The following is a 56,085-nucleotide window of genomic DNA, read 5'->3' as shown; positions in this document are numbered from 1 at the left end:
GGCGAGTGCTACGACGACCTGCGTGAACGCTGGACCGACCTGCCCGAGGGGGCGGAGGGCTGGATCCTCCTCGGCATGGTCCCCTACGACGACATCGCCCTGGACGGGGTCACCGGTACCGTCCACTGCCTGCCGGGCGACGAGTCCGAGACCTATCCGCTGAACAAGGACGTGAATTCTTTCGCCTACTTTCTCTATCTGCTGGAGAAAGAGCGTCCGAATTACGATTTCGAGTCGGAGCTGGAATCGATCGACCCGGAGGGTGCGGCGGAGCGTCTGACCGAGCAGATGAGGGAAATCGATTCGGCCGCTCTGGAGGTGGGCCAGTCACGCTGGCACGACATTCTGGAGTATGTCGCCGATCCCGATGCGAGGTAGTCGCGATGAACAGCAGTGATGTTCGGAATTTCGGGAGGATCACCGTCCCGCTGACGGTCGGCCCGTACTTCGCGACCGCCGAGTCCGACCCCGTACCCCTGGAGGAGTTCGCGCGCTCCGTCGGCCGTACGGTCGTACGGGACGAGTGCCGGCGGTGGAGCCGGTTCGGCTCGGACCGCGGCTTCGAGCTCTGCGCCGACGGCGAGAGTGTCGTACGGGCCGTACTCCTCGACTGGAACGAGGAGGTGCGTTTCGTGAACGCGACCGAGGAGGCGTTCGCCCAGTCGCTCACCGCGCTGGACGAGGCCCTCGCGGTGATCCTCGGCACCGATCAGCCGCGGGAGGCCGCCGCCACGTTCGCGGAGCTGGAGCAGCGGTTGCGGGCGCTCGACCCTCGGGCCTTCGAGGGGCGCGAGAACTGGTGGCCCCTCGTTCTCGACGACATCAGGGACACCGCGAGCGCGGAGTGGTTCACCGCCTTCGAGATCGTCGACGACCGGGGCGAGAAGCAGATCGTCACGCAGGCCGGCGACATCGGCGTCCACCCGGAGGAGCGGCTGTGGGCCCGGTTGCGGGCCGCGGGTGTCGCGCCGGAGCAAGTGCTGCGGATCCACACCGAGTTGGAGGCCTGCTTCATGCCCGGGCACTACTGCTCGCTGTGGCTCGGGCAGGTCTTCCCCGAGGCGCAGCTGACGCACAACTTCCCCTACGGGGAGACGGCCGAGTCCCGTACCGAGGGCATCCGGCAACTGCGCGAGGCGGCGGACCAGCCGCCGTCGTAGGACGCCGGAGAACAACAAGAGGGGAATCAGCACATCATGACCGTCGGTGCCGTCACACCGGACATCGCCTCCTGGCCGCCGCTCGACGACGACAAGCGGGCCGCCGGGCAGCAGTTGCTCGACTGGGCGGCCGACGGAAACGGGCCCCGGCTGTGTCGGGTGCGGGGAGCCGACGGCAGCGGCAAGAGCGCTCTGCTCGCCTGGCTCCTGGCCGGGACGATCGACCGGCCGGGCATCACCGTGCATGCCACCGTGCCGTCCGAGGGACTGACCACCGAGACCTTCGCCTGGGAGTTGGGGCGCCAGCTCGGCTACGGCCCCTTGTCCCCGGCACGCCTGCTGGACCGGATAGCCCAGGACGAGCGGCCGTTGCTGCTCCTCGTACCCGATCTGCACCGGGCCGGGGCGGGCCCCGGGGATCTGCCCGCGGCGGCACCGCGGACCCTGGTCGCCGAGCTGCTGGAGCCGCTGCTGGCGATTCCCCATCTCCGCGCGGCCGTTGAGGTCGGCGCGTCGGAGCTACTGTCCGCGGACGGCATCGAGGTCGTCGACCTGGGCGACCGCACCGGGGTACCCGCTGCCCACCAGGCGTCGTACACGGACCTCGTCGCGGCGGTCCCGCACACCTCCGACGGTCGGCCGGACTGGGCCGCGGCACCCGCCACGGTCCTCCGGCACATCCTCGACGCCGCCCTGAGCGCCGACGACGAAAGAGCTACCGTATCCGGCCTGTTGAGCGACCCCGGGTTCCTGGTGCACGGCTCGGCGACGGCGCTCACCGCCGTCCTCGCCGACGAGCGCATCCCCGTACCGGGGCAACTGCGCCGGGTGTGGCGACGTGCCGCGCCCGAGCTGACGGCACATCACACCGACAGCGCCGAGCGGGCCGCCCTGCTGCACACCGCGGCCGTGGGCACGGACGAGGTCCTGGCCGAGTTCCTCCACCCCCTGGCCCGACACCACTGGTGGACCGCGGAGTGGAACCGGCAGGATCTCGCGGTGACCGCGCTCGCGCAGATGCCGGGGGAGGAGCGACGGCTGCTGACGGCCGACGCCACGGGGCGGCTGCGGACCTACGACGTGGACAGCGGCGCGTCCGTCGGGGCGATCGGTGCCGCGCCGGCCGTGGGACCCGGCGATGCCGCGTCCGTGGAGCCCGGCTCCTCGCCGCCCCGCGTCCGCCCGGCCGCCGTACGACCGCGGTCCGTCGCCGCGCGTGACGCCCGCTCGGCACTGCTGCTCGACCGCTCCGACGCGCTGCTCCCTCTGGTGTCCGAGGACGACCCGACCGCCGCGATCGTGCTCGGGCACATCGCCGAGCACCACGGCTCGGCCGCGCTCGCCGGGGAGGAGTCCCTGGTCACGGCGCTTGGCAGTGGTGGCACGCGGAGTCCGTACGCCGTCGTCGGCGACCGGAGCGGCATGGTCCATGTGTGGTCCCTGGGCGAGTACCAGGACACCCCGCGCTCCTGCCGTGTGCACGAGCGGCCGGTGACGGCCGTCACCGGCGTCGACACCGCCGACGGGCTGACCCTCACCTTCAGCGCCGCGTCGGACGGTTCGGTACGGCTGTGGGAGACGGGCTCGGACGAGCCGATGCCCGTGCCGGTACAGCAGCGCCGGTATCTGGCAACGGCCCTCGCCGCGGCCGACACTCCCGTCGGTCCGGTGCTCGCCGTGGCCTGGAGCGACGGCGAGCTGCACCTGTGGCACGTGTTCTCGGGCGAGGTGCGCGTCCTGCCGCTGCCGCACCCCTGCGACACCCTCGCACTCACCCCCGAGGGACTGCTCCTCGTCGGGGGCCCCGAGGGGCTGTGTGCGATACGGCCGCGGCTGGACGCGCTCAGGGAGCGGTGAGGCGCCTCAGCCGAAGGGGCTGCTCTCAGGGCCGGTCGGGTCTCCCGTCTCCGTACAGCCAGTCCTCCCAGATGCCGGTGAAGTCCTCCCCCGGCGCCTGCTCCTCCACATACGCCGTGAAGTCGGCGCTGTCCGCGTTGCCGTGGCGGTGCTCCGCCGCCCAGCCCCGGACGATGGAGTGGAAGGTGTCGTCGCCGACGGTCTGACGGATCTTGTGCAGGACCATCGCGCCACGGTGGTAGACGGGGCCGGCGGAGATCTGCGCGGCGCTCGTGGGCTTCGCCGGCGGGAAGGACCACAGGTCCTTGAGCTTGTCCTCGCCGTGGTCGTACAGGGCGTCGAAGGTCTCCTGGGCGCTGTCGCCGCCGTGGTCCTCCCGCCACAGCCACTCCGCGTACGTCGCGAAGCCCTCGTTCAGCCACATGTCCCGCCAGCTCTTCGGCGTCACGGAGTTGCCGAACCACTGGTGCGCGAGTTCGTGGACGAACAGCTCGGTGCCGGGGGCACCGGGGAAGACGGGCCGGTTCTGGGTCTCCAGGGCGTAACCGGCGGCGTTCCGGCGGGCGACGATCGCGCCGGTGGAGGAGAAGGGGTAGGGGCCGAAGTTGTCCTCGGCCCACTCCATGAACTCGGGGATCCGGGCGAGGACCTCTCGGGCGGGGCCGTCCTCGGAAGGCGCCACGGCGGTGTGGACGGGCAGCTCGCCGCCCGCCGTACCGCTGACCGTGGAGCGGCGGATGTCGTAGTCCCCGATGGCGACGGTGGCGACGTAACTGGCCATGGGTTCGGCGGCGTGCCAACGGAAGGTCGTACGGCGGCCGCTGGTCGTCCGGTTGGTCAACTCTCCGTTGGAGACGGCCTGGAGCCCCTCCGGCACGGTGACCGCGATGTCGTACGACGCCTTGTCGGACGGGTGGTGGTTGCCGGGGAACCACGCCATGGACCCCGTCGGCTCGCCGAGCGCGAGGGCGCCGTCGTCGGTGGGGAGCCAGCCCTCCTCGGAGCCGTCGGGGTCGGTGATGGTCTGCGGAGTGCCGGAGTAGCGGACGGTGAGCCGGAAGGTCTCGCCCCGGTCGAGCTCGTCGTGCGGGCGGACGACCAGTTCCTGGCCGTTGCGGCTCCAGCGGGCAGGCTCGCCCTCCACCGTGACCCGCTCGACGTCCATGCCCTCCAGGTCGAGGTCGAAGGCGGAGAGATCCTGGACGGCCCGTGCGGTGATCTCCGCCGTGCCGGTGAGGTGGCGGTCGTCGGGTTCGTAGGCCAGGTCGAGGGCGTAGTGAGTGACGTCGTAGCCGCCGTTGCCTGCCTTGGGGAAGTACGGGTCGCGCACGCCGGAGCCGCCGGGCGTGCCCTGAACGCCGCTGCCGCACGCCGCCAGGGCAAGGGCGACGAGCAGGGCGCAGCCGACGGCCCGGGACGTACGGGTGGCCGGGAACATCCGGACCGTCGGGACAAGGGACGCAGAACGGGACACGCCAGTGATCCTATGAGCGTGGGCCGTGACACCATCACCTCCGTGCTCGACATCGGCTATGCCCTCTCCAACCGCTTCCCGGACCCCCCGCAGACGGACTACCGCCGCGCGGACGTCCGCGCCCTGCGCCACGACCTGTTCTGCGGCGACGTCTACCTCGCCGACACCAAGGCGGACCGGGAGTTGTCCACAGCCTGGGGATGGGTGCCGGTGCTCGACTTCGCCTGGGCCCTGTGCGACATCGCCGAGCGGCTGGACCGGGACCCCGCCGGCTCCCGCGCCTCACGCCCCCAGCACGCGGAACTGGACTTCACCGAGTCCACGGACCGCATGCTCTTCGAGCGCCGCTTCGGCTGGGTGGACATCGAGGCGGACTGGATGCCCGCGGAGGAGCCCCCGCTGACCTTCTCGCACACCGAACTGCGCCGCGAGGCCCGCGACTTCCTGCACGACCTGCTCGCCGATCTGATCGACCTGCACGACGACCTCGGCGAGAACCCGGCAATCTGGACCCTGCAGGCGCGCTTTCCGCGGGTGACGTAGCGCCTGCGCGAGCCTTGCCGGCACAACGAAGGAGCCCCTCCCGTGTGAACGGAAGGGGCTTCTTGTTCAGAGCGCCGGGCAGGCCTTGCACCTGCATTTCCCCGCAGGAAGCGGGGCGTCTTTCCTTGGACCACCAACGCATCACCGACCGCCAGGAGTTCTGGCGAGCAGCTCTGCGTCAATCATACCGGACCCGTCCGGGTGCCGATCACGGACCGGCCTCCACCCGCACCCCCAGCTCCGCCGCCAGCACCGGCGCCAGATCCAGCAGCTGCGCAGGACTGATCACCGCCCCCGCCAGCCGCTCCACCCCTCGCGCGATCTCCAGCTCGGCCGCCCCCCGCAGGTCCACGTCCGTCAGCGTCACCCCGCTGAGGTCCGCCCCCTTCAGCACGCTGTCCACGAACTCCACCCGTTCGAGCCGGGCGCCCCCGAAGTCCGCCTCGACCAGGACGCAGCCCTCGAAGACGACGTCTCTCAGCTTGGCCTTGCGCAGGTTCAGGTAGTCGATCTTGCCGCCCCGGATCAGGACCCGCTCCAGGACGGCGCCGTGCAACTGCGCCCCGCCCAGCCGGGCGTCCACCAGCTCCACATCGCGCAGGGTCGCCTCGGCGAGGTCGGTGCCGACGCCCCGGGGGGCCGTCAGGACGGAGTCGAGGAGCCGGGCGTGCCGGAGTCTGGTCTCGTCCAGGACGCAGCCCCGCAGCGCGCAGTCCATGAAGCGGGCCCCGCCGCCGTCCTGCCCGGTGAGGTCCTCCTCCCGGAACTCCAGGCTGTCGTAGTCGCCGTCCGGCTCCAACGGCCCCTCCCGGTACGGCTCCAGCGCCGGCAGCCGCACCTCGGGCCGCCGCGCGCCCTTCACTCCGCTCTCACCCATCGCTTTCCTCGCCATGCCCCCATGCTGCACCCCACCACTGACAATCCCCCTGACCTGGGAGGAGACCGCCGATGTCACATTCCGGGGTGCCGGAACCGTCGTACTCACCGGAAGGCAAGAAAGGCGACCCCGGGCAAGAGCGACCCGAGCCGGCGCGGCCCCGAGCAAGAGGGAGACCCCAGCCATGCACCGCATCACCGTCGTAGGCGGCGGCTTCGCCGGACTCACCGCGGCCATCACCGCCGCCGAGGCGGGCGCCAAGGTCACCGTGTACGAAGCCCATCACACCCTCGGCGGGCGGGCGCGAACCGCCGAGGGGCCGTACAGGACCAATGAGGGACCGCACGCCCTGTACAGCGGCGGCCCGCACTGGGCCTGGCTCAAGCAGCGCGACCTGATCGGGCCGCTCGCGCCGATCCCGCCCCTGGAGGCGGCCCGGCTGCGGCTGCGGCACCGGGGTGTGCTGCGCCGCACCCCGCCCTTCGCCATGCTCAAGCTGCTGCGGCGCGGTCTGCCGCAGGCGCCCGTCGACGTCGACTTCCTGACCTGGGCCACCGGTATCGCCGGCGAGGAGGGCGCGCGAGCCGCCGCGCACTACTCCGCGGTCGCCCTGTTCCACCACGACCCCGGCGCCCTGTCCGCCGCGTTCGTGCGGGAGCGGCTGCGGCGGGCCACCAAGCTGCCGCCGGAGGCGCACTATCCGCGGGGCGGCTGGGCGACCCTGATCGACCGGATGGCGGCCCGGGCGTGGAATCTCGGGGTGCGGATGGAGACGCTGTCCCGCGTCGACGAACTCCCCACCGACACACCCGTCGTCGTCGCCACCTCCCTCGACGCGGCCCGCCGTCTCCTCAGGGACGACTCCCTGACGTGGACGAGCGGCCGTACGGCACTCGTCGACCTGGCGGTGCGCACCCGGCGCGGGGACGCCTTCGTCGTGTCCGATCTCGACGCGACCGGGTGGCTGGAGCGGTTCACCGCGCAGGACCGCTCCCTGGCGCCGGCCGGTGAGCAGCTGATCCAGGGACAGATCCCCCTCGCCCCGCACGAGTCCAAGGCCGACGGCGTGGCCCGCGCCGAGCAGCTCCTCGACCTCGGCTTCCCCGGCTGGCGCGAGCGCGTCACCTGGCGGCGGGCGTCCGTCGCGAGCGGCCGTACCGGAGCCGTCGACCTGCCCGGCACGAGCTGGCGGGACCGTCCGGCCGTCGACCGCGGTGACGGCGTCTACCTCGCGGGGGACCAGGTCGCCGCCCCCGGCGTCCTGTCCGAGGTGTCCTTCAACAGCGCGCTCACGGCGGTGTCCCTGGCCCTCGGCCGGCACGCCCTTGACCTCAAGCAAGCTTGAGGTCGAAGAGTGGGTGTCTGACGGACCCGAGTTCACAACGATGGGGGACCCCGATGCACGCCATCCGCCTGCACACCTTCGGCCCGGCCGAGAACCTCACCTACGAGCAGGTCGACGACCCCTCCCCCGGCCCCGGCCAGGTCCGCATCGCCGTGGCCGCGGCCGGCGTCCACCTCCTCGACACCGCCCTGCGCGAGGGCGTCCAGGGCCCGGCACCGAGCCCGACCACACTGCCCACCATCCCCGGCCGCGAGGTCGCGGGCGTCGTCGAGTCCCTCGGCGAGGGCGTGGCCGCGCTCTGGCTCGGCAAGCGCGTCGTCGCCCACCTCGGCTTCGCGCCGGGCGGCTACGCCGAGCTGGCCGTCGCCGACGTCGACCGTGTCCATGAGATCCCGGCGAACCTCGACTTCGCCGAGGCCGTCGCCATGATCGGCACGGGCCGTACGACGATGGGGATCCTCCAGTTCGCCGAGCTCGGCCCGGACGCGGTCGCCGTGATCCCGGCGGCGGCCGGCGGCATCGGCAGCCTGCTCGTGCAGTACGCCCGCAACGCCGGCGCCGTCGTCATCGGCCTCGCCGGCGGCCCCGAGAAGGTGGCCCGGGTGCGGGAGAACGGCGCCGATCTCGCCGTCGACTACAAGGACCCCGGGTGGCCCGGGAAGGTCCGCGCCTTCCTGGGTGGGCGCCCGGCGACCGTCGTATTCGACGGCGTCGGCGGCGAGGTCGCCCGCGAGTCCGTGGCCCTGCTCGGGCCCGGCGGCCGGCACCTCGTCTTCGGCTGGTCCGGAGCGGGGCTGCACGACGGCGAGCCCTACCTCGTCGATGACGTCTCCGAGCAGGTCCTCGGCCCCGTGATGATGCGGAAGGCGGGCGGCCCCAACCCCGTACAGACCCTGGAACTGCGCGCCCTCGCCGAGGCCGCCGCGGGCCGCCTCACCCCGGCCGTGCAGCGCTTCCCGCTCAGCGAGGCGGCGGTCGCCCACCGTGCCCTCGAAACGCGCGGAACCACCGGAAAGGTGGTACTGGAGCCATGACCGGCCGCAAGCCCCCGCACCAGCGGATACGCCAGCCCTCTCCAGATGCGACTCGGCGCGAGTCATGGTCTTCTTGCCGGTGAGCATCACCCGAACGGGTGAATCCGCCCAAGACGTCGACCCCCGCCGCTGGTGGGGCCTGGTGATCATCGCGCTCCCGTCCGCGCAGGAGGACCTCGGCATATCCGACGCCGACCGACTGGGGTCCCCCCCCCACGCCTTTAAGGCAGTGGGGGAGGGTGATCACCGCCTACACGCTGGCCTTCGGTGGGCTGCTCCTGCTCGGCGGCCGGATCGCCGACCTCGTGGGCCGCAAGCGCACCTTCGTCATCGGGCTCATCGGCTTCGCCGCCGTACTGGCCCCGTCGGCGCTGTCGTTGCTGACGACGACCTTCACCGACCCCAAGGAGCGCGGCAAGGCCTTCGGCATCTACGGCGCCCTGGCCGGCAGCGGCAGCGCGATCGGGTTCATCGTCGGCGGTCTCCTCACCGAGTACCTGAACTGGCGCTGGTGCCTGTACGTCAACGTGCCCATCGCCGTGATCGCCGTCATCGGCGCCCTCGCCCTGCTGCACGACAGCCCCGGCCGGCCGGGCGCCCGCCTCGACGTGCCCGGCGTGCTGCTGGGCTGCGGCGGCCTGGTCGCCATCGTCTACGGGTTCGCCGAGGCGCAGCCGCGCGGCTGGACCGACCCGATGGTGCTCACCCTGTTCGCGGTGGGAGTCGTCCTCCTCGCGGCGTTCGTGTGGTGGCAGACGCGGGCCCCGATGCCGCTGCTCCCGCTGCACATCATCAAGGACCGCACCCGCGCCGGCTGCTTCCTCACCATGGCGCTCGCCGTCATCGGCATGTTCGGGCTGTTCCTGTTCATGACCTACTACCTCCAGGTCATCCTCGAGTACTCGCCGGTGACGACCGGCCTCGCCTTCCTCCCGCTCACCGCCGCGATCATCACCGGCTCCACCCAGATCGCCGCCCGGCTCCTGGACCATGTGGCACCGCGCCTGCTCATGGCCCCGGGCGCACTGCCGGCGGCGGTCGGCATGATGCTCCTGACCCGGCTGACGGTGCACTCGTCCTACGCGGCCGACATCCTGCCCGCCCTGATCCTCATGGGCCTCGGCATGGGCCTGATCTTCATGCCGGTGTTCGCCACGGCGACGGCGGGCGTGGCCCCGCAGGACTCGGGCGTGACCTCCACGACCGTCAACACCTCGCAGCAGGTGGGCGGTTCGATCGGTACGGCGCTGCTGAACACCGTCGCCATCTGGTGGGCTGCCGCCATCATGCTCCTGGCCGGCCTGGTCGCGGCCCTGATGGTGACGGCGAAACCCCCGGGGCACGGCGCCACGCAGGAGGCGCCGGTACCGGAGAAGGTGGCCTGAGAAACGGGGGGAGGGGCCCCACCGGACCGCGGAGCCCCTCCCCCACCCTCCGTCGAGGGTCGGCCTGCTGTCACAGGGTCAGCCGGCGACCGCCCTCGTCGCCTTGCTCACCGCCGACCCGTCCTTGTGACCCGTACGGTGTGCGACCACCTTCACGGTGATCTTCTTGCCCTTCTGCGCCGACTTCAGCACGAACGACGACTTGGTGGCCCCGCTGATCGCCGTCCCGTTCGCGTACCACTGATACGCGTACGACGTCGGCGCGAGGCTCCATGTCCCCTTGGTCGCCTTCAGTGTCTTGCCGACCTTCACCGTCCCGCTGATCACCGGCAGCTTGGTCGCCTTGGGCGCGTCCCCCTTGGCCACGGTCACCGCCGCCGAGGTCGCCGACCCGCTGACCCAGCCGGACCTGACCGCGGTGACGGTCACGGTGAGCTTCTTGCCGACCGCCGAGGCGGGGACGGTGTACGTCGCCGCGGTCGCCCCGCTGATCGCCGTCCCGTTCGCCTTCCACTGGTACGTATACGACGACGGGGCCGCCGACCAACTCCCGGGCGCGGCCGTGACCTTGGCGCCCGTCTTGGCCGTGCCGGTGACCTTGGGAGCGGCCGTGTTCTCCAGCCTGGGCTGGGGGGTCACGGTGAAGGTGCCCCGCGGGAACTCCCAGCCGCGCGTGATCACGCTGACGTTCCAGGTGCCGGTGGCCACGCCGGTCAGGTCGAGGGTCGCGGTCACCGTCCGGTTGTCTGCGGAGACCGAGTCCGCCTTCGCCGTGACCGTCTTCCCGGACTGGCTCAGCCGGACGGTGACGTCCGGGCCCAGCGCGGTGCCGGTGACCGTGAGCTTCACCTTGCCGCCGGCGGTACCGGTGTCGGGGCCGACCGCGGTGACGGCCGTCTCCTCGGTGCCGCACGGCGTGGACGTGCAGGTCAGCTGGGCGCTGTAGGCCGTCGTGGACGCCTTCTCGGGCAGACCCAGCAGGAACACCGTCGGCGTGCTCACCGGGGAGGAGCCGAGCGCGTCGCATTCGGCGCCGCCGTCCGAGAAGTACATGCACCCGTTGGCCCAGGTCGACGTGTTGTACAGCACCGGCACCGCCCTGGTGGTGGCGCCGCCCGTGTCCTTGATGTCGGTCTCGAAGCGGTCGAACCCGGCGGTCGGCAGCGCCGCGCACACCGCGGTGCGCGACTCGTCCAGCGTGCCGGTGACCGGCCCGTACCCGTACGCCACGGACGGCACCTTGACGCACTCCGGCGCCGGACCGTCGGCGGTCGCGATACGCAGGGCGTCCAGGCGGTACTCGGGCGCCGCCTTCAGCGTGACCGGCGTCTGCACGAGCACCTGGTGGGTGGTGGATCCGGTGGCCGCACAGGGAGAGTTGCGGAAGGAGCACTCCATGCGGCCGTCCCCGCCGATCACCGCGGAGTTGGCCGTGCCGAGGGCGTCGCGCACGTTGACGTGCACGACGTCCGTGGCCGCGGCGGTGGTCACCTGGTGGCAGTCGAGGGTGCCGGGGCCGGCGTAGGCGCTCTTCACCGAGGGCCCGCCCACCTTCGCCGCAGCGGTCGTCGCGCAGCCCGCCGAGGAGGCGCTCTCGGTGACGTCCCGTCGGGTCAGGGTGTACGTGGCGGCCTCGTCGCGGCCGTTGACCAGCACCGTGTGCGCCTTGCCCGGAGTGAGGGAGCAGAGGGTCCAGCCGTTGGTGGTGGCGTAGCGCTCGCAGACCCGCTTGCCGTCGGAGTCCACCACCGAGAACGACGCCGAGGCGGTCCCGGAGGTGGCGATCAACTGGAAGACCTCGGCGTCCGTGTGCGCGTCCGCGGGGATGCCGAGGCAGTGCGAGAAGATGCCGTCGCCGGTGGTCAGCGTGGCCTTCGCGCCGCCCGCCCCGAAACTGCCGGCGGGCAGGACGGGGCAGCCCTCCACGACGTCGGTGCGGTGGAAGGCCACCGCGTACGCGCCCGTCGCCGAGTCGCCGCGATCCTCGGTGTGCACCAGCGCCCGGTAGGGGGCCTCACCGGTGAGCGCGCAGTCGCCGCCCCGGAGCTTGTCCTCGTCGCACTGCGCGGTGCCGGTCCGGTCCAGGACCTCCACCTCGGGGGTCAGCCCGGCCGAGGAGAGCGAGGTGAGCGCGGCGATCCGGGCGCCCTGCGGGGCGTCCAGCGTGAGGCAGTCGTACTGCCCGACCGTGCTCAACTCGCCCTTGTGCAGCCCGGTCCCGGCCACGCACCCGGCGTCGGAGGCACGGTCGAGGACGACCAGACCGGCGCGGGTGTCACGGAAGGGATACGTGCCGTCGTCGAGGACGGCCGTGTAGGTGCCCGGCGTCTTGATCCGGCACGGGTCGGTGCCGTACCGGCACACGCTCAGCCCGGCCGCGTCGTACACCCGGGCCACCCCGACCTCACGGTTCTCGCCCACCGAGTGCACGGTGTACGGGCCCGCCGCACCGGCGGTGAAGGTGAAGCACGGGTTGGCGGTGAGGTCCTGCTGCTCCAGCGTGCCGAACGGGCGGACCGGGGCGGCGGTGCAGCCCTGCGGGTCGCTGAGCCGGCGCACCTTCACCGCGAACTCGGCGGGGAAGCCGTTCTCCGAGCGGGAGACGGTGGAGATCACCCGGTAGGGGCCGTCGCCGGGCAGCACGCAGCTGTCCTCGTCGTTCTCCGGGAACCGCTCGCAGATCCGCTTGCCGGTGGCGTCGGTGATCCAGGCGAGGGAGTCGCCGTACACCTTCGAGCCGTACCTGAGCCGGACCCGGTCACCGCTCGCGCCCTCGAAGGGCTGGCAGTCGACCTCCACCCGGCTCACGGTCGTACGGGTGAGGTCAGGCTGGTCCCAGTTGGTGCCGACGGGGTCCGCGCAGCCCCGGGTCGAGCCGAGCGGCACGAAGGTGACCGACGTGTCCTCGTCCTCCCAGCCGGAGTTGAGGACCTTCAGCGTGTAGGTGCCGGCCGCGGGCACGGCGCACATGCCGCTCGTCGCGTACTCGTCGCCGTGGCAGTCCACCTCGCTGCCGTCGGCGGCGAGCAGCTGCCTGGTCACCGTGTTGCCGCTGCCGTCCAGCGCCGGTGCCAGATAGAGGCCCGGGGTCTCGACGGTGACGGTGTAGCAGACGCTGGAGTCGGGTGCGACGGTCGCCTTGCCGACGGCGTCCCCCGGGTCGCCGAACGGCGTGAGCGCGAGCGGCGCGCACGCTTCGTCGGCGGCGACGGCGGGGCTCGCAGCGGTCAGGGTCAGCGTGGAGGCGAACAGCGAGACGGCGGCGGCGAACACGGCCGGAAACAAGGCCGTCCGCCTCCGTCTCGCCCGTCTCGCAGGCGGACAGGAATCGTCCTCGGACATGGAATCCCCCCTGGATCAGTGGTCGTTGAGGCGATGGTCGCACACAGGTGTGACAGCGCTCTCATGAGTATCCAGTGAGCATCCAGGGGGAAAATCGGCGAAAGTTTCGTCAGTGCCGCCCGGCCACCCGGTCGGCGATCCGCGCCAGCTTCGAGGCCTCGACGCCGCTGGTGAGGCGCTCCCGCCGGTCCGCCGCCCGGTAGGTGGCGTACAGCCCGTGCACCCCGAGCCAGCGCAGCGGCTCCGGCTCCCATCTGCGCACCTTGTGCCCGACCCACGGCAGGTCGGTCAGGTCGGTCCGCCCGCCCTGCCCGGAGTCCTGCTGCACCAGGTCCCGCAGGGTGCGCGCCGCGAGGTTGGCGGTGGCGACGCCCGAGCCGACGTAACCGCCCGCCCAACCGAGTCCCGTCGAGCGGTCCAGCGTCACCGTGGCGCACCAGTCGCGCGGCACGCCCAGCACCCCCGACCAGGCGTGCTCGATCCGCACCCCGGCCAGCGCCGGGAAGAACTCGACGAGGAGGTCCCGCAGCGCCTCGACGGTCGCCGGCTGCGTCCGCCCGTCGTTGTCGGTCCGCGACCCGAAGCGGTACGGCACCCCGCGCCCGCCCAGCGCGATCCGCCCGTCGGCGGTGCGCTGCGCGTACATGTAGGCGTGCGCCATGTCGCCGAGCGTCTCGCGTCCGTCCCAGCCGATCGCCTCCCACTGCGCCTCCGTCAGCGGTTCGGTGGCGATCATCGACGAGTTCATCGGCAGCCAGGTCCGCTTCTGCCCCTTGAGGGCGGCGGTGAAGCCCTCGGTGCAGCGCAGGACATAGGGCGCACGGACGGTGCCGTACGGCGTGACGGCGTGCTTGGGCCGGATCTCCGTCACCGGCGTCAGCTCGTGGATCGTCACCCCGAGCGCCGCCACGGCCGCCGCGAGGCCCTTCACCAGCTTCACCGGGTGCACCCGCGCCCCGTGCGGCGTCCACGTCGAGCCGACCGCGTCCGCGACCCTGATCCGCCGGGCGGTCTCCCGGGCGCCGTACAGCACACGGTCCTTCTCGCCGTACGACACCTCGTGCTCGTGGAAGTCCTTCAGCCGCGCCCACTGCGCGGGCGTACGGGCGACTTCGAGCACGCCGCCCTTGTGGACACCGGCGTCGAAGCCCTCCTCCGCCACGGCCCTGATGACCTCGTCCACGGTGTCGTTCATGGCCCGCTGAAGCCGTACGGCCGCGTCATGGCCGTGCCGTTTCGCGTACCGGTCGCGCCCCGCGATCCCGTTGTACAACCACCCGCCGTTGCGCCCCGAAGCCCCGTACCCGCAGAACTTCTGTTCCAGGACGGTGATACGGAGGAAGGGGACCGCCTTCTTCAGGTAGTACGCGGTCCACAGTCCCGTGTATCCGCCGCCCACGATCACCACGTCCGCGGAGGCGTCCCCCGCAAGCGGCTCGCGCACCTCAGGGAGGCCGTCGTCCGCGTACCAGAAGGAGATGCCGCCGTTCACGGCACCACTGTCCGAGCTGCTCATGCGAGGACGGTAATGGGGGTGAGCCGATTCCGGGAGCCCCGTAGGGTCGCGATGTGATCGACATTCCGCAGGAGCTCGCCGCATCACAGCAGGAGTACAACGGAGAGGCGGGCCGCGCCTTCATCGCCGGACTGCCGGCCCTGACGGCCGACTTCCTCGACCGCTGGGAGCTCACGCTCGACGGACCGCCGATGCACGGGGTCTCCGCCCTGGTCCTCCCGGTCCTCCGACAGGACGCCACCCCGGCCGTCCTGAAGCTCCAACTCCTCGACGAGGAGAGCGAGGGCGAACCGGTGGCCCTGCGCGCATGGGACGGCGACGGGGCGGTACGGCTCCTGGACCACGACGCGACCACGGGCACGATGCTCCTGGAACGCCTCGACTCGTCCCGCATGCTCGCGCACCTTCCGGACGTCCACGAATCCGTGCTGGTCATCGCCCGCCTCCTGGCCCACCTCACGTCGTTCCCCGCGCCCGCCGGCCTGCGCCGCCTCGGCGACATCGCGCAGGCCATGCTGGAGCAGACGCCCTGGGCGCTGGAGCGCATCGCGGATCCGGAGGCCCGCCGCATCGTCGCCGACTGCGCGGCGGCCGTACGGGAAGTCGTCGACGAACCCGGCGACCGCCTCCTGCACTGGGACCTGCACGACGAGAACGTCCTCGCCTCCGAACGCGCCCCGTGGCTCGCCCTCGACCCCAAGCCCCTCGCCGGCGACCCCGGCTTCGAGCTGTGGCCCGCCCTCGACAACCGCTTCGACGCCGACGACGTGTGCTGGCGCTTCGACGCCATGACCGACGTACTCCGCCTGGACCGGGCACGCGCGCGTGCGTGGACGTACGGCCGTCTCCTGCAGAACTGCCTCTGGGACGTCGAGGACAGCCGCCCGCTGGAGGAACGCCAGCTGGAAATCGCGAGGCGGCTCGGAGACCGCGCCCTCTAGCCTGCGAGTGCGCGGCCCAGCCTCAACGGATCGGCCTGCCCCCGCAAGGCGGTGTGCAGGGCCATCGCCCAGTGCGGGTGCGCGAGCAGGCCGTCGCCGGCGGGGTCGCCCTCGGCACGGGCCGCGAGGCCCAGGCCCACCCAGGTCTCCGGGTCGCCGCCACCGCGGCCGATACGCGCCCGGCAGACGCTCGACGCCTCGGCCGTCCGCCCCGTGACCAGGGCGATGTCCTCCGGGCGGGCTCCGCCGACCATGCCGCCCGGGTCGCTGCGCAGGCCGTCGAAAGCGGCCGGGTCGGCCAGCGACCAGCGCAGCAGGACCGCACGCGTGTCGAAGCCGCGGGCCGGAGTGCCCGGGGTGAGGGTTCCGTCGCCGGCCGGTGACCGGAGCGGGCCGCCGTCGGCCCAGGCCGCGGCGAGCGCACGGACCTCCTGTGGATCGGGGCGCAGATGGTACGCCCGCCAGGTCGCCCGGTGGTCCGCGACCGCGAGCTCGGCCGCGGCATGGGCTCGCGCGTCCACCGGCTCTTCCAGCCAGGGCTCAAGTCGCCGGGACAGCTCGGCCACCAGGCGGCGGCCCGGCTCGGTGAGCCGGTCGGACCGGCCGACGGCCCGGAGCGCGTACGCCGTCTGGGCCCGCCACAGCGCGAACTCGAACTGCCCGAGCGCATGGCCGCGCCGCCGCCAGAACCCGGTGACGCCGAAGAAGGCGTACACGCCCTGGAGCAGCCCGCCCAGCGGCCGGGGGTCGTCGCGCCAAGGCGCGTAGTACAGCCCGTCGTTGTCGTCGCTGTCGTCGCTGTCGTCGCTGTCGTCGCTGTCGTCGTTGTCGACGCTGTCGCCGTACAGCGTGAACAGGTGCATGAACGCGCTGAGCTTGTTGTGCTGGAACTCGTGGACCAGTGTCGAGGCGAGCTGCTCGCCGTCGTCCGGCAGCGACGCCAGGGCCGCGCCGAAGGCATCACCCGAGGAGGCGCTGTGCGGCCGGAAGCGCTCGGCGCGTGGCCGCGGCACCAGGGACACCAGCCCGCCGGCCAGCGCCCGTGCCTCCTCGGTGTCGGTCCCGCGCAGGATCTCCCAGGCCTCGCCGAACAGTCGCTGCCAGTCGGCGGCGCGGGCGAAGGGCTGCGGGGGTGCCGGTTTGCGCAGGTCGCGATAGGTGTCGGTGTCGTCCAGGAGAAGGGTGCAGCCGTCGGCGCACAGCTCCGACAGGGCGTGCCAGTCCGGCTCCGTCAGTGGCCGTCCGGCGATCCGCACGCCTTCGGCGGAGGCGACGACCTCGGCCACGGTCCACTGCGCGGAGCCGGTCACCCTCATCGCCCCGAGCGCGGGCAGCACCGCCCAGCCGTGTCTGACGGGAATCTCGGTACGGAACTCCAGTCCGGCGAGGATCGCGGCGCTCGCCGCGATCGCGTGCAGGTGGCCGGTGTCCGCCCACAGAGGCGCGTCGTCCTCGGCGGCTGCCCCGCGCAGCCGGCGCAGCGTGTGCGCTGCCCACACACCCACGGTCGGGTAGGCCAGCAGCCGCTCCACCGCCGGTTCCGCCGTGGCCCGGGCCCGCGACAGCAGCCGCCAGCCGTCGGCGAGCGAGGGCAGCGGCCCGGTGGGCGCCGACACGGCCGAGTCCAGCAGCGCGCGTACGACGAGCAGGCGCCAGCTGCGCTCGCTCACCCGGAGCGCGTCGACGGTCGCAAGACCGCCTCCACCGCCCAGCAGTTCGTCGAACGACCGTGGAGAAAGGGCATGTTGGCGGGCGGCCTGCCGCATGGGGGGCATGGCGCTACGCGTCGCGCTGCGGGTTGTAGCCGCCGAGGCTGCTCGCCGGATCGTCGATACGGCTGAGCAGCCGCCGCATGGAGCCCTGAGCGGACGAGAGATCGAGGGACGGCCAGGCGTCCAGGGGAATCTCACTGAGATCGATCAGTTCGGACTCGACTGAGGACTTCTCCATGACCCGTCCCTGCGACAGTTGAGGTGATGATACGAACGCATATAGCAAACTTGATCCCTGAAAATCACTGTTTCAGGTGGTTTCAAGCTGCTTCAGCGACCCTAATCCATCCCAGGTGTCGCACAGCACAACAGCGCGGAACCCGTCCCCGATCGAGTGACGGGAGGGCGGCGCGGGTAAGCACCCTGTGTGATTGAACTCGCGGAAATGATCGAGGAGTTGCGCAGGGAACTGACTGCGGCGCGGACCGCCGCCGCCGACGAGGACCTCTACTTCGAGGTGGGCCCGGTGGAGTTGGAGGCCGCCGTGGTGGTGGAGCGATCGGCGACGGCCGGCGGCAAGGTCCGCTTCTGGGTGGTGGAGACGGGCGCGGACGGCCGGCTGGCGGACAGCGTCACGCACCGGGTCAAGCTGACCCTTGATCCGCGCACCCGCAGCGGCGGCGGACGGGCGCCCTGGGTGAGCGGCGACGAAGCCGAGCGAGAGCGCTGAACTGGTGTTCGCTGGGGACACGCGCCGCGGCCTGGACCCGGTACGGGTGGCGGAGGTGCTGGTCCGTCCGCCCACGGCACGGGGCGCCGGACGTCGTGGTTCCGGCTACCGGGTCGGCCCGCGCTGGGTACTCACCGCGGCCCATGTCGTCCGGGACGCCGAGACCGCGACCACAGTCGTACGGTTCGAGGCCGACCGCGCCGATGAGTGGACCGCGCCCGCCCGTGTGGTGCTGGCCTCCGACAAGGCCGACGTAGCGCTCCTGGAGATCGACGGGCCCGTACCGACGGGCGTCCACACGGCCGCGGCCGTGCCGTCGCCGCCGTACGGCACCGTGGCCGACGCGGACGACGTGCTTCCGGTCACGGCCATGGGATTCCCTCGGTTCAAACTGCGCGAGGACCGGATGCGGCGGCTCGACGACGGATCACCGTCCCAGTACCGCGACTCCTGTCACGCGACCGGGTCGACCTCCGTACTGTCCAACCGCCGCGAGGGCACCCTCGAACTCGCCGTCACCCCACCCGAGTCGGACCCCGAGGCGGACCGCTCACCCTGGGAGGGCATGTCCGGCGCGGCCGTCTGGCACGACGGCATGCTCATCGGCCTCATCAGCGCGCACCACCGCGCGGACGGCCTGGGCCGCCTCGCCGCCGTCCGCGTGGACCGCTGGTACGACCTCCTGACCGACACCGAACTGGTCCTGCTGCACCGGTGCGCGGGCCTTCCCGCGTCCGCCACCGGACTCATCCGCTCCTCCTCCCCGCCGCCCGCATCGGCACAACCGGTCGGCCTGGCGGACCTGCCGGACGACCTCCCGCTGCGCGAACTCAACGGCTTGGTGGGCGCGTTGACCGCGCTGCCCACGGTGAGCGACCGCACCACCCTCGCTCTCGTCCTGGCCGGCATCGACCCGGTGATCGCCGCCATGAGCCCCCGCTCCCCCGCCCTGCGGCCGGATGTGTTCGGGATCCTGAGGACATGCCTGCGCTATCCGGGGTCCTTGGATCAATTCCTCGAAGCAATACGGTTGCTGGAGAGCGACTCGGCGGGGGTGGCCCGCGTGGACCAGGAGGCGGCGGAGTTGTCCCGGCGCCATCGCCGAGCCGACGGGAGACCCTGACCTGATATCGCGGCGCCGGGAGGACGCGGGGTTTCATCCCCGGTAGGGCGGGCCATTATCAGGGGGATGTAGCCAGATCGCATCCACAAAGGCAGTCGGGGAGGGAAGGGGTTTGGCCGTCATGGAGCCGTCTGTGGCCGCCGTCGAGTCCAACCTGGTCGATCTCGCGGGGGTATCTCTTGAAACGCTGCGCTCCATGGACAGTCGAGTTCTCGCCTCATCTCTGGAGGAACTGCAGCAACGCATCGACCGCCCGCAGGCCAGCGAGGGGGGCGACTTCAACCCCGCGGAGCGCTTCGACTGAGGACGCCAGGGCCACCCATGCGCACTGAGCCATCGCTGCCGCATCATCAGCTGCCGTCCGCCGCCCTGGCCGAACTGACCCGGGGCGAAGGCGGACCGGACACCCTGGACCTGCTGATCGGCGCCGAACGCAGCCGCCGGCTGCTGCTGTTGCGGATGCTGGACGACGCCGCGGACGTCGGGCCCGCCTGGAACCTGCTCAGCCAGGCACAGCGGCGTGCCCCCTCCGTCGTCGACGACCTGCTCATGTATCCGCAGACGGGCATGTGGCTGGCATCGGTGCTGCGTCGGCTGCGCGGGACGGTGCCGCAGGACGAGCCTCCGCTGTGGGTGGTGCTGGGACACTTCTCGGCTCTCGCCGCCGCAGCGGCGCTACGCGCGGAGCTGGACTTCACCCTCGACGTGCCGATGCGGCACGGCCGCGTGCCGCTGCCGATGCTCGGCTGCGCCGAACTGCCCGTCACCGAGCCGTGGGCGACGGCCACGGTGCGGTCCGGGGCCGGACGCGCCGTCGTCGAGGCGCACGGGGCCACAGTCGCCTTACCGGACCCGCCCGGATCACCGGGTCCCGGCTGGTATCCGGTGCGCCGGCTCGCGGTCGGTCCGGCGCAGCGGCGGCTGGAGATGACGCTGGACGACGTGGACCCGTACCGGACATACCCACGGCCGACCGAACCGCGCCCGCTGTCCGAGGAGGCGGCGGCACAGTGGCAGCAGGTGCTGGAGCGGGCCTGGGACGTGCTGCTGCGCGATCTGCCCGGGACCGCCGACGCCTTGCGGCGAGGCATGTTCTCCCTCACCCCGACCCCCGCAGGGGAAAGGTTTCGGCCACGCAGCGTGTCGGCAGGGGACGCCTTCGGCGGCATGGAGGCCTCGGAGCCGGACGACGCCGTTCAGCTGGCCGCCACCCTGGTGCACGAGTTCCAGCACACCAAGCTGGGCGGACTGCTGCATCTCACACCGCTCCTGACCGGCAGGGCCGGGGAGGACACGGCGCTCTGGTACGCGCCCTGGCGGGACGACCCCCGTCCCATCGACGGGCTGCTCCAGGGCATCTACGCGTTCATGGGAGTCACCGGCTTCTGGCGTGTGCGGCGCACCGACACCGCCGCACAGAACGCCCTGCCGCACTTCGAGTTCTCCCTGTGGCGGGCGCACGTGGCGGCGGCCATGGAGCAGATCCACCGCCACGAACGCCTCACCCCGGTCGGCTCGGCCCTGCTGGACACACTCCGTGACCGCTGCGCCGAGTGGCTGCGGGAGCCGGTGCCCGAGGCTCAGCTGGCCCTGGCCCGACTGTGCACCGACTACCACGTCGCACGCTGGCGGGCCCACCACCTGCACCCGCCGAGGCCGGCCGTGAGCGCGGCCGTGGACGCCTGGCTGACCGGCGCGAGCGGACCGCCCGGCGCTCTGTCGGCCGAGCCCGACATCGTCCCCGACCCGTCAGCGCGCTGGCTGGACAGCCTGGCGATGCTGGTCCGGCACCGCCTCGGCGGAGCCGACGACGACCGTCGTGCCCCCGAAGATCCCGAGAAGGCCGCGGCCAGGGTCAACGGAGCCCTGACCGCCGACGCCCTGCTGGCCGCGGGAGAAGCTGCCGCCGCCGGCCGGGCGTACGTCGCCCACCTGGCCGGGGAGCCCGGCCGGACCGGAGCGTGGGCGGGTCTGGGCCAGGCCCTCAAGGCGTCGGGCACCGCCTCGCAGGCGGCTCACGTCCTGTGCCACCACCCGGAACGGGTCCGAGCGGTCCACGAAGCCGTGACCCGTGCCACGAACACCGCCCCGGACCCGATCCGCCTGGCCACCTGGGTGGGCTCACCGAGCGTCACCCGGTAGGCCACCCCGTGCGCCCCACCCCGTGTCGAGTCCCGGGCGTCACAGCGGCATGGGGTCGATGTCGCAGTTGGCCCGCTCCCGCGCCCGGGTCTGCACCGTCGCCGGGTGCGGCGCGACCTCGGCCGAGCTGAGACGCGGCCGGTCCAGGACCCGCTCCATGCGCTCCAGGACGTCCGTACGCAGGGCCTCGCCCTCCGCCTCCTCGCCGAGGGCGATGAGGTCCAGAGAGAGGTTGGCCGCGCCCACCAGCGTCGTGGGGTGGTCCTCGCCCAGCCGCGTCAGGCACAGCTCCCGCGTCTTCTCGCCAAGTTCGCGGGCCTCGGCCACCCGTCCCAGGGCGCTCAGGTCGCTCGCCAGGTTGATGGCACAGGCCAGCGCGATCGGATGACTCTCGCCGAGCCGTCCGGTCAGGGATTCCAGCGCCGCCTGGTCCCGTTCCTTGGCCTCCTCCACCCGGCCCAGCAGCCGCAGGGTCACCGCCAGGTCGACGTCGGCCGCCAGGACGTGCGGGTGGTGGGGCTGGAAGAGCCGCCGGAAGCGGGCGGACGTGATCTCGCCGAGGTCCTTCGCCGCTTCCAGATCGCCGTTGTGCCGCAGTGCCACCGACAGCGCGAGCGCCGCTGTCAGCGAATCCGGGTGTGTGTCGCCGTAGCGTCGGGTGAACTGGCCGAACGCGTCGCGCGCCAGTTCCAGCGCGGTGGCGTGATCGCCCTCCTTGCGGCAGGCCTCACCGAGCTGCCGCAGGGTCCCCAGGGTCGAGGGGTTACCGGATCCGAAGACGGCCCGGAAGCCGTCGACGACCGCCTGCTGCAGGGACCGCGCACCGACGTAGTCACCGGTCTCGCGCACGTCGATGGCGATGCCGCCCTCGGTGACCAGCGACTGCTGGTGGTCACGGCCGAACAGCCGCGTCTTCAGCAAGTGCGTGTGCCGGTCCAGTTCCAGCGCGCGCTGGAACTCACCGACCAGTCGCAGACTCACCCCGAGGTTGTGCGCGGTGCTCAACGTGATCGGATCGTCGTCGCCGAACGCGCGCCGAGCCCGGTCGTAGGCCATCTCGTCCAGCTCGGCCCCCGCGGCGAACTCGCCCTGGACCCGTCGTACGGCGGCTTCGAGGTTGATCGTCTCCAGCGCGTCCTCGCGGGTGTCCTCCCGGTCCGCCGGCGCGGTACGGGCGTAGACGTCCTTCAGCTGGGCCACGAGGCGGGACGCGTCGTCGTAGCGGCCCACCTTCAGGTAGACGAAGCCCAGCCACCAGCCCATCAGGCGGGTCTGCTGGTCCTCCTCCCCGAACAGTCGCTGCCAGGTCTCCCAGGCCTGCTCGGAGAACTCACGGGCCACCGTGTGGTCCCCCCAGTACCAGAGGTACTTGGCGACGTTCATCACCAGCTCGCGCACCCACGGCTGGTCGGACTCGGTGGCGCCGGACGCGATGACATGGCCGTACAACTCGGCGTAACGCGGCCAGTTGGCGGCCTGGTTCGGGCCCTTCGGGTCGGACGCGGCCAGAAGGGTGTGGGCGCCGTTGCGCATGCGGTTCTGTTCCTCGGGGGTCATACGGTTGATCAGTACCGCCTGCACGAGCCGATGCATCTCGATCGAGTTCGTGCGGTGGTCTATCCGGGCGAGGGAGTAGCGGTTGATCTCCCGTATGGCGCGGGCGAGCCGCATGGGGTCGTTCAGAGCGCGGTCGAGTTCGGGGTCGATGCTGCTGCCGCCGAGCCCGGAGAAGATGGACCGGGAGATGGGGTCCGGCGCGAAGTAGGAGCACAACTGGAGCAGCCGCAGCGCCGTGAGGCTGCGCGTCTGCAGGTGGTCGAGGGAGACGTTCCACGCGGCCGCCACCGGAAGCTGGTAGTCCGGGGGCGGGGAGACCTCCAGCAGTTCGCTGCGCTTGTGCTCGAACAGCCGCAGGTACTCCGACACGGGCATCCCGGTCTCCGCACGCCAGGCGGCGGCCTGTTCCAGGGCCAGCGGGAGGTCACCGAGGGCCTCGGCCAGCCGGTCCGCCTCGGCGTCGTCGAGGTCGGTCCCGGAGGGACCCGAGCGGCGCAGCAGCTGCTTGCTCTCCTCCCGGGTGAAGACGTCGACCTCGAGGGAGTGGCCCACCACGCTCCACCGCCGGTTGCGGGAGGTGACCAGGATGGTGCCGCTCCCTCCGGTGGGGAAGTACTCGCGCACCCGCTCCGGACTGTCGGCGTTGTCGAAGATCAGCAGCCACCGCGAGTACGGCCGCCCCTCGCGCAGCGCCTCGCGCACCGCGGGCCCGGCGATGTTGGCCTCCGCGCTGGAGACGAGCCCGAGCCGCTGGGCGAGCTCCACGAGGGCCTGTCCGATCTGGCCCGGACGCTCGGCCGGGATCCACCAGACGATGTCGTACTCCGACTGGTGCCGGTAGGCGTACTCGATGGCCAGCTGGGTCTTCCCGACACCGCCCATGCCGTGGATGGCCTCGGGCAGCACGGTGGTGGTGCCCTCCCGGAGGCGCTCGCCAAGCCGTTCCAAAAGGTCCACGCGGCCGGTGAAGTTCGGGTTGCGCGGGGGGATGTTCCCCCAGATGCGCGGCTGTGTCGAACGCCCGCTCTCCACTGCCGGCTGCTGCGTGGTGGCCATCCCGGTCGCTCCTTCTGAAGTTGTCCCAGGCCTCGTGGGCCTCAGTTCGCCAGGGTGAAGAACATTCACAGTGCTCGGGGCGGCCCCGCCGCGGCCACCCGGGCCCTTGCGAAGACTGACGGTGTTCTGCCGGTCGTAGTCCCCGAGCGCCCGCTCCAGCCGCTCCGCCCGCGGCAGGAAACGTCCGGAAAGGGCCCGCAGCGCGGCCAGTTCGACCCGCAGGAACGCCACGTTGAACCGGGTCACGGAGGGCACGTCGGCCGTCTCGAACAGTTCGTCCGCGTCGGGCAGCACCGGTTCGGTGCCCTCCCGGACGTCCGCGAGCAGCGCCCGTACGTCGTGCAGCACCCGGGCGGTGTCCCGGCGGCGGGACAGCGCCAATAACTCCTGCCGGATGTTGGGGCCGAAGGTGTAGGCCACATCGGCCGCGCGCTCGGCGTCCGCGCCCGCGGGCCGCACAAGTCCACTCATCAGCAGCTCGGTGAGGTGCGCGGGCCCCGCACCCGGAACCGAGGCGGTCACGGCTCTCATCGCCGGCAACGACAGAGGAGCGGCGGCAAGCCGAGTGGCCAGCGCGAACGCGGTCGGCGAGGCGGCGGCCCGGAACTCCGAGACGCGCTCCCACGGCGGTACGGCGCTGGCGGGATCGGGGACGTCCTCGATCCACGGCACCGCCCGTGCGGCATCCGGGCGCCGCTTCCAGTCGCGGGCCCGCACGCCCGACATCTCCAGCCAGCCTCGGGACCGTCCGGCCACCAGGTCGGCCCAGCAGGACAGCGAACGCTCGGTCAGCTCCAGCACGGGGACCGGCACCACATCGACGCGTGCGGACGGGTCGTCGACGGGTTCGAGCGGGGAGGTCCGCAGCTCCCACCCCAGGGAGTCGTTCGGCGCCCAGGCTTCTGCGGCGCTCAGCCGCATGCGGTACACGTCCAGGCCGGTGCGGAACCACAGCCGCTGCGGCAGCAGGTGCAGGATCGCGAGCGGCTCGCTCCGGCCGAGTTCACGCAGCAGCGGCAGCACGGCGTCCGACCGCCAGCCCGCGCCCAGCCCGTCGGTCAGCACCAGTACCACCCGGTGCCCGGCGTCGGCGGGCGGAAGGTGCTCAAGCCGGATCCGGGCCGGCTCGGTGTCGTCCGAACTCAGCAGCCGTACCACGGTGATCTCGCCCAGCCGCTCCTGGCGGGCCAACGCCTCGGCCAGCTGACCGACCGTCTCGTCCCAGACCCGCATGGTCACGTGGTCGTCCAGAACCAGCAGTACGCCCGGCAGGTCCGGGGAATCAGGTCGCTCCAGTTCACTCAGAATCCGCACCACCGGGTCTACTGACGTTACGTCAGATACCGGTGCCGGCAGGGGTCGTGAGCCGTCGTCACACTGCATAAGCGCTCTCAGAGCGTCCGGTTGTGCCGGAGGGCGAGCGGAGTGAAGGAAGGAACACTGAAGAGGAGTCCCGCAGTCCGCGGGCATGCGTGACATCCACGTGCCAAGACTGGCAGCGGTCCGCGTGCGTTGCAACACGGACACAAGCCACAAAGCCGCGGTGTGAGGGCCGTCCTGACCCGGCTACAGCGTTGCCTCCGGCGTGCGGGTGAGTCAAGGACTACACGGGCCCGGGCGGGCTCGGCTTGCGCTCCGGATCGTCGAGCAGGATGGCCAGATGGCGGCCGACATGCTGGTCCCAGCCGCCCGGGCCGAGAGCCAACGCCTCCTTGCGCCACTTCCCGACCCGCTCGGCCAGGCTGCCGAGCCCCCGGTCCTCCAGTATCTCGCCGATGGCGTCCTGGAACATCGGGTCCGCGCAGTCGCTGCGGTGCCAGATCATCGCGGGTACCCCGGCCCGCAGCCCCGCGAGGATCTCCCGGCGGCCGGTGCCCGAGTCGTCGCCGGGCGGCTCGCTGAGCACCAGGCACACCGCGTGGAGGTCTTCCTTGAGCTCGCGCTCCAGATGGAAGAAGTACGCCCCGTCCTGCTCCGGACGGCTCCAGTGCGGGTGACTGTCCGCCGGGCGCTCACGCAGTTGACGCCACTTGTTGTGCCAGGGCCGGTGCCAGGCGGCCCGCTGCAGTCGCTCCAGGCTGCGCACCACCACCGGATAGTCCAGGGCCAGCGGAGTCGGGGAGACGGAGTCGGACTCCTTCGACCACCACTCCACCGGCTCGTTCAGCAGCTCCCACGGCAGGACGAACTCAAGGATCACCGGCTGCCGCAGATCGGCCCACTTCTCCTCGACCTCCTCGATCAGCCGCTCCACGGCACCCGGCAGCTCCTCCCGGCCGTGGCGGACGGTCTCGCCGCGCACGGGGTGCCAGCCCTCCGAGTCGGACTGGCGCCAGTGCGAGAGGTAGTAGTGGTCCGCCTCGATGCGGTCCGGCTCGAACTGGAGGAGCAGATACGCGGGAACAAGGGACGGCGCCGGCTGCGGGAACTCCGAGTGCTGCCAGTCCGCCAGCTCGTCGGCGACTCCCAGCTTCAGGGCTTGGCCACGGTTGAACCGGCGCAGCAGTTCCGCCTCGTCCGTCCGCCCCTCCTCCACCAGCCGGTCGGCGGACAGCGCGAGGAAGGCCAGGCTGGGCGGCAGCTCACCGGCCGGGGAGTTCTCGCCGGCCAGCCGCAGGAGGACCTGCCATGCCGTCCGACACCAGGAAGGCAGTTCCTGGACCCGGGACCGGCTCGCTCGCCGCGCCATGGCGGCGAGGTCCGACGAGGGCAGGGACGACAGCACGGGCCTCAGGTCGCCGAGGTCGGCGTGCCGGAAGAAGTCGACGGCCTCCCACTCGTCCACGAGCGGCCACAGCTCGGCGACCGTCGCCGACTCCTGTTCCACGTACTCCAGCGACCGCACCAGACAGGCCAGGCCGTCGCCCACCTGTGTGCATCTCTTCACCACTTGCAGCAACCAGGGCCGCAGCCGGTCGCCACCGAAGGGTTCCACGGGCGAGTCCAGTTCGTCGGCGAGCATCTCCCGCCATAACTCGCGGCTGCCCGCCTGGTTCACCGTGGCCGCACGTTGCAGAGCGTCCACGATGGAGACGACCAGCCTGTTGCGGGCCCGCTCAAGACCACGTCCCGCATCCCCGTTGTCACGATCCGTCACCCCGTTACCTCCAGACAGCCGCCAAGGTGCCCTGATGGTGCCGACCAGGGTAAGGCCGCCGAGCGGGGCCTGGCAGGAGGTCGGCCATGCCCGGGGCATCGCCCGCGGGCACCGCCGGGGACCCGGCGTGAAAATCCCTCGCTCACGACGTGAACATCCTCCGCTTACGACGTGAAAGTCCCGTGCTTGACGGACGCTCACGCGGCAAGGCTCACGGCATGAACCAAACGAATATGCCGACCCCCGCACCGGACTTCCTCCCCGGCCTCGAACTCTCCCGCCGCTTCTACACCGACGCCGTACGCCCACTGCTGGAGGAGGCCGCCCCGGGCATCCCCCACTCCGCCGCGCGCATAGGCAGCGGCTCCGAGGTCCTCGGCTACGACACCCCGCGCTCCGCCGACCACGAATGGGGCCCGCGCCTCCAGGTCTTCCTGCACCGCCACGACGTCCCCCGGCACGCCGCCCGCATCAGACACGTACTCGCCGAGCACCTCCCGAAGACGTTCCTCGGCCATCCCACGAACTTCGCCCCCACCGGCGAGACGAACGGCGACATCCGCGTCATGCGGCGCACCGACGGCCCCGTCCACCACCGCGTCGAAGTGACCGGCACCTCCACCTGGTTCACCGACACCCTCGGCTTCGACCCGGCGCAGGACATCACCCCGGCCGACTGGCTGGCCACCCCGACCCAGCTCCTCGCCGAGGTCACCGCGGGCGCCGTCTTCCACGACGGACTGCACACCCTCACGCCGTTACGCCGCGCGCTGCGCTGGTACCCCCACGACGTCTGGCTGTACGCCCTGGCCTGCCAGTGGCAGCGCGTCGCGCAGGAGGAGGCCTTCGTGGGCCGCTGCGGCGAGGTCGGCGACGAGTTGGGCTCCGCCGTCACCGCCGCCCGCCTGGCCCGTGACCTGATGCGGCTCAGCCTCCTGATGGACCGCCGCTACCCGCCGTACGGCAAATGGCTGGGCAGCGCCTTCGCCCGCACCGCCGCCGGCCCCCGGCTGTCCCCCGTCCTGACGGCGGCCCTCGCCGCCACCGACTGGCACGCGCGCGAGCAGCACCTCGTCCACGCCTACGAGATCGTCGCGCACCAGCACAACCAGCTCCACCTGACCGACCGCGTCGACCCGGCCACGCGCGCGTACCACTCCCGCCCCTTCCAGGTCCTGCGCGCCGACCGCTTCACCGAGGCCCTGACCGCCCGCATCACCGACCCGGCCCTCAAGGACCTGCCGCCCGTCGGGGCGGTGGACCAGTTCGCCGACAGTACGGACGTCCTGACGCGCCCTGCCCTGACCAGGGCGTTCACCACGACGGTCCAGCAGACGCGGCAGGAACGTCGTACGCCGCCACTGCCTTCAGTTCCTGCGCCACGGCATCACCGATCATCCCCGCGGCACCCGCACCCGCGTGGCTGACGACGGTGAGCGTGTAGGCATCGACAGTGTGGACGAGGCAGAGGTTCGCCGTGCCGGGCGGGGAGAGCTGCGGCAGGGGGACGACGCGCGACAGGCGGCGGCCGTGCAAGTGGCTCGGGTTGTCCCGCCACTTGAAGGCGGTGCACAGACTCGTGGTGGCCTCGGGGCGCGCCAGGTTCCTGGCCATCACCCCGGCCAGCAACGGCACGGCACGCGCGGCCGACTGCAGCGTGGGAAGGATCGCGCGGTGGGCGTCGAGGCGGCGCGGGAACGCCGCGACCAGGTCCTGGCACGCCTGGAGCCGGGCCACCGGGGACTCGACGTCGACGGGCAGCGGGATGCGCAGCGCGGTGACGCCGTTGCCGAGCCGCTGGGCGTCGTGCCGGGTCCGCAGGTCGACCGGCACCGTGGCGTAGAAGGGGGTTGATCCGCCGGGCCAGGAGCGCAGCGGGCCGTAGCAGGCGCCCAGGGCGCCGGCGTAAGCGCTGAGCAGCAGTTCGTTGAGCGTCGCGCCCCGCCCGTCGGCCGGCCGGCGGCGCGCCGCACGCATCACCTGCGGGTCGAGCCCGACCACGGCCACCGACGGCCGCGGTGCACCGGAGGGAGCCGTGGGCAGGGGGCGGCCGGTGGCCCCGATGCGGCGCAACTCCCTGCCCACGGTGGCGGGACGGACGGACGGGCGCGGCCCCGCCGTCGCGAGCCGATGTGCCGCCGGGGACGGCGGTTCGGCGTCGTCCATCAGCAGCCGGAAGAGGGTCTCCAGGGATCTGCCGTCCAGCAGCGCGTGATCGGCGAGCAGTACGACGGCGTGCTCGCCCACCGGAGTGGCGGCCCGCGTCACCACCAGCCGCCACAGGGGCCGTTCGGCCGGCAGCGGGCGGCTCACGCCTTCGGCCAGCAGCGATTCGAGATCCTGGTCCGTGGTGGTGACATGCGCACCGGGATCGAACGACCGGGCGGCCGCCCACCGGTGCCCCGACAGCGCCGACGGCCCGGCGGGAAGCTCCAGGGCCCGACTCATCCGCTCCAGCCCGCCCCACCGTTCACGGACCCGGGACTGCATCTCGGCCGGCTCGAACGGCGTTCCGGGAAACACCGCGGCGATGCCGATCGTCCCCGGGAGCCCGTTGCGGAGGTGCCCTTCTTCGATGGCGGTCAACCTCATGGGACGAACCCTCCGCTGATCAGCCGTGCGGCGAATCGAGGACGACGCAGGCGTTGTGGCCCCCGAAGGCGAAACTGTTGCTGATCACCGGGCCGTTCGGGATCTTGCGCGGTTCACCGGTGACCACGTCCAGTTCGCACCGGGGATCCAGCCGGGTGAGACACGCGGTCGGCGGCGCGAACCCTTCCCGCACCGACCAGGCCGTGATCACCGCTTCCAGCGCCCCCGCCAGCCCCAGACCGTGCCCGGTCACCGACTTGGGCGCGGTGACCGGCACCCGGCCGGGACCGAACAGAGCCGCGATGGCCTGCGCCTCCGCGATGTCGTTCAACTCGGTGCCGGTGCCGTGCGCGTTGACATGGGTGACGGCCTCCGCGGTCGTCCCGGCGTCGGCGAGCGCCTGCTCCATGCACGCCCGTGCCCCGGCCCCGTCGGGATGCGGCGCGGTGAGGTGGTGGGCGTCGGACGTACGGCCGTACCCGGTCAGCGTGGCGTAGATCCGGGCGCCCCGCGCCTGCGCGAGGTCCAGCCGCTCCAGCACCAGGAAGGCCGCCCCTTCTGCGAGGACGAAACCCTGCCGCCCGGCGTCGAACGGCCGTGACGCGGCGGCGGGATCCGCGCACTCGGTGACCATCGCACCGGCCCGCCCGAAGGCCAGCGCGGTCGTCGGCGTCAGAGGGCTGTCATGACCGCCCGCCACCACGACGTCCGCGCACCCCGCCCGGATCATCTGCATCGCCTCACCCACCGCGTGCGTCCCGGAGGCGCACGCGGTGGAGACCGTCAGACTGGGGCCGGTGATCCCGAGCCGGGCACTGATCCAGTACGCACCCGCGTTGTGCATCAGCCGGGGCGCGTAGAGCACATCGGGACGCCCGATGCCGTTCTCCTGGCTGATCACCCCGCCGTACCCGGTACCGGTGACCACCGCCCGCCGACCGGCCTCGACCCGCAGCCCGCCGGCGTCCTCGACGGCGTCCACGGCCGCGCACACCGCCAACTGCACCGACCGGTCGGCCCGCCGCACCTCCTTGGGCGTCAGGTAACCGGTCGGGTCGAAGTCGGTCATCGGACACGCGGGGTATACGACGGTGCCCTCGTCGTCGAACGTGTGCAGCACGGTCGCCGTACGGCCCTGTACGAGGCTCTCCCACAGCGCCGCCGGAGTCGCTCCGGCGGCGCAGCGGACGCCCAGGCCCGTGACGGCGACAGCGGGTCGGCGGGTCACCGGGCGACGGGGGTGTGGGCGGGCCGGGCGCGCAGGCTCACGATGAGGTCGGCGACATCACCCACGGTGGACACGCCCCTCTTGTCGGTCCCCCGCAAGGACACCCCGAACAACTCCTCGGACGCCGCCTCCAGTTCGGTGATGTCCAGGCTGTCGGCTCCCAGGTCGGCGACCAGCCGGGCCTGCGGCACGACCGCCTCCGGCGGCACCGACATCACCCGCGCGCACAGCGGGCGCAGCGCTTCCCATACGTCGCCGTGTTCCACATCCATGCAACTGCCTCCATCTCCTGGTGCCGTCAGGGCTGACTCACCCCGACGGCGTCGCCGTCCGAGCCCATGTCCCGAACTCCGTGACGACCGCGTCGCCGAGCCGTCTCGCGTCGTCCGGGCGCAGGTTGCACACCACGGTGAGGGTGAACGCGTCCCCCGCCTGGGCCAGGGCGAAGCTGACGGTGCCCGGATGCTGCAAGGGCGGCAGCCCGACGGTGCGCACGAGCCGACGCCCCTCGAAGGTGCTCGGCCCACCGGGCCACTTCATGGCTGTGGTCGCGGTCGCCGCGAAACAGGAGCGGCGACCGCGGTTGGTCAGCAGCCTGGTCACCCACGGGCCGGTCCGCCGTACCGCTTCGGTGGCGGGGAACAACATCCCCGCGTGGACGGCGGCCCGCTCGGGGACCGAGGCCAACGCGGCCTGACACGCCCGCAGCCGCGCCACGGGCCCGTCCACGTCGACGGGCAACGGAACCCGAACCACCGTGAGCGTGTTCCCGAGTTCCCGCGGATTCGCCCGGGTGCGCAGATCGCACGGTACGGCCGTGTACGCGGGTTCGTCCCGCTGCCGCCACCCGCGCACCGGACCGTACCGGGCCCGCAGCGCCCCGGCGACCGCCCCGACCAGCAGTTCGTTCAGCGTCGCGCCCCGGCCGTCGGCGGGCTGCCGGCGCGCGGACCGGACCAGATGCGCGGGCAGTTCACTCACCGCGACCGAGGGATACGTCTCCTGCGGCGACCGCATCGGAAGGGCCTGCCCCACGGCCGCCATCGCCCTGAGCTCCCGGCCCGCGGCGCGCAGCCCCGCACGCGTGAGCGGCGCCGACCGCGCCGAATCCCTCGCCACCACGGGGCTGTCCGTCAACAAACGCATCAGCGTCGCCAGGGAACGTCCGTCCAGCAGCACGTGCTGGGCCACGAGGGCCAGGGCGAACCCGCCGCCGTACGCCGCGTCCGGGACCACGAAGAGCCGCCAGGGCGGGACCGCGCCGGTGAGCGGCCGGTCCACGCTCTGCGCCCACAGGTCATCCAACTTGCTGCGGGCCACGGTGACATGCGTGACGGGATCGAACGGCCCCGGTACGACCCACCGCACGCGCCGCCGCCGGAAGGGCCCCCGCCGGGCTGTCCCGCCGCTCCCGGGACGGTCCAGCACGCAGTTCATCCGCTCCAGGCCCGTCCACCGCTCGGCGACGCGCGCCCGCACCTGATCCACATCCGGTTGTTCACCGGAGAAGACCGCCGCCAGGCCGATGACTCCCGGACACCCGTTGAGCAACAGCATCTCGTCGGCACAGGACAGTCTCATGCGACAGGTCGCCCACCCTTCCTGGTAAACGAGCTCACCCTACACGCAGGGTTACGGACCTTCACTCAACGTGTGCGACGCGTTCAACAGTCCAACGCCCGCCCCGTGCTGGAGCGGGCGTCGGACCGAACGCTTCACGCGCTCTACTTGAGCGCCGCGCTGTTGCAGCCCATGTCCGAACCGAGGTGGGTGGACTGCGCGCCCGGGTTGCCCTCGCCGTTGAGCGCGCCGCCGAGCAGGGCGTTGAGGGCGCCGACGCTGCCGAGGACGTCGATGTTCATGTCGTGCGAGCGGCACTCGATGCCCTGCGAGATGTCCAGGTCGTGAGCTCCCCCCTCGCCGTGGGCGACGGCGGTGCCGACGCCGAAGGAGCCGACGGTGCCGAGGACGGCGCCCACGAGGGCGACCTTCTGAAGCTTGCGCATTTCTTCTCCGTTGGTCGAGCGGATGTGCTGTGCAGCAGATCGAGTTGGAACGGTGGACAACTACGGAAAGGCAGCTCAGCCGAGCCGCGGCAGACCCAACTGGCCCACCGGGGGCGCCTGGACCTGTCCGAGGCCGAGCCCGGGCACCTGCGGCGGACCGGCCGTCGGGACCAGCGGGTTGATGAGCGGGTTCACCTGGGGGTTCACCTGCGGGTTCACCTGCGGGGCGACCCGCGGCGGGGGCTCCGGGTTGAACACCTGGGGCGCGTTGACCTGCGGGGCGACCTGCGGCATGACCTGCGGCGCCGTCTGCGGGGTGACCTGCGGCACGACCTGGGACACCGGCGACTGAGGGGCCGACTGCGGTGCGGAGTGCGACGGGGTGGAGGCCTGCGCGGCGCCGTTCGACTGCGCCGAGGCGGAGGCGTAACCGCCCTGCGGCCGGGGGGCGGGAGCGGGCGCCGGAGCCGGGGCGGGGGCAGGGGCCGGGGCCGGAGCGGGCGGCGGGGCCGGGGGCGCGTGCTGAGGCGCCGGGGCCGGTGCCGCGTACTGGGGGTGGGCCTGCGGGGTGGAGGCCTGAGCGACACCCGTCGAACGGGCCTCCGCCACGGCGTACTGGGGCGGCGGGTACTGGGGAGCGGGCGCCGGGGCGTACTGGGGCGGCGGCGCGTACTGCGGGACAGGTGCCGGAGCAGCGTAGTACTGAGGCGGCGCGTACTGGGGGGCAGGCGCCGGGGCGTACTGAGCCGGGTATTCGGGAGCGGGTGCCGGAGCACCGTACCCATAGGGATATTCGGCCGCCTCGCTTACGCCGGCGCCGATGGCGGACAATCCGCCGGCCGCCGCTACGACGAGCGCGGCCTTGTGAAGCTTGCGCATGGAACCCTCGGCCCTTCATTACCTGTGCAGGGAATCCGTATTCAGTGGAGCCAGCAGCGGATCCCGTTGCCCTCTCTCTGACTCCTGATCGCTGCCCTCTCTCCGCTGGCAACGACAATTTCCTGACCAGGTCACGGGATCAGAAAGTCCGTCACTCAATTGCCATCAATCCGATAAACGGTTCTGAGGATTTGTCATTGATTAATACCTCTGGCAAACGGGTGACCGCATGCCAATACACGTGACCGGCCACGCGCCCGCGTCGTTCCCCACAAGGTCAGAGCAATGGCTCACAGCATTTCCGTACGTTCCATGCACAGGTCAATGAAGGGCCGAGGTTTCATGCGCAAGCTTCATCAGGTCGCGCTCGTCGTCGCAGCAGCCAGTGGTCTGTCAGCCATCGGCGCCGGCCCCAGCGTCGCCGACGCTCCCGTTGCCTACCGGGGCACCACCCCGCCCCCCGTCGGACAGCGGGATGCCCAGGCCCACACCTGGACCCGTTCTCAGGCCAGCGTCCAGTCCTCCGGCACGCCGTCCTATGCGCAGCGACCGGCGGCGGCGGCGCCCCAGCGCGGTGCCGAGGTGAGCCCGCAGGTCAGCCCCCAGCTGAGCCCGCAGATCAACCCGCAGCTCTCGCCCGCTCAGGCCCCCGCCTCCGACCCGCTCGGCCAGACCAACCTCTTCCGCCCGTCCCAGGAGTGCAGCCCGCAGTCGCTGCTCAACGCGAACGTCCCGGTCGCCGCGCTCGCCGCCGCCGAGGCCACGGGCGTCGACTGCGACCAGGCCAACAGCCAGGCGAACGCCGCCGCCTCCGCCCGCGCCACCAGCTAGGCGCCGGGCCCGCCGCCCTCGACACGGCGGAACGTGCTGGCCACAGCCCTCACCGAGCGGCCGTGACCAGCACTTTTTCTTGGTGCGATCCGGCTTCCGGGTGCTTTCTGATACGAGATCACGAATCCCGGCGTGCCTTTCGGACATATCAGATAGTTCGGATTAATCTCCCGTAACTGTACGAAGTCGATCTCCTGCAGATCGCACCCACCTCACTCCACCGGAGATGACATGCACAAGCTTCGCAAGGCTGCCGTTCTGGTCGTCGCCCTCGGCAGTGTCAGCCTTCTGGGCGCCGGCACCGCCACCGCCGACCAGGGCGGTCACGGCGGCAAGGACGGGGGCAAGTTCAGCGTCCTGCAGAGCTCCAACTGCAAGTCGCACGACCTGAACCTCGACGTCCTCGGCCAGGTCGGCATCCTCAACGGCCTGCTGGGCAACGCGCTGAACGGCGAGGGCAACGCCGGTGGGCAGGACACCCACCTCGGCTCGTCCATGGGCTGCAACAACAGCGCCTTCTAAGAGCATGACGGCCGCCTAGCCGGCCGACCGCAGGAAAAAGTCCCGGTACCAGGCTTCGAGCCCGGTACCGGGACACCTTTTTGTGTCGTGATTCAAGCGCGACACGAAACATTTCCCGGATATCCGCCAAGGTGGTGAGACTTCTCCGAATTCGGCGTGCCGCTTATTAATCCCAAATATTTCCTATTAGCCTCCGTAACTGTTCGAAGTCGATCTGTCATGGATCGCACCCTCTTCACTCCACCGGAGAAGAACATGCGCAAGCTCCACAAGGCCGCCGTCCTGGTTGCCGCCCTCGGGAGCGTCGGAATCCTGGCCACCGGCGCTGCCCACGCCGACCAGGGCGGATGGGGCAAGAACAGCCGGAGCCACGGCGGCGCCAGCTTCAGCGTCCTGCAGAGCACCTCCTGCAAGTCGCACGACGCCAACGTCGACGTCCTCGGCCAGGTCGGCATCGCCAACGGCCTGGGTGGCAACCTGCTGAACGGCGAGGGCAACCCGGGCGCGCAGGAGACCGGCCTGGGCTCGTCCATGGGCTGCAACAACGCCGTCGGCGGCAAGTAAGCCAGAGCCGCCCCACAGAAGCGGAGAATGCCGGACCGGGTTTCACTCCCGGTCCGGCATTCTCCGCTTTCTCTGCTTTCTGCCTTCTCTGCCTTCTTCGCTCTCCGGTCTCCCCGCTCACGCCTCAGAACTTGAACTTGGGCACCTTGAAACCCTTGGGCAGCTTCGCCCTGTTCGAGCACTCGACAACCGGACCGGACTGCAGGGACCCGTCGTTCAGCATGGCCCCTTCGGGAAACGTGAAGCGCGGGTGCTCGACGACCTGGCAGTCCTGCGCCTGCTTGACGACGTACCGGCGCTTGTCCTTGCGGATCGACTCGCTCTTCTTGATGCAGACGATGTCCCCCTGGCCCGTGATGGTGCATTCGCCCTTCGGATCGTCATCGGCGTACGCCGGCGCGGCACCGCCGTAGATCACGGCGAGCGCCCCGAGGAGCCCCGTGACGGTGGCGAACTTCTGTCGACCGTTCATGTAGTTCGTTCCTCTGCAGTCGAGACATTGCTGCAGCCCGGACGCGCACCCTGAGGGGTCTGCCGCGCGTCCGGGCTGCTTTTGCTAAGGGGTCGAGGGATATCGATGCACCTGTCGTGAGATTCGCCCTAGGGGGCCGACCGTGGCGCGGAGTACGGAGCCGTCCGCTCCGCGGCCGTCACGACGACGTTCGCTGTGCCCTGAAACTCGCGCATCGATTCCTCGGTACGTCGTTACTGAGCGGCGTAAGGAGCGGTGTACTCGCCGTAGCCGTACTCCGGCGCCACGGTCTTCGGGGCGGCCTCCGGAGCGGCGACCGGCGCAGCGGCGGGCGCGGCGGCCGGAGCAGCAGCCGGAGCGGCGTGCGGCTTGTCGGACGGAACGCCCCACGAGCCCACGGCGTTGGCCGTCGAGGTGGCCACCGCGGTCACATTCTGGGCGTCCCAGCCGTCCTCGTGAGCGAACGCCGAACCCGCGGCACCGAAGGCGGACAGCCCTGCAACCGCCGCAGCTACGACCGCAACGCGCTGAAACCTGCGCATAGTTTGACCCTTTCTTCCGGGCAAGATGCCCTGGCTTGACTACTTAGTGTGAGCATATACACGTAATCCGTAGCAATTTGGGATCTTTGACCCTTCTCGTGTCGTGTCGACCCATGCCAAGGAGACGATGCGGCCGCATCGCGCACATCGTTCTTCCTTGTTCTTCCTTGAGAGCAACGACGTTTCCCCGAGGGCGAGTCACGGGCGGAGAGCGGCGGTCACCCGTTTGCCGACCCGTGAAGAAGCGGAAACAGCGGAAGGCCGGACCAGGTCAACCCGGTCCGGCCTTCCGCTGTTTGAGAGATGGGGCAGGCGTCGGCGATTACGCCCCGGGGCCGCCCAGAATGCGCGCCAGGGCGCCGAGGTGGCCGCTGTCGCTGTTGTCGTTGGTGGCGGGTGCCGGCGCGGGCATCGTGGGCCGCGTCATGTCCTTGCAGGTGATGTGGGGACCGATCCGCGTAGTCCCGCTGTTCAGCAGGCCCGCGGCAGGCAGGGTCACCGGCTCCGTCGGCTGGCAGGTCACCGACCGGCGGACCACGAAATCGCCGCTCTCGGGCAACTGGCCCACGATCCGCTGGGTGCAGATGATGTTGCCCTGGCTGTCGGGCGCACAGGCACCCGGGTCCGCCGCGGCGTGCGCCGGGGCGACGCCGATCCAGGTCATGGCGAGGCCGCCGAGAAGCCCCGAGACGGCCGCGATCTTCTTTCCGTTGAACATGTGTTGCGTCTCCTTTGTGAGGGGTGCCCGGGCGCCGTGCGCCGCGAACCGCCGCGCCAGGCCCCGGGATGTCGGAGATACGGGCCCCGGTGTTCCGCTCAAGGTCCGGGATGCTCGGGGCCGTTTCGCTTACGAAGTGAAGGACTGACCTGGGCTTCGAGGTTCGGTTCGCGCGCCTCGCCCGCGCCGCACGCGATGCCGCCGGGGCGGGGAAGGGGCGGCTGCCGCAACGACTCGTCGACGCATCGGAGTTCAGCGATCGCGGACGCGTACGGGCCCCTTCGGGGACTGACCCCGAAGGGGCCCGCGGAAGGCGTCGCGCACGACCCGTGCCGCCGACCTCAGCCAGTGAAGGCGTTGTTGAACTGGCCGCAGGTGGTGTCAAAGGTCTCGGAGAGACCGAGCACGGCGATCGGAAGGTCGCCGCTGGCCACCGTCTGCGGGCTGCACTCCTGGTAGGGGCGGTAGAGATCGGTCGAGGCCGGCTTGACGTCGTAGGCGACACCGGTACCGGCGCCGATGCCGGACAGGGTGCCGGCCGCCGCCGCGACGATCATGACCTGGTGAAGCTTGCGCATGGAACCCTCGGTTTTCATTACCTATGCATTGAGGCTGGTTGCCTACTGTGACTGCATGAACACTAGCAGTAGCGAACAGGTTCCATGCCGGTGCATATCCCGTGTCCGAGGGGGGAGATGGGTGTGCGCGGAATTACCGAGAGTGGCGAATGCGCCTCAAACGCAGGGCGACTCAGGCGTATTCGGATTGACGCCTGAGCCCCGCGCCGGATTGTTCATACAGTCGGAGCCCCCTGTCGGATTCGAACCGACGACCTGCTGTTTACAAGACAGCCGCTCTGGACCAACTGAGCTAAGGAGGCGTGCGGGCGCTTATGAGGCGCGCGCCCGTGCAGTGTACCCAGGTTCCGAGCGGGCCCTGTCGAAAATTTCCGCGAAGTTCACATGCCTCCAGGTACTGACAGATCAGGCGAACGCCAGGTACCGTCCGAAGCCAGTCCGCACATGTGGACTAAACCAACCACCTTCCTACAACGGATCGTCCGGCACGTTCCTGCCGGTAGAAGGGGGCCCATTCACCATGGCCACTGTCTCGTTCGACAAGGCGACCCGGATCTACCCGGGCACCGAGAAGCCCGCCGTGGACGCGCTCGACATCCACATCGAGGACGGAGAGTTCCTCGTTCTGGTCGGCCCGTCCGGCTGCGGCAAGTCCACCTCGCTCCGCATGCTGGCGGGGCTCGAGGACGTCAACGGCGGCGCCATCCGCATCGGCGACCGCGACGTCACGCACCTGCCGCCCAAGGACCGGGACATCGCCATGGTGTTCCAGAACTACGCGCTGTACCCGCACATGACGGTCGCCGACAACATGGGCTTCGCGCTCAAGATCGCCGGCGTGCCGAAGGCGGAGATCCGCAAGAAGGTCGAGGAGGCCGCGAAGATCCTCGACCTCTCCGAGTACCTCGACCGCAAGCCGAAGGCGCTCTCCGGTGGTCAGCGTCAGCGTGTAGCCATGGGTCGCGCCATCGTGCGTGAGCCGCAGGTCTTCCTCATGGACGAGCCGCTGTCCAACCTGGACGCCAAGCTCCGTGTGTCGACCCGTACGCAGATCGCGTCGCTGCAGCGCCGTCTCGGCATCACCACCGTCTACGTCACCCACGACCAGGTCGAGGCCATGACGATGGGCGACCGCGTGGCCGTCCTCAAGGACGGTCTGCTCCAGCAGGTCGACACCCCGCGCAACATGTACGACCGTCCGGCCAACCTCTTCGTCGCCGGCTTCATCGGCTCCCCCGCCATGAACCTGGTCGAGGTCCCGATCACCGACGGCGGCGTGAAGTTCGGCAACTCGGTCGTGCCGGTGGACCGTGACGCGCTCTCCGCCGCCACCGACAAGACCGTCACCGTCGGTGTCCGCCCCGAGCACTTCGACGTGGCCGGCTCCGAGTCGGACCAGGGCCTCGCGGTCACCGTGAACGTCGTCGAGGAGCTCGGCGCCGACGCGTACGTCTACGGCACCGCCAAGGTCGGCGAGGACTCCAAGGACCTCGTCGTCCGCGTCAGCGGCCGTGACGTCCCGGAGAAGGGCAGCACGCTGCACATCGTCCCGCGCTCCGGCGAGACGCACGTGTTCTCGACGTCCACGGGTGAGCGGCTCTCCGACTGAGCGAGCGATCTCGACGCCCAAGGGTGAGTAGTGGCAGCACAACCCGGGTAATTCACCCAGGTTGACGAAGAGGGCCCCGCAGATGCCTGCGGGGCCCCTTTTGTTGTCGACAAATACCCCGGCAGATCGGTTCATTTCGAGCTGTGTGCGTCAACACCGCACTCGGGGAGAGGCATCACTTCGTCCCCCGAACCGGTGACCAAATGTCGCCATATCAGCACTGAACGCTACCCTCACTCGCGTGAAGCACTCCACCAATCAACAGACACGACGCGGCCACCGGGGCCCCGCCCGCCAGCTCGGCCGCACTCTCGCCCTCGTCCTGCCCGTCGTCCTGGTGCTCTCCGGGACCCTCGCGGTCACCCGGGTCAACTGGTCGGGGAACCCCTCGGACTCGGTGCTCACCGCGACCGACGTCACGAGCGCGGGCAACGCGAAGAACACCGCCCCGCGCGCCCCGCAGGAGGTGCTGCGCGATCAGCTCCTGACCGAGCTGCAGGAGAAGGACCCGGGCGTCGCCCTGACCCACCTCCAGCAGGCCGTCCATGAGCGCCCGTCGCTGGCTCAGCACTGCGCCTCGATCGCCCGTTCGCTCGGGCGGGCGGCGGTGCGGATGTACGGTCCGACGCGGGCTCAGTCGTTCGCTCGGCCCGTCTGCGACACCGCCTTCGCCTCGGGTGTCGCGGCCGCGCACAGCTGACCTCGCGCAGCTGAACACTCCTATTGCGGCCGGTAACGGCTGATTAAGGAACGGTTGCCGGAGAATGCCGCGAGCGGGACGCCGCGTACAGTTCGGTCATGACTGATCCGAATGCCGCGTCCCGCCCCGTCCAAGCCGTCATCCTGGCCGGTGGCCAGGGGTCCCGGCTGCGTCCGTACACCGACGACCGGCCCAAGCCGATGGTCGAGATCCCCGGTACGGGGACGCCGATCATCGGCCATCAGCTTGCGTGGCTGGCCGAGGAGGGTGTGACGGATGTGGTGGTCAGTTGTGGGCACCTCGCCGAGGTGCTGCAGGACTGGCTGAAGTCGGCCGAGCTTCCGGTGCGGGTGACGACTGTCGTCGAGACGGAGCCGCTCGGCAGGGGCGGTGGTCTGAAGTACGCGGCCAAGCATCTTCCGCATCCCGATCAGCCTTGGTACGCCACCAACGGCGACATCTGGACGCGTTTCTCGCTGCGGGACATGGCGGACTTCCACACCGAGCGCGATGCCGTGGCGACGCTTGCGCTGGCGCGTCCGCGTATCCCCTGGGGTGCGGTGCAGACGGACGGCTTCGGTCACATCACCGACTTCATCGAGTCGCCGCCGTCGACCTTCGAAATCAACGCGGGCGTCTACGTCTTCTCCCCCGCCTTCGCCGGCCTCCTCCCCGAACGCGGCGACCACGAACGCACGACGTTCCCCCACCTTGCCCGAGAGCGGCGGCTGGCCGGATTCCCGATTCCCCAGGGGGCGTACTGGCGCGCCATCGACACGGCGAAGGATCTGACGGAGGCGGCCAAGGAACTGGCGACGCTGGGCCGCTAGCGCTCCGCGGGTTGGCCGTGGTTCGGCTGCGGGTGGGGTGGGGTGCGCGTTGATGCCTGCGGCGCCTGTGCGGGTTCGGTGGGAGTACGCGTAGCGCCTGCGGTTCGGTGGGTGGGTCGGGGCCGCGCCGGGGGGGGTGTGTCCGTCCTCGGACCGGCGCCTGGACTTAGGCCAAGAGGCACCGCGTGTGGACGCCGGCCACTGCGGGCGGACACCCCCCGACGCGTCCCCTTACCGCCGTGGGCGACTTGGCGCCGCGGGGGTACGCCCACTCACACATGCCGGACCGCCTTCCCTCCGGGGCGCCGCAGCCTGCGTAGCTGCGGGCAGTCGTGCCGCTGGGGCGGCACGGGTGGGCGCAGCGGCACCCCGCCAGCGCGGGCGAGCGTCCCAACCCCCGGCTCAGCCCACACGCCGGGCCACGCCAAGCAGGCGGTGACCGTAGCCTCCATCGCCGTACGCCCCACACGCACAGCGAAGGGCCCCTGGACTGATGACGTCCAGGGGCCCTTCGTTGTGGTGCTCGGCGGAGTATCGGGGTGGTCAGCCGGTGGAGTGGGGGCCGAGGAGGGTGTCCACCGGCCCGGCTACCCCAACAGGCCGCCTACCAGGCCCGGTTCGCCGGAGGTCGAGCCTCCGTTGCCGGAGCCGCCGGTGGAGCCGCCGCCGGAGGTGGGGCCTCCTGAGGTGGGGCCGGTGCTGGTGCTGGGGGCCTCGTCGGCCGGGGTGGACTGCTGGGGTGGGGCCTGACCCTCCGTGCCCTGGGTCTGGCTGGGCGTACCGGCGCCGGTCGTCCCCGTGTCGCTGGTGGCGCCCGGCGTCGTCGCGGCGCCCGACGGGGTGGCCGCTCCCGACGTGGCGCCCTGGGTGGGCGAGTTGGAGGCGGACGGCGTCTTCCTGCGCTGGTCGGGCTCCTGCGGGAGCGGGGAGCCGGGGAGTTCGTTGCGCGGGGCCTCGCCGGGGCCGGGGACCACGACGCGGTCCGCGTCACGGACGGCGCCGCCGAGCAGGGAGCCGATGAGGAGAGTGAAGCCGGTGACGATCGCCGTGATCAGGGCGCCGCGGCGCAGGACGTACTGGCGCAGTTCCCAGATGTCGGAGCGCGGGCCCAGTCGACGCCAGGCCATCCCGGCGAGGCGGCCGTCGATCGAGTAGACCGGGGCGCCGGCGATGATCAGCGGGGACCACGCCGCCAGGTAGATGATGTCGGGGGCGTCGTAGACCGGGACGCTCTTCCAGCTCACGGTGACCAGGAGCGCCGCCGACAGCAGCGCGCCGACGACCGCGGCGACCCGCTGCCAGCACCCCAGGACCGTGAGCACGCCCACGATGACCTGGAAGAAGGCGATGACGAGCCCGGAGCCGACGGGGTGTTCGAGGGCGAACTGGCGGAGTGGTTCGGCGACTTCCCAGGGGTGCAGGGTGTTGAGCCACTTCACCATCGAGCCGCGCTTGCCGCCGTCGAAGTAGACGGGGTCGCAGAGCTTGCCCATGCCGGCGTAGATGGAGATGAAGCCGAGGAAGACGCGCAGGGGGAGGAGGACGACGCCGAGGTTCATGCGGCGGCCGGGGTAGTAGGCGTGCCGTGCCGGGTCGTCGCCCAGGCGCTTGAACGTCGTGCCGGTCTCGTCGTCCGGGCCGCCCGCCCCGTCCTCGCCCTCGAAGCCCTCGGCCTCGTAGGCGAATTCCTCGTCGTACGCGCTCTCCACCGTGCGCATATTCGGGAGGAGGCGGGTCTCCATCGACTCGTGGGTGCGTTGCGCGCCGACGATCGGGGTTTCGACGGTCTGCGTCAACTCGTCGTCGTAGCCGCCGTCATAGCCACCGCCCACCTCCACACGCGGGATGACCTGGGTGGCCCCGGCGGGCGCCGCTTCGTCGCCGTGGCGGACGCTGCCGTCCCGCACGGCCTGGAGCAGGCGGTGGGCGCCGGTGTCGTCGGGCGCGGACGTACCGTTCCAGACGGCGACCCGGCGGCGGGGGCCGGTGGCCGCGCCCGCTCTGCCGGCCGCGCCCATGGCGGGGATGCGGGTGGTGTCCTCGGTGGCGCTCGATTGCCGTGCGATCCGCAGGGATTTGGTGCGCCCGGTCGACGCGCCCAGCAGCACGCGGAAACTCGCGTGATTGACGATGATCTGCGCCGGATCGCTCGGCACCTTCACCATGCTCAGCGCGGGAGCGTCGTCGTATCCCGACGAGCGGTCCCCCGTGGGTGTGCGGGGTGTTCTGGTGTCCACACTCAACTAACCGAGTGACGTGTGGTTAGGACACTGCCTTGACCGGTCCGATCTGTCCGGACCCCGTCAAGGATGCGCAGGTCGCACCACTCTCACCAGAATTAACCCGCACGGGTGACGCCACGGATGTCTGTTCAGACGCGTCGGCGGGCCGCCTCGTAGAGGACGATCCCCGCCGCCACACCGGCGTTGAGGGACTCGGCGCCGCCCGGCATCGGGATGCGTACCCGGAAGTCGCACGTCTCGCCGACCAGGCGGGACAGGCCCTTGCCCTCGCTGCCGACCACGATGACGACCGGACCGTCCAGGGCCTGAAGGTCACCGAGTTCGGCCTCGCCGTCGGCGGCGAGACCGACGACCGTGATGCCCGCCTTCTTGTACGACTCCAGGGCGCGGGTGAGGTTCGTGGCGCGGGCGACCGGGGTGCGGGCCGCCGTACCGGCCGAGGTCTTCCAGGCGCCGGCCGTCATGCCCGCCGCGCGCCTTTCCGGTACGACGACTCCGTGGCCGCCGAACGCGGAGACCGAGCGGACGACGGCGCCCAGGTTGCGCGGGTCCGTCACGCCGTCGAGGGCGACGATGAGCGGGTCCTCGCCGTCGTCGTAGGCGGCGCTGGCGAGGTCCTCGGGGTGGGCGTACTCGTAGGGCGGGACCTGGAGGACGAGGCCCTGGTGGTTGAGGCCGTTCGTCATGCGGTCCAGCTCGGGGCGCGGGGCCTCCATGAGGTTGATGCCGCCGCGCTCGGCGGCGAGCTGGAGGGCCTCGCGGACGCGCTCGTCGTTGTCGATGAACTGCTGGACGTAGAGCGTGGAGGCCGGGACCCCCTCGCGCAGTGCTTCGACGACCGGGTTGCGGCCGACCACCATCTCGGACGTGCCCTTGCCGCCGCGGCCACGCGGCGCGGGACGGCGTACGGCCTGCTTCGCCTTGGCGCCCGCGATGCGGTTCTTCTTGTGTCCCTTGCGCATCTCGGCGGGCGGGGTCGGGCCCTTGCCCTCCAGGCCCTTGCGCCGCTGGCCGCCACTGCCGACCTGCGCGCCCTTCTTGCCGGACATGCGGCGGTTGTTCGCGGCCATGACCTACCTGTCTGTCGTGAGGCGTTCGTACGTACGTCTATGCAGTGTGCCGCCCGGAGGGCCGGGCGGCACAATCGATCTTGCGGGCGGCTGGTTCGCTCAGCGCGGGCCGAGGGTCCAGCGCGGGCCCTGCGGGCCGTCCTCGATGGCCAGGCCCGACTGGTTGAGCTGGTCGCGGATGGCGTCCGCGGTGGCCCAGTCCTTGCGGGAGCGGGCCGCTTCGCGCTGGTCGAGGACCATACGGACCAGGGTGTCCACGACGCCGTGCAGGTCCTCGCCGCGGTCGGTCTCGCCGGCCCAGTGCGGGTCGAGCGGGTCCAGGCCGAGGACGCCGAGCATGGCGCGGACCTCGGCGAGGCGGGCCACGGCGGCTTCCTTGTCGTCGGCGGCGAGGGCGGAGTTGCCCTGGCGGACCGTGGTGTGCACGACGGCCAGCGCCTGCGGGACGCCCAGGTCGTCGTCCATCGCCTCGGCGAAGGCGAGCGGCACCTCGGCGGACGGCTCGACGACGCCCGCCTTCTCCACCACGCGCTGCACGAAGCCCTCGATGCGCGCGAACGCCGACTCGGCCTCGCGCAGGGCCTCCTCGCTGTACTCGATGGTGGAGCGGTAGTGCGGGGTGCCCAGGTAGTAGCGCAGGACGATCGGGCGCCACTGCTTGACCATCTCGGAGACGAGCACGCTGTTGCCGAGCGACTTCGACATCTTCTCGCCGCTCATGGTGACCCAGGCGTTGTGCACCCAGTACTTGGCGAACTCGTCGCCGTATGCCTTGGCCTGGGCGATCTCGTTCTCGTGGTGCGGGAAGATCAGGTCGAGGCCGCCGCCGTGGATGTCGAAGGCGGAGCCGAGGTACCGGTGCGCCATCGCCGAGCACTCCAGGTGCCAGCCCGGACGGCCCCGGCCCCACGGCGTCTCCCAGTCGGGCTCGCCGGGCTTGGCGGCCTTCCACATCGCGAAGTCGCGCGGGTCCCGCTTGCCGGTGATGCCCTCCTCGGCGGGCTGCCGCATCTCGTCGAGGTCCTGGCGGGACAGCTCCAGGTAGGCGGGCCAGGAGCGGACGTCGAAGTAGACGCTGCCGTCCGCCTCGTAGGCGTGTCCGCGCTCGATGAGGCCGCGCATCATCTCGACCATCTCGGTGACATGGCCGGTGGCGCGGGGCTCGTACGTCGGCGGGAGGCAGCCGAGGGCGGTGTAGCCGTCGGTGAAGGCGCGCTCGTTCTCGTAGCCGATGGACCACCAAGGGCGGTTCTGGTCGACGGACTTGGCGATGATCTTGTCGTCGATGTCCGTGACGTTGCGGATGAACGTCACCTCATAGCCGCGGTACGCGAACCAGCGGCGCATGATGTCGAAGTTGAGCCCGGAGCGGATGTGGCCGATGTGCGGTGCCGCCTGCACGGTGGCGCCACAGAGGTAGATCGAGACACAGCCCGGCTGAAGCGGGGTGAAGTCACGGATCTGCCGGGCGCTGGTGTCGTACAGGCGAATGGTCACGACACCAGGGTAGTGGGCGGACGGGAGTGCCCGGCGCCTTCCGGCGGTTTGACCGTTTCGGCTGCGGGTCGGTGGGGGCTGGTCGCGCCCGCGCGGCGGAGCCGCATATCGAGAACAGCCCCGCGCCCCTTAGGTGGGCACGCTCCCCGGCGCTAGGGGCCCAACCTCCTCAACCCACCCGCACCACCAGAGCCGTCGCCACCGCCATCAAGCCCTCGCCTCGGCCCGGGAACCCCAACCCGTCCGTCGTCGCGCCCGATACCGACACCGGGGCTCCGGCCGCCTCCGACAGGATCTTCTGGGCCTCGTCGCGCCGCTTGCCGATCTTGGGGCGGGGGCCGACCACCTGGACCGCGATGTTGCCGATCCGGAAGCCCGCCTCGCGTACGATCCGGGCCGCCTCCGTGAGGAGAACGACGCCGGAGGCGCCCGACCACTCGGGCCGCCCGGTGCCGAAGTGCTGTCCCAGGTCGCCGAGGCCGGCTGCCGAGAAGAGGGCGTTGCAGGCGGCGTGTGCGACGACGTCCGCGTCGGAGTGGCCGGCCAGACCCGGGCCCTCGCCCTCCCACTTCAGGCCCGCGCACCACAGCTCGCGGCCCTCCTCGAAGGCGTGGATGTCGGTGCCGATGCCCACCTGCGGCAGCGGCACGCCCGTCTCAGAAGCCATCGTTCAGCCTCCGACGGGCCAGGACCGCCTCCGCCAGGACCAGGTCCAGTGGGCGCGTGACCTTGAAGGCCTCCTCGTGGCCGGGGACGACCACGACCGTCAGACCGAGCTGCTCGACCATGCCGGCGTCGTCGGTGACCTCGTCGATCACCGTCTCGTGGGCGCGGATCAGCGTGGCGCGGTCGAAGCCCTGGGGGGTCTGTACGGCACGGAGGCGGGCGCGCTGCGGGGTGGCCACCACCGGCTCGGGCTCGCCGGCGGCCGAGGCGGGCTCGACCTCCTTGACCGTGTCCGCGAGCGGCAGCGCGGGGACGACGGCCTGGGCACCGTCCCGTACGGCCTCGATCACCGCGTCGACCGTGTCCACCGGGACCAGCGGGCGGGCCGCGTCGTGCACCAGGACGATGTCGTGGTCAGGCGGCAGCGCGTCCAGGCCGAGCTTGACCGATTCCTGGCGGGACTCCCCGCCGGGGACCACCAGGAAGTCGGTGCGCTCGGGCAGCGCGTGCGCGTCGAGCAGGCTCTTGACCTCAGCGGCACCGTCGGGCGGGGCCACGACGACCACGAGGGAGACGGCGCGGGAGGCGGCCATCGCGCGCACGGCGTGGATCAGCATGGGCGTGCCGTTCAGCGCGCGGAGCGCCTTGGGGGCGCCCGGGCCGAGACGTACACCCCGGCCCGCGGCCGGAATCACGACGGCCGTACGGCGTCCGGCGGGGGTCCCACCAGGGGTTCCGGCAGGGTTGCCGGTACCGGCTTCCGAGGGCGAAGGGCGCGAAACGTCAGACATCGGTTCCTGTCAGGTTTGTGTGCTCGGCCAACTTGGGTATGGCCACAGCGTGCCGGGCGCGACGCCTTGACCGGACCCTTCCGTGACAGTCGGTCGAGCCTGCTGCCCGGGCCCGGCACATCAAGTATCGGGGGGGCTCCCCCCGAGGGTGGACGTCTTGACGGCGTCGAAACGCGAACATGCCGCAGCGCCCGGCGACAGCTGCTATGTCATCGGGCACCGCGGCACTTCTGTGAATAATTCAGCACAGTGCTGAACTGAGGCGGATGGACCGCGTCAGGACGCGAGAACCTCGTCGAGCAGGGCCTCGGCCTTGTCCTCGTTGGTGTTCTCCGCGAGGGCGAGCTCGCTCACCAGGATCTGGCGGGCCTTGGCGAGCATGCGCTTCTCACCGGCGGAGAGTCCACGCTCGCGCTCACGACGCCACAGGTCACGCACGACTTCCGCGACCTTGATGACATCGCCGGAGGCGAGCTTCTCCAGATTTGCCTTGTATCGACGCGACCAGTTCGTGGGCTCCTCGGCGTACGGCGCGCGCAGCACCTCGAAGACCCGGTCCAGCCCGTCCTGACCGACCACATCACGCACGCCGACGAACTCCGCATTGTCCGCTGGCACACGTACCGTCAGGTCACCCTGGGCGACCTTCAGCACCAAGTAGGTCTTGTCCACGCCTTTGATCTGGCGAGTTTCGATGGCCTCGATCAGCGCGGCCCCGTGATGGGGATAGACCACGGTGTCGCCAACCTTGAACGTCATGTGACAGGTACCCCTTCCGTGGCTATCCAGGGTAACACGGAAACGGCGGGTTCTGAATGGCGTTTTCGCAGGTCAGGGCATATCTCGGGGCTTGACAACAGCAACAGGAACGTGCTTCGCGGGCTGAACGGAAGAAGGTATTCGCAGGTCGGAGCGGCTCTACAGGCGAGGAGAAACGCGCACGTTACACACATCCGGCGGCGCCTCCGAGTGGCCGAACGTACACATATGTCCGGTTCCAAGTGTGCGACTTTCGCTACTCCGTTCGGCGTCCCGAGTCGGGTACCGGACGATTCCGAAATTGATCACGGCCCAGGTCGGCAGCACACCCGGTGATCAATTCCTGGAACGTCGTGCATTCCTTCACGGAAATTTTGCGCCGCCCCTTGCGACGGCTTATGTGAATGGCGGACGAGGCGCCCAGGCAATGTGACTCGCGGGTCACTTGTGAGTGTCGGGACGGACCGTGGAAGAGGACTGAAGAGGGTCCGAAGAGGTCCGAAGAGGTACTACGGGCGCTCAGGGGAGGGTCGGGTGCGGTCACGCGGGAACGGCTCGGTAACCTAAGGCCGCTGACAGACACTTAGGGCGGCTTTATGCGCCCGCCCCGTTCGAGTCAAGGAGTTGCCGCCGCCGTGAGCAGCAGCCTTCGACGCGGTGCCCTCGCGGCCGCCGCCATCGCGTTCTCGATCGCCTCGCTCTCCGCGTGCGCGGCCGGCAACAACAGCCAGACCCTGGAGATCAAGCCGGACAACGCGGCGACCACGGTCGGCGACATCAAGATCCAGAACGCCGTCGTGATCACCCAGCCCGACCTGGAGTCGACCGGTCCGGCCGCGATCTCCGCGACCCTGTTCAACTCCGGCCGCACCGCCCAGACGCTGGACGCGATCAAGGTGGACGGCACGGACAAGACCGCCGAGCTCAAGCCCGCCAAGGGCGGCAGCCTGACCATCCCGGCCGGCGGCTCACTCATCATCGGCGGCAAGGACAACGCCGCCGCCGTGCTGCCGAGCAGCCGTGAGGCGATCCAGGACGGCAACGCGCAGAAGATCACCTTCACCTTCAGCAAGACCGGTGACGTGAGCCTGCGCGCCTTCGTCGTCCCGGCCGAGCACTACTTCAAGGACTGGGGCCCGACCGAGGTCCCGGCGACGCCGGGCAAGACGGCCACCCCGACCGGCTCGCCGACCGGGTCCCCGGCCGGGGGCACCCCGACCGACGCGTCCTCCGCGAGCGAGACGCCGGCGGACGGCACCGAGGCAGGCACCGAGGCCGGTACCGGGACCGAGGCCGGCACGAACGCCGGCGGCGCGGCGACCCCGTCCGACAGCGCTTCGCACACGACTGCCGGGCACTGAGCAACCCCGCAAACAGCTAGGGCGGGAACCTTGGTTATCGGTTCCCGCCCTTGGCGTTTCCGAGCTTTACGGCTCGAACTTTTGGCCCGCCCTCAAGGGGCTTCCTGCTTCACCGCACTGTGCCCGGATTTCTCCGGGTCTTACCAACGCTCCACAGGCGTTTAGCCTCTCCGCCAACCCGACGGCGAGGGTGACTTAACGTAGCAGGTCGGCGACTCAGGGCTCAAACTTGTAGCCGAGGCCGCGCACCGTCACCAGGTACCGCGGCGCGCCCGGGTCGGGCTCGATCTTGGCGCGCAGGCGCTTGACGTGGACGTCGAGGGTCTTGGTGTCGCCGACGTAGTCGGCGCCCCAGACGCGGTCGATGAGCTGCATGCGGGTCAGGACGCGGCCCGCGTTGCGCAGCAGCATCTCCAGCAGGTCGAACTCCTTGAGCGGGAGGTCGACCTTGGAGCCGGAGACCGTGACCACGTGACGGTCGACGTCCATACGGACGGGACCGGCCTCCAGCGCGGCCGGGGTGACCTCCTCGGGCTCGCCGCGGCGGCGCAGGACGGCCCGGATACGGGCGACCAGTTCGCGGGACGAGAAGGGCTTGGTGACGTAGTCATCGGCTCCTATTTCCAGGCCGACGACCTTGTCGATCTCGCTGTCCTTGGCGGTGACCATGATCACTGGGACGTTGGAACGGCCGCGCAGCTGGCGGCAGACCTCGGTGCCCGGCAGGCCGGGCAGCATCAGGTCGAGGAGGACGAGGTCGGCGCCGTTGCGCTCGAACTCGTCGAGTCCGTCGGGCCCGGTGGTCGCGACGGCGACCTCGAAGCCCTCCTTGCGGAGCATGTACGACAGGGCGTCGGAGAAGGACTCCTCGTCCTCGACGACGAGCACTCGGGTCACGGGCGGACCTCCGGGGCGGAAAGCGTTTCGTACGCGGGTGAGTCGGGGGAAGTGGGGGGATCGGATGATGCGGGGTGCCCGGCCTCGTCGTCGAGATCGGGGTGCTGCTGTGCGCGGTCGCGGGCCGCACCCGCCTCCGGCAGCCGGAGGGTGAACGTGGAGCCCTGTCCCTCGGAGCTCCACACCGTGACCTCCCCGCTGTGCGAGGCGGCCACGTGCTTGACGATCGCGAGACCGAGGCCGGTGCCACCGGTGGCACGGGAACGGGCCGGGTCCACGCGGTAGAAGCGCTCGAAGATGCGCTCCTTGTCCTTGTCCGAGATGCCGATGCCCTGGTCGGTCACGGCGATCTCGATGAGGTCTCCGCCCGGAGCGCTGACCCGGCGGGCGGCGATGCCGACGCGGGTACGGGCGGGCGAGTAGTTGACGGCGTTCTCGACGAGGTTGCCGAGCGCCGCGGCGAGCTGGCCGCGGTTGCCCCAGATGCTGAGGTCGTCGCTGGTGCCTCCCGCGGCCATGGTGATCTGCTTCGTCCCGGCGGCGTGCCGACAGCGGTCCACGGCCTCGGCGACGAGTTCGTCGACGCGGACGGGCTCGGCGTCCTCCAGCGGGTCGTCGTTCTGCACCCGGGAGAGGTCGATGAGCTCCTGCACCAGGCTGGTCAGCCGGGTCGCCTCGATCTGCATGCGCCCGGCGAAGCGCTCCACGGCCTCCGGGTCGTCGGAGGCGTCCATGACGGCCTCGGACAGCAGGGAGAGCGCGCCGACCGGCGTCTTCAGCTCATGGCTCACATTGGCGACGAAGTCGCGTCGCACCGCCTCTATGCGCCGGGCCTCGGTGAGGTCCTCGACGAGGAGGAGGACGAGGCGGGAGCCGAGGGGCGCGACGCGCGCGGACACGGCGAGGGCGTCGCCGCGTCCGGTGCCGCGCCGGGGGAGGTCCAGCTCTACCTGCCGTATCTCTCCGTCCCGCCTGGTGTCCCGGGCCATCTGGAGCATGGGTTCGACGGAGAGCTTGCCACCGCGCACCAGACCGAGGGCGTACGCCGCCGAGCTGGCCTTGACCACGGCGTCCCCCTCGTCGAGAACGACGGCGGAGGAGCGCAGCACCGACAGGACCGTGTCCACGCCGGGCGGCAGGACCGGGTCGGTGTGCAGGGAGGTTCGGGTGGGTCGCTTCAGGTCGCGTTCGCTCCAGCGGAACGCCAGCATGGCGATGACACCGGTAAGCACCCCGGCGATCGCTGCCGCTGCGGCGACCGCCGCGTTCACGTCCATGCACCCAGGTTAGGCATGGCGCAGGCAGTGGCCACAGTCGTCGGAGTGCGACCTCGAACACTCGTCGCCCAGAGTTCACCTTGGAGCCAGTGGTGGTTCATTTGAGGTGGCGGAAACGGACGCGTGGGCGCCGGATCGTAGGAGCGTCGGGTTCGCCGGGGCGGTTTAGCGTGGAGATCACACTGGCGGTTTCACGACAGTCCGACTGGCGTTATCACGACAGTCTTACTGTCGGAGGTCATGACCGTAAGACTGTCTGCTCGACGGTTTGACCGGTTTGAAGACAGCCGACGGTTCGACGAGCTCGACGAGGCAGACGTAAGAGAGGGACCCTGATGCGGGACGCGTACCACGAGGAACTTGACTCGATCGGCGACAGCCTGGTCGAGATGGCCCGGATGGTCGGGTCGGCGATCGGGCGCGCCACGACGGCGATCCTCGACTCCGACCTGAAGCTGGCCGAAAGCGTGATCGAGGCCGACCAGAAGGTCGACGATCTCCAGCACGACCTGGAGGCGCGGGCCATAGCGCTGCTCGCCCGCCAGCAGCCGGTCGCGACGGACCTCCGCATAGTCGTGACCTCACTGCGGATGTCCGCGGACCTGGAACGCTCGGGCGACCTCGCCCAGCACGTGGCGAAGCTCACGCGCTTGCGCTACCCCTCCCGCGCGATCCCGCAGGACCTGCACGCGACCATCCTGGAGATGGGCCAGCTCGCGCAGCGCCTGATGGCGAAGGCGGCCGAGGTGATCGTCACCAAGGACGTCGACCTCGCGCTCCAGCTGGAGCAGGACGACGACGCGATGGACCTCCTGCACCGCACCCTCTTCCAGCACCTGATGGACGAGCGCTGGAAGCACGGCATCGAGACGGCCGTGGACGTGACGCTGCTCGGCCGTTACTACGAGCGGTACGCCGACCACGCGGTGGCCGTGGCGAAGCGGGTGGTGTACCTGGTGACGGGTGAGCACGCGGATGAGCTCCAGCCCGACATCAAGCCGGAGATCCAGGCGGTTCCGGGGGTGGAGGGGGCGTAAGCGCTCCGGGGTGACCGGGGGCTCGTGGACCGGCTTGCGGTCCGGCTGCGGTCCGGCTTGTGGGGGCCCGTTCAGGGCGTGCGCAAGCCTCTGTGCGCCGTTGATGCGCCCAGCGGGGCGGGCATGGAATGGGCACAGGCACCAGCCTCGAGGAGGGACCATGGCCGAATCCCCCAGCACCCCCGGCACTCCCGGCACGACATCCGACCCCACGCGGGAACGCCCGACCGACCGGCCCGCCGACATCAGGAGCCTCCCGCTCTTCGGCGCCTGCGGCTGCGGCTCCGGCTGCGGGTGCGGATGCCAGTCGGGGAATCCTTGCCAGTGCGGGTGAGGGTCGATCTCGTACGACGGTGAAGGGCCCCGGCGCTGTGGAAGCGCCGGGGCCCTTCGCTGTGCGCGCCGCCGGGCGGGCCTCGCTTGCCGTGCCGGGCGGGCGCAGTATGGAGGGAGAGCAGGTGAACGCACCCCGGTAAGGGAAAGGAGGTGCGAGGCATGACTCGCTTCATGGATGTACACCACGGGATGCAGGGCATCACGGCCGACCAGCTGCAGCAGGCCCATGACGCCACGGCCGCGTTCGAGAAGGAAGAGGGAGTCCGCTTCGAACACGCCTGGGCCGACCCCGGGTCCGGCACGGTCTACTGCCTCAGCGAGGGCCCCTCAGCCGATGCGGTCAAGCGCGCCCACGAACGAGGGGGTGCCGGGGCGCCGGACGAGATTCACTCGGTGCCGCTGATGGTGTGAGGTGCGATGCGGCGGTACGGCGGCGCCGCGGGGAGCGGCGCCGCCTAGCAGGCGACCGCTATGACGACGAGATCGCGTGTCACTTCGACGTGGCGGTCGGTGAGGTCGGAGCCCTCCGCGCCGACCGGCGGCGTCGGTATCGGCGGAGGAGTCGGCGTCGGCGTAGGAGTCGGCTCCGCACACTCGACGGGGGAACTCGACGACGAGGGCTTGGGCCGCGGACCCGACGTCGGTTCGATCCCGTCGTTCATCGACTCCGTCACCGACCAGCCAGCGACCACCAGCACCAGCCAACCACCGACCAGCCACCCTTGCGACCGCCCGCTCATCCCGCCCCCGCCCCAAGTCCCCATGAACGGCGGCCAGTTTGCCAGCCGTACGAACGCCGGCGCCCACGCGGCCCCTGGTGACGGGGGAGCCTCGACAGGCGATCCCCGGCGGACGGACTTACGGTCGAGCGGTAGGCGCTGGAGCGAGTAGGTGCCCTCGCGTGTCGGCGCCGGTCGAATTCCCTCATGACACCGACAGGAGACAACCTGCCATGGCCACAGCATCTGAGACCCCGGTACTGGACACGATCGCCGCGATGACCGTCGACTCGGTCGAGCGGTGCGGGTTGCGCCCGGAGACGTTCATGCTCACCCGCATCGCCGCCCTCGCCGCGTCTGACGCCCCGCCGATCTCCTACGTCGCGAACATCGACCCCGCCATCCAGGCCGGCCTGACCGCCGAGCAGGTCCAGGACGTCCTGGTCGCCATCGCGCCGGTCGTGGGTACCGCCCGCGTCATGACGGCGGCCGGCAACATCGCCACGGCCCTCGGCATCACGATCTCGGTGGCGGACGCGGAGATGCGGGGCGGGGCGTAGGGCTCCGCCGAGTGGGGCTGACGGGGCGGAGGGGACGCCGGGCGGCGGCGTGAAGTCTGTGGAGCCCCCTGCCTGTGGTGAACGCAGGCAGGGGGCTCCATCTGTGGCACAACCTGTGGCACAACCCGCGGGCCGCACCATTCCCCCATCGGGCGTCCAATGGCACACCTGTCCGGTGAACTCACGCCTCCACATGGCTCATCCGTTCGAGTCGAAACCCTCGAACGAGGTACGCGCAGTCAATTCTGCGATGCGTGATCAAGAACCTCAGGCGGGCCGCGATCGCGGCCGCACTTCTCCTCATGCCCCTCGCCGCACCCACTCCGGCCCATGCGCAGGATCGTTCCGTCGTGCCGCACACGCTCCCGATGGCGGCCTCGGTCCAGCTCCTGCCGCTCGCCGCAGAGGTGCGGGACGGCTACCAGCGCACGAGCTTCAAGCACTGGAACGCAGGCCAGAACCCCACCGACGGCTGCAACACCCGGGCGGAGGTGCTGCTCGCCGAGGCGGTCGAACGGCCCCAGATCCTCCCCGGCTGCAAGCTCTCGGGAGGGCGCTGGTGGTCGTACTACGACGCCAAGTGGCTCACCTCGGCCTCCGCCCTGGACGTCGACCACATGGTGCCGCTGGCCGAGGCCTGGGACTCCGGAGCGTCCCAGTGGACCGCCGAGCGGCGTGAGGCGTACGCCAACGACCTCGCCGTCACCCCCTCCCTCGTCGCCGTCTCCGCGGCCTCGAACCGCAGCAAGTCCGACCAGGACCCGGCCGAATGGCTGCCGCCGTCCGTCGAGGTCACGTGCCGGTACACCTCGGAGTGGATCTCGACGAAGCTCCGCTGGGGACTGACCGCGGACGCCGCCGAACTCGAAGCACTCACCCAGGTCGCGGAGGCGTGCCCCGGCACCAGCGTGACCTACGAGACCGCTCCGTAGAACTGGGGCCCCGTCCCCTCAGCGGGGCGGGGCCATCACCGTCACCTGGGCGGGCCATCACCTGGGTGGGGCCATCAATTGGGCGGGCCTCATCCCTGGTCGACGGTGCCGGGAGCGTCCAGAGCGGCACGAGCTACGGCTTTGAAGGCTGTCACGGAGCGCTTGACCTGCTGGTGCACCGCGTCGCTGCCTGGAACATCGTCCCGAGGTGGGACGCCACGCGCCGCGCGGAGTTCCGAGACGATGACAGACGCTTGCCAGTCGGCGATCGCGCGCATGACGGTGTCGGCTTCTGCCGCCACTTCAGCGGGCCCCTCCAACTCCACGATGAACAGCGCCTTCTCGATACTGCGGATGCGTTCTCGGAGCCTGTCAGCGGTTCCTGTCGGCATGGGCCGGCCGAGCAAGGACAACTCGCGGTACGAACGTGTCAGTTCATTGAACTGGGCAATGGAGTCCAGAAACGCGGCATAAGCATCACGGCGCACCTGGCGTCGCCACTGTGCGCGCCTCTCACCTGCATGGCTCCACCCGCATGCGATGGAGGTTCCTCATCCGCAAGATGGCCTGCAGGGCTCCGGACCGGCTAGCCGGCAGTCTGGTCGGTGCATTCGCGTCGGCACTGGTCAAGAGGCGGTAGCGAAAACAGGAGGCGACGCCATGCTCTTTTTCTACAGCAAGGACACGCGAGCTGCCGGATCGGGCAAGCTCGACGGCAGCGGCGATTTCGTCAACCTGAAGGACTTCCCAGCCGGACAGTTCGGAGACTGGACCCACATCGTGCCCGGCGGTGGCCTGCTCTTTTTCTACAACAAGGACACACGGGCCGCCGGATCAGGAAAGCTCAATTCCAGCGGTAATTTCGTCAACTTGAAGGACTTCCCGGCCGGGCAATTCGGAGCCTGGACCCATATCGCGCCCAACGGCATCCAGGTCTTCTTCTACAGCAAGGGCACGCGGGCTGCCGGGTCGGGCAAG

General features: G+C 70.9%; 52 protein-coding genes, 1 tRNA gene and 1 pseudogene (1 of these 54 only partly in view). 25 read left to right on the top strand and 29 right to left on the bottom strand.

Features of this window, described 5'->3' with window-relative positions; genetic code table 11:
• The 3 genes in view from BLU79_RS05095 to BLU79_RS05085 are tightly spaced (at most 36 nt apart) and all read left to right on the top strand, a layout consistent with a single transcriptional unit that may run on beyond the window.
• Positions 1 to 378, top strand: partial view of an SUKH-4 family immunity protein gene (locus tag BLU79_RS05095; protein ID WP_093904391.1) — the 3' portion only. The gene continues 195 nt to the left of window position 1, outside the view; 378 of the gene's 573 nt are visible here — the last part of the coding sequence; its start codon lies off the left edge, out of view; its stop codon occupies positions 376 to 378.
• A 5-nt stretch (positions 379 to 383) separates the two neighbouring features.
• The gene (locus tag BLU79_RS05090; RefSeq protein ID WP_093904390.1) at positions 384 to 1,160 is read left to right on the top strand and encodes a nucleic acid/nucleotide deaminase domain-containing protein; all 777 of its coding nucleotides are present in this window, start codon (positions 384 to 386) and stop codon (positions 1,158 to 1,160) included.
• 36 nt (positions 1,161 to 1,196) lie between these two features.
• The gene (locus tag BLU79_RS05085) at positions 1,197 to 3,017 is read left to right on the top strand and encodes a hypothetical protein (protein ID WP_093904389.1); all 1,821 of its coding nucleotides are present in this window, start codon (positions 1,197 to 1,199) and stop codon (positions 3,015 to 3,017) included.
• A 25-nt stretch (positions 3,018 to 3,042) separates the two neighbouring features.
• Here BLU79_RS05085 and BLU79_RS05080 read toward each other — a convergent pair whose 3' ends face one another.
• Positions 3,043 to 4,455 carry a M1 family metallopeptidase gene (locus tag BLU79_RS05080; RefSeq protein ID WP_093904388.1) on the bottom strand — a complete coding sequence of 471 codons (1,413 nt, stop codon included), beginning with the start codon at positions 4,453 to 4,455 and terminating at the stop codon, positions 3,043 to 3,045.
• A gap of 78 nt (positions 4,456 to 4,533) precedes the next feature.
• Between BLU79_RS05080 and BLU79_RS05075 the strand changes: the two genes are divergently transcribed.
• A complete protein-coding gene (locus tag BLU79_RS05075; RefSeq protein WP_093904883.1) occupies positions 4,534 to 5,034 on the top strand; it encodes a hypothetical protein in 501 nt (166 codons plus the stop codon).
• Between the two features lie 208 nt (positions 5,035 to 5,242).
• Here BLU79_RS05075 and BLU79_RS05070 read toward each other — a convergent pair whose 3' ends face one another.
• Entirely contained in the window at positions 5,243 to 5,926 is a 684-nt protein-coding gene (locus BLU79_RS05070; RefSeq protein ID WP_093904387.1) for a pentapeptide repeat-containing protein, read from the bottom strand.
• 169 nt (positions 5,927 to 6,095) lie between these two features.
• Between BLU79_RS05070 and BLU79_RS05065 the strand changes: the two genes are divergently transcribed.
• From BLU79_RS05065 to BLU79_RS05055, 3 genes and pseudogenes are all read left to right on the top strand, one after another.
• Entirely contained in the window at positions 6,096 to 7,256 is a 1,161-nt protein-coding gene (locus tag BLU79_RS05065; RefSeq protein WP_093904386.1) for an FAD-dependent oxidoreductase, read from the top strand.
• 53 nt (positions 7,257 to 7,309) lie between these two features.
• Positions 7,310 to 8,290, top strand: coding sequence for a zinc-binding dehydrogenase (locus BLU79_RS05060; RefSeq protein ID WP_093904385.1), 981 nt, complete (start codon positions 7,310 to 7,312; stop codon positions 8,288 to 8,290).
• Between the two features lie 79 nt (positions 8,291 to 8,369).
• Positions 8,370 to 9,675: pseudogene (locus BLU79_RS05055) on the top strand (MFS transporter).
• Between the two features lie 78 nt (positions 9,676 to 9,753).
• Here BLU79_RS05055 and BLU79_RS05050 read toward each other — a convergent pair.
• Positions 9,754 to 13,017: an IPT/TIG domain-containing protein gene (locus BLU79_RS05050; RefSeq protein ID WP_177000875.1), complete on the bottom strand. Its 3,264-nt coding sequence runs from the start codon at positions 13,015 to 13,017 to the stop codon at positions 9,754 to 9,756.
• A 109-nt stretch (positions 13,018 to 13,126) separates the two neighbouring features.
• On the bottom strand, positions 13,127 to 14,533 hold the full coding sequence (locus BLU79_RS05045) for an NAD(P)/FAD-dependent oxidoreductase (RefSeq protein WP_177000874.1): 1,407 nt from the start codon (positions 14,531 to 14,533) through the stop codon (positions 13,127 to 13,129).
• A 53-nt stretch (positions 14,534 to 14,586) separates the two neighbouring features.
• Here BLU79_RS05045 and BLU79_RS05040 point away from each other — a divergent pair, with 53 nt between their 5' ends.
• The gene (locus BLU79_RS05040) at positions 14,587 to 15,474 is read left to right on the top strand and encodes an aminoglycoside phosphotransferase family protein (RefSeq protein WP_093904384.1); all 888 of its coding nucleotides are present in this window, start codon (positions 14,587 to 14,589) and stop codon (positions 15,472 to 15,474) included.
• Here the strand turns inward: BLU79_RS05040 and BLU79_RS05035 are convergent.
• Both BLU79_RS05035 and BLU79_RS48090 read right to left on the bottom strand, forming a co-directional pair.
• A complete protein-coding gene (locus tag BLU79_RS05035) occupies positions 15,471 to 17,240 on the bottom strand; it encodes an HEXXH motif domain-containing protein (RefSeq protein ID WP_218137762.1) in 1,770 nt (589 codons plus the stop codon). The two genes, BLU79_RS05040 and BLU79_RS05035, sit on opposite strands and share 4 nt — an antisense overlap.
• Before the next feature lie 13 nt (positions 17,241 to 17,253).
• Positions 17,254 to 17,424: a hypothetical protein gene (locus BLU79_RS48090; protein ID WP_177000873.1), complete on the bottom strand. Its 171-nt coding sequence runs from the start codon at positions 17,422 to 17,424 to the stop codon at positions 17,254 to 17,256.
• Positions 17,425 to 17,613: 189 nt separating this feature from the next.
• On the opposite strand from BLU79_RS48090, the gene BLU79_RS48085 reads away from it, so the two are divergent.
• The 4 genes from BLU79_RS48085 to BLU79_RS05015 all read left to right on the top strand — a co-directional run bounded on the left by BLU79_RS48085 (position 17,614) and on the right by BLU79_RS05015 (position 21,181).
• On the top strand, positions 17,614 to 17,916 hold the full coding sequence (locus BLU79_RS48085; RefSeq protein ID WP_093904382.1) for a trypco2 family protein: 303 nt from the start codon (positions 17,614 to 17,616) through the stop codon (positions 17,914 to 17,916).
• Between the two features lie 4 nt (positions 17,917 to 17,920).
• Positions 17,921 to 19,039 (top strand): effector-associated domain 2-containing protein, encoded by a 1,119-nt coding sequence (locus BLU79_RS05025; protein ID WP_177000872.1) that lies wholly within the window; start codon positions 17,921 to 17,923, stop codon positions 19,037 to 19,039.
• Between the two features lie 133 nt (positions 19,040 to 19,172).
• The gene (locus BLU79_RS48080; RefSeq protein ID WP_177000871.1) at positions 19,173 to 19,343 is read left to right on the top strand and encodes a hypothetical protein; all 171 of its coding nucleotides are present in this window, start codon (positions 19,173 to 19,175) and stop codon (positions 19,341 to 19,343) included.
• Positions 19,344 to 19,360: 17 nt separating this feature from the next.
• Positions 19,361 to 21,181 carry an HEXXH motif domain-containing protein gene (locus BLU79_RS05015; RefSeq protein WP_093904379.1) on the top strand — a complete coding sequence of 607 codons (1,821 nt, stop codon included), beginning with the start codon at positions 19,361 to 19,363 and terminating at the stop codon, positions 21,179 to 21,181.
• A 39-nt stretch (positions 21,182 to 21,220) separates the two neighbouring features.
• Here the strand turns inward: BLU79_RS05015 and fxsT are convergent, their stop codons facing one another.
• Entirely contained in the window at positions 21,221 to 25,108 is a 3,888-nt protein-coding gene (fxsT, locus tag BLU79_RS05010) for an FxSxx-COOH system tetratricopeptide repeat protein (RefSeq protein ID WP_177000870.1), read from the bottom strand.
• 289 nt (positions 25,109 to 25,397) lie between these two features.
• Complete coding sequence (locus tag BLU79_RS05005) at positions 25,398 to 26,891, bottom strand: VMAP-C domain-containing protein (protein WP_093904377.1); 1,494 nt, start codon at positions 26,889 to 26,891, stop codon at positions 25,398 to 25,400.
• 233 nt (positions 26,892 to 27,124) lie between these two features.
• On the opposite strand from BLU79_RS05005, the gene BLU79_RS05000 reads away from it, so the two are divergent.
• On the top strand, positions 27,125 to 28,318 hold the full coding sequence (locus BLU79_RS05000; RefSeq protein ID WP_093904376.1) for a DUF4037 domain-containing protein: 1,194 nt from the start codon (positions 27,125 to 27,127) through the stop codon (positions 28,316 to 28,318).
• On the opposite strand, the gene BLU79_RS04995 is transcribed toward BLU79_RS05000, so the two are convergent.
• The 6 genes from BLU79_RS04995 to BLU79_RS04970 all read right to left on the bottom strand — a co-directional run bounded on the left by BLU79_RS04995 (position 28,206) and on the right by BLU79_RS04970 (position 33,596).
• Positions 28,206 to 29,483, bottom strand: a complete 1,278-nt coding sequence (locus tag BLU79_RS04995) for a wax ester/triacylglycerol synthase domain-containing protein (RefSeq protein WP_093904375.1) — start codon at positions 29,481 to 29,483, stop codon at positions 28,206 to 28,208. The two genes, BLU79_RS05000 and BLU79_RS04995, sit on opposite strands and share 113 nt — an antisense overlap.
• 19 nt (positions 29,484 to 29,502) lie before the next feature.
• The gene (locus BLU79_RS04990) at positions 29,503 to 30,711 is read right to left on the bottom strand and encodes a beta-ketoacyl-[acyl-carrier-protein] synthase family protein (protein WP_093904374.1); all 1,209 of its coding nucleotides are present in this window, start codon (positions 30,709 to 30,711) and stop codon (positions 29,503 to 29,505) included.
• A complete protein-coding gene (locus BLU79_RS04985; protein WP_093904373.1) occupies positions 30,708 to 30,983 on the bottom strand; it encodes an acyl carrier protein in 276 nt (91 codons plus the stop codon). The genes BLU79_RS04990 and BLU79_RS04985 overlap by 4 nt, the downstream gene beginning before the upstream one ends.
• 37 nt (positions 30,984 to 31,020) lie before the next feature.
• Positions 31,021 to 32,292 carry a WS/DGAT domain-containing protein gene (locus tag BLU79_RS04980; protein ID WP_093904372.1) on the bottom strand — a complete coding sequence of 424 codons (1,272 nt, stop codon included), beginning with the start codon at positions 32,290 to 32,292 and terminating at the stop codon, positions 31,021 to 31,023.
• A gap of 143 nt (positions 32,293 to 32,435) precedes the next feature.
• On the bottom strand, positions 32,436 to 32,717 hold the full coding sequence (locus BLU79_RS04975; RefSeq protein ID WP_093904371.1) for a hypothetical protein: 282 nt from the start codon (positions 32,715 to 32,717) through the stop codon (positions 32,436 to 32,438).
• A 75-nt stretch (positions 32,718 to 32,792) separates the two neighbouring features.
• A complete protein-coding gene (locus BLU79_RS04970; RefSeq protein ID WP_093904370.1) occupies positions 32,793 to 33,596 on the bottom strand; it encodes a hypothetical protein in 804 nt (267 codons plus the stop codon).
• Between the two features lie 342 nt (positions 33,597 to 33,938).
• Between BLU79_RS04970 and BLU79_RS04965 the strand changes: the two genes are divergently transcribed.
• From BLU79_RS04965 to BLU79_RS04955, 3 genes are all read left to right on the top strand, one after another.
• The gene (locus BLU79_RS04965; RefSeq protein WP_093904369.1) at positions 33,939 to 34,427 is read left to right on the top strand and encodes a hypothetical protein; all 489 of its coding nucleotides are present in this window, start codon (positions 33,939 to 33,941) and stop codon (positions 34,425 to 34,427) included.
• 231 nt (positions 34,428 to 34,658) lie between these two features.
• Entirely contained in the window at positions 34,659 to 34,949 is a 291-nt protein-coding gene (locus BLU79_RS04960; protein WP_093904368.1) for a hypothetical protein, read from the top strand.
• 255 nt (positions 34,950 to 35,204) lie between these two features.
• Positions 35,205 to 35,513, top strand: coding sequence for a hypothetical protein (locus BLU79_RS04955; protein ID WP_093904880.1), 309 nt, complete (start codon positions 35,205 to 35,207; stop codon positions 35,511 to 35,513).
• 124 nt (positions 35,514 to 35,637) lie between these two features.
• Here the strand turns inward: BLU79_RS04955 and BLU79_RS04950 are convergent, their stop codons facing one another.
• The 5 genes from BLU79_RS04950 to BLU79_RS04930 all read right to left on the bottom strand — a co-directional run bounded on the left by BLU79_RS04950 (position 35,638) and on the right by BLU79_RS04930 (position 38,125).
• Positions 35,638 to 35,985, bottom strand: coding sequence for a hypothetical protein (locus tag BLU79_RS04950; RefSeq protein ID WP_093904367.1), 348 nt, complete (start codon positions 35,983 to 35,985; stop codon positions 35,638 to 35,640).
• A gap of 233 nt (positions 35,986 to 36,218) precedes the next feature.
• Positions 36,219 to 36,527: a hypothetical protein gene (locus tag BLU79_RS48075; RefSeq protein WP_177000869.1), complete on the bottom strand. Its 309-nt coding sequence runs from the start codon at positions 36,525 to 36,527 to the stop codon at positions 36,219 to 36,221.
• 322 nt (positions 36,528 to 36,849) lie between these two features.
• On the bottom strand, positions 36,850 to 37,245 hold the full coding sequence (locus BLU79_RS04940; RefSeq protein WP_093904365.1) for a chlorophyll a-b binding domain-containing protein: 396 nt from the start codon (positions 37,243 to 37,245) through the stop codon (positions 36,850 to 36,852).
• A 341-nt stretch (positions 37,246 to 37,586) separates the two neighbouring features.
• Positions 37,587 to 37,823, bottom strand: coding sequence for a hypothetical protein (locus BLU79_RS04935; RefSeq protein ID WP_093904364.1), 237 nt, complete (start codon positions 37,821 to 37,823; stop codon positions 37,587 to 37,589).
• A gap of 227 nt (positions 37,824 to 38,050) precedes the next feature.
• A tRNA-Thr gene (locus tag BLU79_RS04930) sits at positions 38,051 to 38,125 on the bottom strand.
• Between the two features lie 218 nt (positions 38,126 to 38,343).
• On the opposite strand from BLU79_RS04930, the gene BLU79_RS04925 reads away from it, so the two are divergent.
• The 3 genes from BLU79_RS04925 (at position 38,344) to BLU79_RS04915 (ending at position 40,962) form a co-directional block, all read left to right on the top strand.
• Entirely contained in the window at positions 38,344 to 39,432 is a 1,089-nt protein-coding gene (locus BLU79_RS04925) for an ABC transporter ATP-binding protein (RefSeq protein WP_093904363.1), read from the top strand.
• Positions 39,433 to 39,673: 241 nt separating this feature from the next.
• Positions 39,674 to 40,132, top strand: coding sequence for a hypothetical protein (locus BLU79_RS04920; RefSeq protein ID WP_093904362.1), 459 nt, complete (start codon positions 39,674 to 39,676; stop codon positions 40,130 to 40,132).
• 98 nt (positions 40,133 to 40,230) lie between these two features.
• Entirely contained in the window at positions 40,231 to 40,962 is a 732-nt protein-coding gene (locus BLU79_RS04915) for a nucleotidyltransferase family protein (protein ID WP_093904361.1), read from the top strand.
• A 587-nt stretch (positions 40,963 to 41,549) separates the two neighbouring features.
• On the opposite strand, the gene BLU79_RS04910 is transcribed toward BLU79_RS04915, so the two are convergent.
• The 6 genes from BLU79_RS04910 to BLU79_RS04885 form a co-directional block, all read right to left on the bottom strand.
• Complete coding sequence (locus BLU79_RS04910) at positions 41,550 to 43,199, bottom strand: DoxX family protein (RefSeq protein WP_093904360.1); 1,650 nt, start codon at positions 43,197 to 43,199, stop codon at positions 41,550 to 41,552.
• Positions 43,200 to 43,333: 134 nt separating this feature from the next.
• A complete protein-coding gene (gene rlmB / locus BLU79_RS04905; protein WP_093904359.1) occupies positions 43,334 to 44,275 on the bottom strand; it encodes a 23S rRNA (guanosine(2251)-2'-O)-methyltransferase RlmB in 942 nt (313 codons plus the stop codon).
• A 99-nt stretch (positions 44,276 to 44,374) separates the two neighbouring features.
• Positions 44,375 to 45,772 carry a cysteine--tRNA ligase gene (gene cysS, locus BLU79_RS04900; RefSeq protein WP_093904358.1) on the bottom strand — a complete coding sequence of 466 codons (1,398 nt, stop codon included), beginning with the start codon at positions 45,770 to 45,772 and terminating at the stop codon, positions 44,375 to 44,377.
• Between the two features lie 169 nt (positions 45,773 to 45,941).
• A complete protein-coding gene (gene ispF / locus BLU79_RS04895) occupies positions 45,942 to 46,439 on the bottom strand; it encodes a 2-C-methyl-D-erythritol 2,4-cyclodiphosphate synthase (protein WP_093904357.1) in 498 nt (165 codons plus the stop codon).
• The gene (gene ispD, locus BLU79_RS04890; protein ID WP_093904356.1) at positions 46,429 to 47,229 is read right to left on the bottom strand and encodes a 2-C-methyl-D-erythritol 4-phosphate cytidylyltransferase; all 801 of its coding nucleotides are present in this window, start codon (positions 47,227 to 47,229) and stop codon (positions 46,429 to 46,431) included. Before ispD ends, ispF begins: the two co-directional genes overlap by 11 nt.
• Positions 47,230 to 47,505: 276 nt before the next feature.
• The gene (locus BLU79_RS04885) at positions 47,506 to 47,988 is read right to left on the bottom strand and encodes a CarD family transcriptional regulator (protein ID WP_003953493.1); all 483 of its coding nucleotides are present in this window, start codon (positions 47,986 to 47,988) and stop codon (positions 47,506 to 47,508) included.
• A 635-nt stretch (positions 47,989 to 48,623) separates the two neighbouring features.
• On the opposite strand from BLU79_RS04885, the gene BLU79_RS04875 reads away from it, so the two are divergent.
• On the top strand, positions 48,624 to 49,349 hold the full coding sequence (locus BLU79_RS04875; RefSeq protein WP_093904355.1) for a copper chaperone PCu(A)C domain-containing protein: 726 nt from the start codon (positions 48,624 to 48,626) through the stop codon (positions 49,347 to 49,349).
• Positions 49,350 to 49,565: 216 nt separating this feature from the next.
• Here BLU79_RS04875 and BLU79_RS04870 read toward each other — a convergent pair whose 3' ends face one another.
• Positions 49,566 to 50,246 carry a two-component system response regulator PhoP gene (locus tag BLU79_RS04870; RefSeq protein ID WP_015659563.1) on the bottom strand — a complete coding sequence of 227 codons (681 nt, stop codon included), beginning with the start codon at positions 50,244 to 50,246 and terminating at the stop codon, positions 49,566 to 49,568.
• Positions 50,243 to 51,523 carry a two-component system sensor histidine kinase PhoR gene (locus tag BLU79_RS04865; RefSeq protein WP_093904354.1) on the bottom strand — a complete coding sequence of 427 codons (1,281 nt, stop codon included), beginning with the start codon at positions 51,521 to 51,523 and terminating at the stop codon, positions 50,243 to 50,245. Before BLU79_RS04865 ends, BLU79_RS04870 begins: the two co-directional genes overlap by 4 nt.
• 335 nt (positions 51,524 to 51,858) lie before the next feature.
• On the opposite strand from BLU79_RS04865, the gene phoU reads away from it, so the two are divergent.
• Both phoU and BLU79_RS04855 read left to right on the top strand, forming a co-directional pair.
• A complete protein-coding gene (phoU, locus tag BLU79_RS04860) occupies positions 51,859 to 52,560 on the top strand; it encodes a phosphate signaling complex protein PhoU (RefSeq protein WP_093904353.1) in 702 nt (233 codons plus the stop codon).
• A gap of 495 nt (positions 52,561 to 53,055) precedes the next feature.
• Complete coding sequence (locus BLU79_RS04855) at positions 53,056 to 53,307, top strand: SCO4226 family nickel-binding protein (RefSeq protein ID WP_093904352.1); 252 nt, start codon at positions 53,056 to 53,058, stop codon at positions 53,305 to 53,307.
• A gap of 44 nt (positions 53,308 to 53,351) precedes the next feature.
• Here the strand turns inward: BLU79_RS04855 and BLU79_RS47800 are convergent, their stop codons facing one another.
• Positions 53,352 to 53,636 carry a hypothetical protein gene (locus tag BLU79_RS47800; RefSeq protein WP_143052457.1) on the bottom strand — a complete coding sequence of 95 codons (285 nt, stop codon included), beginning with the start codon at positions 53,634 to 53,636 and terminating at the stop codon, positions 53,352 to 53,354.
• 212 nt (positions 53,637 to 53,848) lie between these two features.
• Between BLU79_RS47800 and BLU79_RS04850 the strand changes: the two genes are divergently transcribed.
• Both BLU79_RS04850 and BLU79_RS04845 read left to right on the top strand, forming a co-directional pair.
• Complete coding sequence (locus tag BLU79_RS04850; RefSeq protein WP_093904351.1) at positions 53,849 to 54,175, top strand: carboxymuconolactone decarboxylase family protein; 327 nt, start codon at positions 53,849 to 53,851, stop codon at positions 54,173 to 54,175.
• A 254-nt stretch (positions 54,176 to 54,429) separates the two neighbouring features.
• Entirely contained in the window at positions 54,430 to 55,107 is a 678-nt protein-coding gene (locus BLU79_RS04845) for an HNH endonuclease family protein (RefSeq protein ID WP_093904350.1), read from the top strand.
• A gap of 89 nt (positions 55,108 to 55,196) precedes the next feature.
• Here the strand turns inward: BLU79_RS04845 and BLU79_RS04840 are convergent, their stop codons facing one another.
• Positions 55,197 to 55,595, bottom strand: a complete 399-nt coding sequence (locus tag BLU79_RS04840) for a hypothetical protein (RefSeq protein ID WP_093904349.1) — start codon at positions 55,593 to 55,595, stop codon at positions 55,197 to 55,199.
• A 172-nt stretch (positions 55,596 to 55,767) separates the two neighbouring features.
• Between BLU79_RS04840 and BLU79_RS48070 the strand changes: the two genes are divergently transcribed.
• Positions 55,768 to 56,085: hypothetical protein (locus BLU79_RS48070; protein ID WP_177000868.1), on the top strand; the 318-nt coding region annotated here is incomplete at its 3' end.

Origin of the sequence: Streptomyces sp. cf386 (assembly GCF_900103585.1) — a bacterium.
Taxonomy (GTDB): domain Bacteria; phylum Actinomycetota; class Actinomycetes; order Streptomycetales; family Streptomycetaceae; genus Streptomyces.
Note: the sequence above shows the minus strand (reverse complement) of the source record. Positions and strands in the feature narration are given on the sequence as shown.

Excerpts from the sequence above, each read along its gene's own strand:
- ispD (WP_093904356.1), bottom strand. The coding sequence starts at position 47,229 with ATGTCTGACGTTTCGCGCCCTTCGCCCTCGGAAGCCGGTACCGGCAAC.
- BLU79_RS04970 (WP_093904370.1), bottom strand. The coding sequence starts at position 33,596 with ATGCGCAAGCTTCACAAGGCCGCGCTCGTCGTAGCGGCGGCCGGCGGA.
- BLU79_RS04935 (WP_093904364.1), bottom strand. The coding sequence starts at position 37,823 with ATGCGCAAGCTTCACCAGGTCATGATCGTCGCGGCGGCGGCCGGCACC.
- BLU79_RS05015 (WP_093904379.1), top strand. The coding sequence starts at position 19,361 with ATGCGCACTGAGCCATCGCTGCCGCATCATCAGCTGCCGTCCGCCGCC.
- BLU79_RS04850 (WP_093904351.1), top strand. The coding sequence starts at position 53,849 with ATGGCCACAGCATCTGAGACCCCGGTACTGGACACGATCGCCGCGATG.
- BLU79_RS05050 (WP_177000875.1), bottom strand. The coding sequence starts at position 13,017 with ATGTCCGAGGACGATTCCTGTCCGCCTGCGAGACGGGCGAGACGGAGG.
- BLU79_RS04925 (WP_093904363.1), top strand. The coding sequence starts at position 38,344 with ATGGCCACTGTCTCGTTCGACAAGGCGACCCGGATCTACCCGGGCACC.
- BLU79_RS05085 (WP_093904389.1), top strand. The coding sequence starts at position 1,197 with ATGACCGTCGGTGCCGTCACACCGGACATCGCCTCCTGGCCGCCGCTC.
- ispF (WP_093904357.1), bottom strand. The coding sequence starts at position 46,439 with ATGGCTTCTGAGACGGGCGTGCCGCTGCCGCAGGTGGGCATCGGCACC.
- BLU79_RS05080 (WP_093904388.1), bottom strand. The coding sequence starts at position 4,455 with ATGTTCCCGGCCACCCGTACGTCCCGGGCCGTCGGCTGCGCCCTGCTC.
- BLU79_RS47800 (WP_143052457.1), bottom strand. The coding sequence starts at position 53,636 with ATGAGCGGGCGGTCGCAAGGGTGGCTGGTCGGTGGTTGGCTGGTGCTG.
- BLU79_RS05060 (WP_093904385.1), top strand. The coding sequence starts at position 7,310 with ATGCACGCCATCCGCCTGCACACCTTCGGCCCGGCCGAGAACCTCACC.
- BLU79_RS05000 (WP_093904376.1), top strand. The coding sequence starts at position 27,125 with ATGCCGACCCCCGCACCGGACTTCCTCCCCGGCCTCGAACTCTCCCGC.
- BLU79_RS04915 (WP_093904361.1), top strand. The coding sequence starts at position 40,231 with ATGACTGATCCGAATGCCGCGTCCCGCCCCGTCCAAGCCGTCATCCTG.
- BLU79_RS48075 (WP_177000869.1), bottom strand. The coding sequence starts at position 36,527 with ATGCGCAGGTTTCAGCGCGTTGCGGTCGTAGCTGCGGCGGTTGCAGGG.
- BLU79_RS04975 (WP_093904371.1), bottom strand. The coding sequence starts at position 32,717 with ATGCGCAAGCTTCAGAAGGTCGCCCTCGTGGGCGCCGTCCTCGGCACC.
- BLU79_RS04865 (WP_093904354.1), bottom strand. The coding sequence starts at position 51,523 with ATGGACGTGAACGCGGCGGTCGCCGCAGCGGCAGCGATCGCCGGGGTG.
- BLU79_RS05070 (WP_093904387.1), bottom strand. The coding sequence starts at position 5,926 with ATGGCGAGGAAAGCGATGGGTGAGAGCGGAGTGAAGGGCGCGCGGCGG.
- BLU79_RS04960 (WP_093904368.1), top strand. The coding sequence starts at position 34,659 with ATGCACAAGCTTCGCAAGGCTGCCGTTCTGGTCGTCGCCCTCGGCAGT.
- BLU79_RS04855 (WP_093904352.1), top strand. The coding sequence starts at position 53,056 with ATGACTCGCTTCATGGATGTACACCACGGGATGCAGGGCATCACGGCC.
- BLU79_RS04885 (WP_003953493.1), bottom strand. The coding sequence starts at position 47,988 with ATGACGTTCAAGGTTGGCGACACCGTGGTCTATCCCCATCACGGGGCC.
- BLU79_RS04965 (WP_093904369.1), top strand. The coding sequence starts at position 33,939 with ATGCGCAAGCTTCATCAGGTCGCGCTCGTCGTCGCAGCAGCCAGTGGT.
- BLU79_RS04980 (WP_093904372.1), bottom strand. The coding sequence starts at position 32,292 with ATGAGACTGTCCTGTGCCGACGAGATGCTGTTGCTCAACGGGTGTCCG.
- BLU79_RS04950 (WP_093904367.1), bottom strand. The coding sequence starts at position 35,985 with ATGAACGGTCGACAGAAGTTCGCCACCGTCACGGGGCTCCTCGGGGCG.
- BLU79_RS05045 (WP_177000874.1), bottom strand. The coding sequence starts at position 14,533 with ATGAGCAGCTCGGACAGTGGTGCCGTGAACGGCGGCATCTCCTTCTGG.
- BLU79_RS48090 (WP_177000873.1), bottom strand. The coding sequence starts at position 17,424 with ATGGAGAAGTCCTCAGTCGAGTCCGAACTGATCGATCTCAGTGAGATT.
- BLU79_RS05090 (WP_093904390.1), top strand. The coding sequence starts at position 384 with ATGAACAGCAGTGATGTTCGGAATTTCGGGAGGATCACCGTCCCGCTG.
- BLU79_RS05035 (WP_218137762.1), bottom strand. The coding sequence starts at position 17,240 with ATGCGGCAGGCCGCCCGCCAACATGCCCTTTCTCCACGGTCGTTCGAC.
- phoU (WP_093904353.1), top strand. The coding sequence starts at position 51,859 with ATGCGGGACGCGTACCACGAGGAACTTGACTCGATCGGCGACAGCCTG.
- BLU79_RS04940 (WP_093904365.1), bottom strand. The coding sequence starts at position 37,245 with ATGTTCAACGGAAAGAAGATCGCGGCCGTCTCGGGGCTTCTCGGCGGC.
- BLU79_RS04985 (WP_093904373.1), bottom strand. The coding sequence starts at position 30,983 with ATGGATGTGGAACACGGCGACGTATGGGAAGCGCTGCGCCCGCTGTGC.
- BLU79_RS04955 (WP_093904880.1), top strand. The coding sequence starts at position 35,205 with ATGCGCAAGCTCCACAAGGCCGCCGTCCTGGTTGCCGCCCTCGGGAGC.
- rlmB (WP_093904359.1), bottom strand. The coding sequence starts at position 44,275 with ATGGCCGCGAACAACCGCCGCATGTCCGGCAAGAAGGGCGCGCAGGTC.
- BLU79_RS05065 (WP_093904386.1), top strand. The coding sequence starts at position 6,096 with ATGCACCGCATCACCGTCGTAGGCGGCGGCTTCGCCGGACTCACCGCG.
- BLU79_RS04995 (WP_093904375.1), bottom strand. The coding sequence starts at position 29,483 with ATGAGGTTGACCGCCATCGAAGAAGGGCACCTCCGCAACGGGCTCCCG.